The sequence below is a fragment of the Paraperlucidibaca wandonensis genome (genome assembly GCF_042677145.1).
GTDB classification, from domain to species: Bacteria; Pseudomonadota; Gammaproteobacteria; order Pseudomonadales; family Moraxellaceae; genus Perlucidibaca; species Perlucidibaca wandonensis.
In genome coordinates this window covers 1-57,671 of the sequence record NZ_JBHTIT010000001.1, presented here as the reverse complement: position 1 = coordinate 57,671, position 57,671 = coordinate 1, and the positions used below count along the sequence as shown (strand labels likewise).

Here is a 57,671-nt window from a genome sequence, read left to right as displayed (position 1 = left end):
AGACGTTAACGCGGCAAAAGCGAGCGTTCTCACCTAGCTCTTTAGCGGCAGCAGCACCGGTCTCTTCATTCAAATCAAACAAGGCCACGCGCGCACCTTTGGCAATAAATGCCTGCGCTGTAGCAAAACCTAAACCTGATGCACCACCGGTCACGATGGCGACACTATTCGTTAACTGCATAAAAAACTCCGACTAAATTGACTGCGACTAATCAGTCACCGCGGGCGAGCATAGCACTGCCTAGCGCCGACTCAAATACACACGCGGGCTTAGATAAGACCCAGGCCGGATATTTCTCGCGCCAAACGTGCGGCGTGGTTATCGGTCATGCCTCCGACAAAATCGAACACGCGCAAATAGCCTTGATATAGCGACAAGCCAGGCTCTAAAGGCGTTTCAAGTAAGGCCAGCTGGGTTTGTTGACGTGGCGATAGCGCGTCTGGGCCATGCACACAGAAGGCATGCACCGCCGGCATTAATGTATCGAGCACAATGCCTAAGCAGGGGTAAGCCGCGATTTCAGTGACAACTTTGCTGCGATGGCGATAGACCTTGTCGTGCGCGAGTTGTTTGGCAGCCAAAAGCGCATCGCGAATGGTCGGGCTAGCCACGGCAATCAAATCTTTGCCAGGCAATTCGCCATGCAAGAGCGCATCGTGATGGCGCATAAAAGTGTCGGCTAAATCGCTAACGCAGGCGCCAACCATGGTGCCGCGCAGCGCCGCCGCGTATTGGCGCGGATCACGGATATGCCATTGTTTATCAGGGTGAACAATAGGGCCGAGCAAACTTTCTAGCTCATGCAAATCGAGAATGCCGATCTCCACCGCATCTTCTAAATCGACAATGGCATAGCAAATATCGTCAGCGGCCTCCATCAAATAAGACAATGGGTGCCGCGCCCACTGCTCATCGCCGCGCTGAATTAAGCCCAGCGACTTCGCCACCTCGCGATAATAAGGCAGCTCCGCTTGGTAGATATTGAACTTGCCACGCTTGGGATAGCACTGCGCAGTCCATGGATACTTTACTAAAGCACCAACCGTGGCAGCACTGAGGCGCATACCGCCCTCGTTGCGATACATTTCCTGCGAACACACTAGGCGTAGGCCTTGAGCATTGCCCTCATAGGTTGTGATGTCGCAATGCTCAGCGTTGGTTAACGGTGCTAGCAACTCGGCGCGCGCTGGATCACGAAACCAGTCCCGTAAGGCGTATTCACCGGTATGACCAAATGGCGGGTTGCCCATATCGTGCGCAAGGCAAGCTACCTGCACGATGCCGCCAACATCAAAAGGAGTGAAACCTTCTGGCAGCTCATGTGGGCTAATTTCCAAGCTGGCGCCAACGCGGTTACCCAAGCTGCGGCCGACACTGGCAACCTCCACACTATGCGTTAGTCGGTTATGGGTATGGTCATGCTGTGCCAGCGGATGCACCTGAGTTTTGCGACCAAGTCGGCGAAATGCAGTAGAAAAGACTACACGATCATGGTCGATATGAAACTCCGAGCGCAGGCCTGCTAAGCCTTGATCGGTAGCCGCTGCCGGGGCCGCGATAATCTGCTCATTTTTGACCTTAAAGCGTTGCGGCGACAGCAGCTGCGGCCAGCCCATACGAGGCGATGTCATATCAGAATCCCTTAACAACAATGTTTACATCATCGACAAAAGCCGACATAAAGGCTAGCGCAGAGCGTGGCATACTCACTGCGGTTCATTAAAGAGAAACGACAATGTTAGATGCTCTATTTAAGAATAATGTGCGTTGGGCCGATGCGATTAAAGACAAAGAGCCTGACTTTTTCGAAAAGTTAGCTCAACAACAATCGCCACAACTACTGTGGATAGGTTGCGCCGATAGCCGCGTTCCAGCTAATGAAATTATGGGCTTAGCGCCCGGCGAGGTATTTGTTCACCGCAACGTCGCCAACTTAGTCGTTCACACTGACATGAACTGCCTATCCGTCCTGCAGTACGCAGTAGAAGTGCTGAAAGTTAGACACATTTTGGTTACCGGCCACTATGGCTGCGGCGGTGTGAAGGCTGCTTTAGACAACCTAAGCTTTGGCTTGATCGATAACTGGCTGCAGCACATTAAAGATATTCATCGCTATCACGCTTCGCGTTTCGACGGTTTATCTTATGAGGCTAAGCTGGATTTACTCTGCGAGCTCAATGTCGTTGAGCAGGTTGCCAACGTTGCCAATACCACCATTTTAAAAAGCGCTTGGGCAAAAGGCCAAGACGTTTCCGTACATGGCCTTATTTTCAGCATTAGCGATGGTATTTTGCGCGACCTTGGGGTGCACTGCAGTGCATCGCAGCCCACCCCGTCGCTGGCAAAAGCGGTGCTAACGGCTCAGGGAGCCATATCGCAAGCAGAATAAGCGACTTGAACGCGGCGATTTTGTGCCCACGCTGATTCATCATTACCTTCAGCAACTGGCTGCTCTTTACCAAAGCTGACCACTGCCATCTGTGCCGCTTGTGCACCTTGGCTTTGCAGATAGCTAGCTACTGCATTGCCGCGGCGCTCGCCGAGCGCCAAGTTGTAGTCATGCGTGCCACGCGCATCTGTATGGCCATCAAGCTGGACACTGACACCTTGAGCAGCTTTCAGCACGCCTGCTAACGCATTCAAGCTAGCCAACGCATCAGGTGACAGCTCGCTAGCATCGGTGCCAAAGAAGTACACATTATGGCGCAACAACTGTGCAACCTCAGGTGTTTGCGCATTCAGCAGCGCTTGTAACTGCGCGCGGCTACAGTTTGCAATTGCGCCGACACCAGCATCAACCGCTATTATTTCTGCAGCTTCTGGCAGTGTGTCGGAACTCATATCCGGCGTTACAGGTGGCGCTGTTGGCTCGCTGCGAAACATCGCACAACCAGACAACGTTGCGGTGAAAATACTGGCACTAATGAGTGCAGCAAGGTGGCGCTTTTGCATAAGGAATGCTCCTACTGAGGATGGGATACAACAAGTATTACAATGGAAAACTGGTGCTATTTAGGCGCCCACACAGCACTTCGTACCGTGCCAAGGCGCTCTGGCCACTGCCAGCGCAACTGCCCATCTCGCGAGACGAAGAAGACACGGTCACCGCCAGCGGTTTGTTCGGTATAGGTCAGCAGCAGACCATTGGATGCAAAGCTCGGCGAGCTCGCCAATGCCCCACTGCTCAGAAACCACGGCGTACGTCTCGGCTCTAAAACAGCCACGCGGTAACGACCATCGCCGCTATCATGAATCGTCACGATGGCATCACTAGTTGGATCCAGCGCTGCTCGCGCATTAAAGCGACCAGTGAAGCTGACACGCTGAGCGTCATTGCTTCTTAAGTCAAGGCGATAGATCTGCGCACGACCGCTGCGATCAGAAGTGAACAAGAGCGAATTGCCATCGGCAGCCCACGTTGGTTCGGTATCAATCGCGGCATGATCCGTGACACGCTGCAGGTCGCCATCACTCAGGCGGTAAATATAGATATCCGTATTACCTGCGGCCGATAACGACATCGCTAAGCGTTGGCCATCGGGAGACCAGCTCGGAGCAGCGCTAGTGCCTGTGAGAGCAGTCAAGCGTGTGCGCTCACCACTACTTATATTTTGGCTATAGATAGCCGATTGACCATCCTCAAAGCTCACATACGCAATCGTCTTGCCATCGGGCGACCAACTAGGCGATAGCAACGGCTGGGTCGACTGCAGCAATGTGCGGGCATTGGCACCATCGCTATCAGCAAGCATCAGGCGATACCGCGAGCCTTGCTGCACTTGCACATAGGCTAATTGACGCGATGCCATGCCTGGCACACCAATGAGCTTTTCATACACGGCATCACTGATGTAATGCGCAACCGCACGCCAGCGACCATTACCCGCCTTCAGCTGCCCACTCAGCACCACGCGCTGCGTTGCTGGCTCGACTACGGCATAGCTAAAGTGATAACGCTGCGGTGCAATTTGCTGCACAAAACCTTGCACAATATATTTCGGCAGAGCCGGGGCCGGTTCGTTGGATGCCTCCGCCTCAGTCAAGCTCGTGACCGTTGGCGCCGCCTCATTAAACTCCATAACGCCTGGCTGCCATGCACCGACTGCTTGTTCGGCAACGCGCAAGCCTGGGCTGTGGCGCAAATCATTACGAATGATATCGCCCAAAGGCTCGCCAGCTGCTGGGCCAGAGAAGTTAGCGACTGCAAGATCCAAACCCTTCTCTAGGGTCTGCTGAATATGCACTGTCAAAGAGGCATGCGCCGTGGCCATCTGCAGTAATAACAACGCTGCGGTACAAACTCGCCACATCATATGCCCCTCCGAATTAGCCAATTCAAGTACAACGCAAAAGCCATCACCCTGATGACACTACACCTACATTATTAAGCAAAAAAAACGCGCCCTGAGGCGCGCTTTTTCTATCGTGTAGCAGAATTAGCCACGTGGTGGGTTAATCACAACTTCCACACGACGATTTTGCGAACGGCCAGCTTCGTTAGCATTGCTAGCGATAGGCTGGTTCATGCCACTACCAATAGCCGATACACGGTTACCAGCAACGCCACGACTAACCAAGTAGCCGGCAACTGATGAAGCACGTTGTTGCGACAACGTTTGGTTGTAGCTAGCTGCACCAACATTATCGGTATGACCAGAAACGGTGATCGATGTTTCGTCATACTCTTTCAGTACGTCAGCAACAGCATCAAGCACTGGATAGAAGTCGGAACGAACACCGCTTTGCGCTGTGGCAAAGGTAATGTTGCCAGGCATGATCAAGGTGATGATGCCGGTATTTTTATCACGCTGAATACCAACACCAACGCCCGCTAAACGATCACGTAATTTCTTTTCTTGTACGTCCATATAGACGCCAACACCACCGCCAGTTACGCCGCCAATGGCTGCGCCCTGCAAGCAACGCTCATTACGCTTGCCGTGCTTAGTAGTTGCTGTAGCAATACCGCAACCGATAGCAGCACCGATAGCAGCACCGTATGTGCCTTTAGCTACTTGGCGTTCGCCGGTATAAGGGTTTGTTGTACAGCCCGCTAACACCATGGCGCCAGCGGCCATTGCAATCATCATTAAACGCATAATAAAACTCCTAGATATAGATACTCGCCTAAACGCAGCCATCACGCTTAGGTTTACGCCGCGTAGCAGTTTACCCGAAAACACCCATTGCAGGCTTAGCCACCGCCAACCAGCACATCATAAATAACAGGCCTAAGCCGACAGCAAAGACCGGCTTGGCAATGCTAGAGCCGCGTGAACGCTGAAACGCCACCGTGCCGCAAACAATAAAGGCCACCAGCAGCACTAGCTTGAGTAAAGCCCAGCCAGGTATAGCACCAACCTGATAAACCATGGCAAAGCCGGTCACCAACATGATGGTGGCTAAAATATGCGGCGCAATGCGCAAGAGCTTCGCTGGTCGCTCAGCTTGGCCAGTAAGTAAATAGAAGCCTCTCCACAAATACACTAGCGCAAGCAGCGCCGCCGTTAGCATGTGAGGATGCTTCAACATCATATATGTGTTCACGCAATTACCTTTTGGCTAGAAAACTAAGCACTCTTTGTCGCAGAGTACGCGCATTGGTTCAAGCCCAACGGTCGCAAATTTTGCTATCGTCAGAAGCTTGCCGTTTTTGCATAGGTTTTTCTGATGCCGTTTGAAACCGTCCCAACGCCCTGCGTTGGCATCTGCTCGACCACTTATGGCGATATTGTTTGCCGGGGCTGTCGCCGATACTTGCATGAAGTGGTTGAGTGGAACCGCTACAGCGCCGAACAAAAGCGCTTAATTTGGCATCGCTTAGATGGCCTGCTGACACAAATCATGCCGCGCTATTTTGAAATTATCGATGCTCAGCTGCTGCGGCAAACACTGGACCAGCTTCGCCTAAGCTATCGCTTCGAGGCCACTCCATGGACTTGGCTGCAAATCTTGCTCAAAAACGCCGCCCGCCAACTCAGCGACCTCACGCCTTATGGTGTGCGCCGCCTAGATACATCTGCGATGAGCTTGTATGAGCTAAAGGAATTAATGAACGTCGAACTGCACACCTTGGCGAGCGCTTATTACGAACGTGATTTGTTGCGTGCACTTCAGTTTTAGCTAGGGCAAGATTCACACGCCTAAGTGCATGTATCTTTAAATTCTGTAATCTATTTTTTGCACGAGACTTGTCATGACTAACGATTTACCTATCCGTTTTTTACCTCAGCAACTGCCAAAAATTTACGCCATGCTAAAAGCCGGCGTGCTCTCGAGCAACTCACTGACTCGACCAAGCAAACTGCCGGCAATGCCGGTGCGTAAAGACGATCACATTTCGCCCGCCAGCGATGAACTAATCGATGCCTATAGCGAATGGACCGGCGCACCCGCCGCGCGTTATCGCGATACTGTACCGGCGCATTTTTGCAGCCATTGGGCCATGCCATTACTGGCTGAGCTGGGCCGCTTAGCACCTTACAATCTCACCACCTTGCTGAATCAGGGTGTGCATATGGTGATGCATCAGCCCATCCCACGCGGCATGCCGATGACGCTGGAAGGCCAGCTCGTTGAAGTGAAAGAAGTAGGCAATCGCCTGCGTATTCATATGCGCATCGAAGCCAGCATTGAAGGCCTAGGTCGCTGTTTAGATATCGATAGCTATGCCGCCGTGCTGCTTGGCCCGCGTGATAAAAATACCACCAGCGAACGTGTCGAGCCCGCCTTTGAGGCAACGGGCAGCTGGTCGGTAGACGCTAAAGATGGCCTGCGCTTCGCCTTCCTCACCGGCGACTTCAACCCCATTCATACCGTGCCTGCAGTTGGCCGCCGCACCGCCACTGGTAGCTGCATCTTGCATGGCTTTGGCCAGCTCGCAAAAACCTGGGAAACCCTGCTCAATGCCGGCTGGGATATTCAAGAGCTGGATATCCGTTGGGTAAAACCATTGCCCATGCCTAGCGGCGAAGTGTCGGTAGACGTTAGCCCAAGCATCGACGCCGATGGGCAACATGCACTGCGCGTGGTCTCTGACCATGGCATGCATTTGGTGGGCCGCTTTGCTGGCACTAAAGCCGCTGGTGCACAAGCTGCCGGGAGCGCCTCATGAGCAAACTCAGTAAAGCCATGATTGTCTGCGGTAGCCGCACGCCATTTTTAGACTCAGGCGGCGCCTATTCGCAACTGATGAGCTATGAGCTCGCCGCTTACGCCATTCGCGGTGTACTCGCGCGCAGCGACATCGACCCCGAACAGCTCGGCATGGTCATGGCTGGCACCGTGGTACATGAAGTCGAAACCTCGAACGTCGCACGCGAAGCCATGCTCGCCGCCGGCATCCCATCAACTGTGCCTGCCTGCACAACATCCATGGCAGGTTTATCAGCAACAGCCTCAGTCACTAGTCTTTGCGACATGATCAGCCTCGGCCGTATCGACTCGGGTATCGCCGTTGGCACCGAAACCTTCTCCGACATCCCACTACGCTATTCGCGCACGCTACGCCGCGGCGCCATGCAACTGCGCCAAGACAGCTCAGCAAGCAGTGTCATGCGTCTACTCGGCCAATTGCGCCCGCGCGACATATTGCCGGTGATGCCTAGCGGTGGCGACTTCACCACAGGCATGTCCATGGGCGAATGCACCGAAGTCATGGTCAAGCACTGGGGCGTGACTCGCGACGCTAGTGATGCCTTCACTGTGCGTAGCCACAAGCTGACTCTTGCGGCACTGGCTGCCGGCCATTTGCAGCAAGATATCGATGCCGTAGAAGTTGACGACACACTAGTCAGCGACGACAACTCGCCGCGTGCCAACTGCACGCTGGAGTCGTTGGCTAGACTCAAGCCTGTGTTTGATAAAACCTCGGGCATCATCACCGCCGGTACGGCATCACGCTTTACCGACGGCGCGGCAGCACTTCTACTTACCAGCGAAGCTTATGCCGCCGAGAACGATTTAACGCCACTGGCCTGCGTGCGCGACTACGCTTTTGCTGGCGTCAGCGACATCGGCAGCGAGATGCTGCTTGGCCCGGCCGCGAGCATTCCGCGCCTGCTGGCCAAAAATAAACTCAGCGTCGAAGACATCGGCGTATGGGAATTGCACGAAGCATTTGCCGCGCAGATTTTGGCGAACCAAGCCTGCCTCGAGTCCAGCGAATTTGCCCAGCAATATCACGCCGGATGGGTGGCTGGACGCATTCCATTAGAGCGCTTAAATGCCTGGGGTGGATCGCTAGCGCTGGGCAACCCGTTTGCCGCTACTGGCACTCGCTTGCTGATGACTGCTGCGCGCCGGATGCACGCCGAAAACGCGCGCTATGCCGTGGTGTCGAGCTGTGCTGGCGGCGGTTTAGGTGCTGCGGTGTTGTTGGAGCGGGTGTAAGTCCACTTCTCAACATCCGTGCAAGCAGCCTGCTCAGCCAATTGAGATACTTTTGGCAGGATATGTATAAGGCCTGCTAGAACGTCAAGAATCAATAAAGTGAACTCTTGTAGGATGCCGTCGATAATAAAAATATTGAGGGCATCCTACATGCTTACACCTAACATCATGCGATCAGCTCAACTGATACTGCTTTGCACTTTTGTGGCACTAACGACAGCCGCCTGTGGAGGCTCCGACTCAAAGCTGAGTCATGCTGCCGCCGATGTTGATCCTACCGATCCTACCGATCCTACCGATCCTACCGATCCTACTGACCCTACTGACCCTACTGACCCTACTGACCCTACTGACCCTACTGACCCCACTGACCCCACTGACCCCACTGACCCCACTGATCCTACCGATCCTACCGATCCCGTCACAATTTCTAAATGCAGGGCTGCCGAGTTTCCATCCGCATTATGGACTGCTTGTGAACTAAAAAATTACGGCATCGCATTAGGATCAATTGTTGGAAATCTAGTAAAAACCGACTTTGTCTTAAAGTACACCTTGCAAAGTACTGCCAATCTCACAGAGTTCACATGGCGCACTCTCACAGACATTCATTGGGATAGTGTTACTAACTTGTGCGGAACAATGGCGGGCCCCTGTGTCGGTGACCCGTTGCGCTACCCAATCAATAACCCATGGTATGACAACGTCGGCACAGTGACCCCTGTTAACTTTTATGACAAAGAAGGCGCTCGCTTAAGTGGTCGAGTTTGGGCACCAAAAAACCCACCAGTAGGGAAAACTTACCCTGCGGTGATTATTTTGAATGGCTCCGTTCAAGCACCAGAAACACTGTATTGGTGGGCAGCTCAGCTATTAGTCCAAAACGGTTATCTCGTGATGACCTTTGATCCGCGTGGGCAGGGCAGGTCCGACACTAGGACGCCCGACTTCAAATTTGGCAGCAATTTAAATCCAGTTGTTTTTCGCCGTAATCTGATTGATGCAATAGACTTTTTCTACTCAACACCTACTGCACTATACCCACATAATTTATCAGGTGCCGCAGGACCAATTGGCGACTCAAATCGAGCCAAAACAACGTCGTACAACCCTATTTATCAACTGCTAGACCGTGATCGACTTGGTATTGCAGGGCACTCACTTGGTGCTACTGGAGTCTCAGTGGTTCAAGGCGAGTCCGATTGGCAAGGGACTATGCACACGAGTAATCCAGTTAAAGCGATGGTCGCATGGGACAACCTAATGCTTAGCGACAATTTAGATGGTGTGCCGGTCGTTCCACGCATTCCCTCCATGGGGCAGTCTGGCGATTACTTTCTACTTCCCGCACCACATTTAACCCCCCCTTCTGATAATAAAAATGCCGGCTTCGACTTATGGCAAGAAAACAGTGTTGACTCTTATCAAATTAATATACGAGGGGCGACTCATTTTGACTGGAGCCTGATCTACCCGCTCCCTTCATCAAATTGGGAGCCCGGAAAAATCATCGCTGCTGATGGTAGTGATAATGGTGCAGGCTGGGCCAATCCCGTTGCGCAATATTATACACTTGCCTGGTTCGATCGATATTTGAAGCTTCCTGGAGAGCAAGGCTATGCGGATGCGGACTCACGTCTGCTGAATGATCGCATCTTTAGAGATCGCTTGAGTTGGTATCATCCAAGCAAGAGAGCGTTTAAAAATAGAAACGATAAACTCCAATCCTGCGAAAATATTGCTCTAGGATGTCAATAAATACATGCATACGTACTATTATAAAAAATAGTCAATTAACTGCTAAGCTAAAGTATGCGGTTTTTTTCAGAGATCAAATGACTCATGACTAGCGGGGTTTATATTCTAGGTAGCTTAGCGAAAATGGTGCTGAGCTACCTAGATAAGGAGAGGATTGCAGCGCCGAAATTAAGAGCTGAGCTTGCAAAGCGAGGGCCATTTGAGCTAGTCCCTATTGAAGATTGGTGGCGCTGGCACGACCGTGTGCAAGAAGAAAGCTTCCAGCCAGCCTTAGGCCTTCATATAGGTCGTTGCGTGCAATTACACCACCTCGGCCTGTTAGGCTACTTAATGGGAACTTGCCAAACCTGTGGACATGCACTGGAGGCTTTTCAAAAGTTCCAACCACTGATACACAACCTAAACCCAAGCCTCGTCAATATTCGTGGAAACTATATATGCATCACTTGGGATGATCGATACGGCACCTCTACGCTAATATCTAATGAAGTGCTTGCATCATCATTTCTAACCAATCTTCGAACACTAACTGGCCTACCAGATATAAACTTTCATAAACTATCATTCCCAGGGCCACCGCCTAAGCATTATGAAATTTATCGCACATTATGGGGGTGTGTCGTAGATTTTGATGCTCCAAGTATGAGTTTTGAGCTTTCTGTAGCTTATCTTTTACTACCTATCCCATCATATGATGAAAATCTGAAGCTAATTTTAGAAAAACAAGCAGAGTCGCTTATTGAGCAGCACCCACGCCCTGACCCGTTTATTAGCGAGCTTCATGAGTTAATAATTCCAGCAATTAAAAGAGGCGAGGTTTCTGCCGATCGCCTAGCTGGCGAAATAGGAATGTCACTGCGCTCATTTTATCGGGCCTTAGACAAACGGGGCATAACCTTTCGCGATTTGCTGCGCACCATTCGCTACCAATTAGCTAAACAACACTTAAATAACCGCCGGATAGAGCTCGTGGACGTAGCCTCCCTACTGGGCTACTCAGATCAAAGTGCGTTCACAAGAGCATTTAAATCGTGGCATGGCGCTACTCCGCGACAATATCGCTTAAATAGCCAAGGCGCATCTGAGCAGGCTAATATTTAGTAGCGCATAAGAACCATTCAACGCTAGGCGCCCCTCGCGTTCTTTAGAAAGCAAAAACCCGCCTTATCAGCGGGTTTTTGTTTGGCTTACTTGTGAAGCAAAGCCTTAAAGATGGTGCGCTAGAGAGGACTTGAACCTCCACGCCTTGCGGCACCAGAACCTAAATCTGGCGTGTATACCAATTTCACCACTAGCGCATCGGCGCGCATGATAGCAGAGCCGATTGCTAGCTGCCATGCAGGCGGTGCAATTTTTTTAAAATCATACCGCCAAGTAGGCAAGAGAGTTACGCAACGCCTCTTACGAAGCCCGCATACGTCGTGTTTTCCTCGTGCCGCGCACATTCGCCACCACTGTTGCGGCAAAAGACCATAGCCCCGACTCATTGGGCTTAGGCACTTTACCATTGCCCATGCGGTGCAGTTGGCGCGTGTACCACGACACTTCCATGATGGCCATGCGATCGACCATGCCAATACCCGTTTTAATAGGCTTAACGCGATAACGCATTTCTTCGCCTGCCAATAAGCGATTAGCGGCATCTGGCTCGATGGCCAAAGGACGACCCAAACCGATCAAGTCCAAGGCACCCGAATCTAGCGCTGCTTGCATGACCGCTAATGTGCGAAAGCCACCCGTCACCATTAATGGCGTGCTGATATGCTCACGCACGGTTTCGGCAAAAGTTAAGAAATACGCTTCACGCTCGATAGTCGAGGCCTTAGCACCAGTCATCGCCGGCGCTTCATAGGTGCCGCCAGAGATTTCGATCAAATCGATGCCGGCATCGGCCAAGGCCTTGATGGTGGCAAGTGACTCTTCCTCAGTAAAACCGCCACGTTGGAAATCTGCCGAGTTCAGCTTAATGCCAATGGGAAAATCGGCGCCGACCTGCGCACGCATGGCGGCATACAGCTCGAGCACAAAGCGACGGCGTTTTTCAGGCGTTCCGCCCCAGCCATCTTCACGCACATTGTGCCGCGGCGATAAAAACTGGCTGACCAAATAGCCGTGAGCACCATGAATTTGCACACCAGCAAAGCCGGCTTTTTTAACGATGCCTGCGGCATTGGCGAAACGCGCAATGGTGTCGAGAATTTCAGCCTCGGTCATCTCGCGTGGCGTCGCAAAAAATGACTGCATTTCAGCTTTAAACGGAATCGCCGAAGGCGAAATATTTTCGCGATTCAAACCTTTCGGCGATTGCTTGCCAGGATGATTAAGTTGCACCCAAATGGCCGTGTCGTAGTCGCGGCCAGCCTGTGCCCATTCTTGCAGTAGTGGCAAATCGCGTTCGTCTTCAATAACAACATTGCCCGGCTCGCCTAAAAAGCGGCGATCGATCATGACGTTACCCGTCATCAGCAAGCCCGTGCCGCCTGCTGACCAACGCTGATATAAGCGCACCAAAGCTTGAGTGACGCGATTATCCATGGTGCCCATGGCTTCGCTTAAGGCCGACTTCGCAAGGCGATTCGGTAAAGTAGCGCCATTGGGCAGCGTCAGAGGGACAGCTAAAGACAAGGACATGGTCGGGCTCCGATAAAAGTGAGCCCGAGTATAGACTATGACCTAGGCGCTGCGTATGGCCGACAAACCAACACGACTAGGCACGTCGGCATCGCCATGTAGGGTAATCAAAGCATCGCCCATGGCTTGCTCACACACCAATGACAACGCGCGAGCATCTCGCTCAGCCACCGCTTGCACTGGCAAGAACTGAACATCAACACGAATGCGCTCACCCGCCAGCACATTAAACAAATGCGGCACTAAATCATCGTTTCCAATAAATGGCGCTAAGGGGTGTAAGGCATCACCCTGGCGATAGCAAATAACGATGGGCTGAACCTTGCAATCGGTATCGCAAGCAACGGCGAATAGCTTAGGGAAAAAGCGCTGCACGCGATGACCATCGGTAGTGGTGGCTTCAGGGAAAAACAGCACACTACGGTTCGCAGCTAGTGCTGACTTCATCGAGCCTTGCACACGCGCTGAGTCACCTGAACCACGCTGAATAAACAAGGTGCCGACCGCCTGTGCCAAATGCCCAATCAATGGCCATTTAGCCACCTCGGCCTTGGATAAAAAATCCACCGGCGCAATGCCGCCAAGTACCGGGATATCCATCCACGAGACATGATTGCTGACCCATAAGCTCACGCCAGTGGTCGGCGTGCCATGCACATTAACATCGAGATTTAGTCGTGAAGCCAGACCATGCAGCCACCAGCGCACAATAGGTCTATGCCACGATTTCGGCTGTGTAAAAAACATGCCTGTGAGAAATGCCAACGTGCAGCCTGTGAGCAAATGCAGGGCAATAAGCAGCAAACGCCATAATAGGCGCGGGCTAAATGGAGGGTTTTGCATCACGGCTGGGTGCTCGCGTTTACTTCGGGGCGTTCGTACTCGGCTCACGGCATCCTACATTTAGGCGGTCTTTAAGAACCGTTGAGCATACCGTCCTGCCATCGCTTGTACATCTAATAATATGAAGACATCGGCGCAGTTGAATTCAGGATCCCAGCAAGCTTCACCACCAATCTGACAACCCATGCGTAAATACGCTTTGAGTAATGGTGGCAAGCTGACACTGCCAACCATATCGCTTGAAAGCACGATTTCGCGTGTTGGGCTAACACGTAACTCATTGGCAACAAAGTGCTTTTCACGCAATGTTGGCATCACGCTTGCCAAGGTCGTGCCGCCATCGGCAAGGCTAATGCTGGCGCAACCGATTAGATAGCTAAAGCCTTCGCGCATTAAATAATCGGCCATGAATGACCAAAGCACAGTGATAGCACCACCGGAGCGGTAATCGGGGTGCACACAGGTGCGGCCAATCTCCAAGATGCGCCCAGGCAAATTTTCTAGCGCGGAGACATCGAACTCATTGGCTGAATAGAAGCCACCAGCTAAGCGAGCTTGCTCTTGGCTGAGTAAGCGTGTGGTTGCTACTAAACAATCGTTGGCTACGTCGTAAACTGTGATGTGGCGGCAAAACAGGTCGTAGCGATCATTATCAAGGCCATCGAAGGCCACGCCATACTCCATACCAAAGACTTCCGCGCGCAGCACTTGCGCTGCACGCATAGCATCGGGGGTATCGGCAAAGCGGGCTTCTAGGATAGGCTTCTGGCGCACTGCCTCGACCTGTGCTGCAACCTTAGCTTTCTTGCTAGCCTTCTTCGCAGCTTTAAAGCTTAAATTGCGCAAGAGTGACATGGGCATTGAAACCAGTGTTGGTACACGGCGAGTAGTCATAGAGCGGCTCTTATTTGTCGTTTTCATGCACGCAGTGTCATATCTAGCCATGTCGACAACGTGACAGATAGGTGACAATTAAGTGACAGGCCAAAGGCTTGCCATCGCACACATAGGAAGCCACATGGATCTCTCGCTCAGCGCCTTAGCACTCTATGCCGCCACCGGCATTTTCTCGGGCTTTTTAGCAGGGCTTCTAGGCATAGGCGGCGGCATGATCATCGTGCCCGCCCTACTCTGGAGCTTCCACTTGCAGGGCATTAGTCCTGAAGTCTCGACTCATATGGCCGTTGGCACTTCGCTCGCCTCTATTTTACTGACCTCTGTTAGTTCAGTGCGCACCCATCATCAGCATGGAAATGTTGACTGGCCGCTCATGGCCAAGCTCTCTATTGGCCTGATGATCGGCTCCTGGTTCGGCGCGCAAATTGCTCATGCCATGCCTGCTCGCACGCTGCAAATCATCATCGCGATTTTCGCTTTATGGACCGGCCAACACCTGCTGCGTGGACGCAAAGCTCAAGCACAGGACAAACCGTTTCCGGGCACTGCAGGAACTATTGCCGCTGGCAGCGTCATCGGCACCGCGTCAGCAATTTTCGGCATTGGCGGCGGCAGCTTAACCGTGCCATTTCTCGTGCATCACGGCATGCGCATGCAACGTGCCGTTGGCTCAGCTGCCGCCGGCGGCTTTCCCATCGCACTCGCCGGCAGCCTGGGCTTTCTTTGGGCAGGATGGTCAGAGCCCGGCCTGCCCGCAGGTAGCACCGGCTTTATTTATTGGCCGGCATTACTCGGACTCAGCATTACTAGCCTGATTTTTGCCAGCTTTGGCGCTCATGCAGCGCAACGCTTGCCCGCTGCACAATTAAAACGCTTATTTGGCATTTTGTTGCTCGCCGTTGGCGTACAATTTCTATTCGGCTTTGACTAAGCCCCTTCGATTGCACTAGATAAAAACCATAAGCACCATGACCGAAAAGCACTCCCTCGACACGCCAATAGAAAGTTATGACCCCGAGCTCAGTGCTCGCGTGTACTGCATCCCAGAACAACAGGCCCTGCGCATTAGCGTGGGCTTGCTGCTAACCCTGTACGCACTGATTTTATCCAGCTTGCTGCCACAACCTGCATGGATCTTCATTGCCATACCCATAGCCTATGGGCTTGCCCACGCCGTGCTCGGATATATTGAGGGTCGCAAAGGCTCATCGCATCGACTCAGTGGCGCCATTACCGCGCTAGATATTGCCCTGTTCCTGCCCGCTCTATGGTTCGACCCCTTAGCTAGCACGCCGACACTATTGCTCGCTGGCCTATTTTTTGGTCTCGCTAGCGTGCGTCATCGCAGCATTACATTGACCAAACTAACCTTGTGGATGCTGGCACTGGCCGCAGTAACACTCATTGCCCGCGCTGCAATAAGGCCCGAACTCGCCATACTGCCACTGCTGGCTAGCGCTGCTGTACTGCTGCTTTTGCATGGCTTGGTCATCATGTTTCGCCATCACAGCATGGACTTACGCACCATTGCCGACCTTGCACCACACGATGATAAAGAGACCGGCCTAGCCACTCGCTCTACGCTCTATGCCACTGCGCAATTGCTGTGGCCTCTCGCGCATCGGCAAAATATGCCCGTGTCTTTGCTTTATTCCGTGGTCGATCCAGAAGTCACGCTAAACGATGCTATTGCCAGCAGGCAGTTGAGCTTGGAGCTGGCACAAGCCATGGCATCGGTGGCGAAATCACACTTACGCGGCTGCGATATTTTAGTGCGCTATGATCGCCTGCGTTTTGTCTTCATCTTGCTTGATTGCCCACATAAAAACGCCGACGAGATTGCGCAGCGATTGCAAACTGCTTTTCAGCAGGCCCTACAAGTAACTGGCCACAGGGCTCAGGCATACATCAGCGCAACGTGGCTGCCAACATTGCCGCTAGCACTCGACCCCATGCTCTCTGCACTGCATAGCGCCCTAGATAGAGCGCGCCAACGTGGTCAAGCACACGCTGGCGCCGTTTATACCAATCCAGAACGACCGCGTTAAATGCGACCAAGCTCGGCTAATAAATTGTCCGACAAAGTGCAAAAAAATCCTGTTTGCACATAATGCAAATCGGTTTACAGAGTGTTATGATGCTCGCGCTTTAAGCCGTCAACCGCTGCCGCAACAGCCTGATTGGTCGAGAGCATTCGAATTCGTTGTTCTAACCTGAGAGATACTTATCATGCAAATCAAAAAAGTTGCTATTTTAGCCGCCGTTGCTGCAACCCTAGCCATTGCTGGCTGCGCAAAGAAAGAAGAAGCTGCTCCAGTTGAAGCTACTGTTGAAGAAGCAGCTCCAGTTGCTGAAGAAGCTCCAGTTGCTGAAGCTGCACCAGTTGCTGAAGAAGCCGCTGTTGAAGCTGCTCCAGCTGAAGAAGCTGCCGCTCAGTAATGCGGTGAGGCTTACGCCTCAAAAAAAAGGGGTGCATTATGCACCCCTTTTTTATGCCTGAAATTTGGAGATACTCATGACTTGCCCTTGCGGTTCCTCACTAGCACTAACCGAGTGCTGCGGCCCAATCATCGCCGGCTCACCCGCCCCTAGTGCTGAAGCCATGATGCGTGCGCGCTACACTGCTTATACGCAGCACAATATTGATTTCATCATGGCCTCTACGCACCCCGATGGCCGCGCCGATAGCGACATCGACGCCATGCGTGCATGGGCTGAAACAGCCGATTGGCAAAGCCTAGAAGTATTACAAGTAGAAGCAGGCACAAACCAAGATCGTAAGGGTCTGGTAGAATTCAAAGCTCACTACCTCATCGGTGGTGTGAAGCATCATCATCACGAAGTCTCGGGCTTTGTTAATTCCGATGCCGGTTGGCAATTTCGCGATGGCGAAGTGCTGCACGCCGGCCCATCAGAAAAACTCAAGCCCGTGGTCAATGAATTAAAAATTGGCCGTAACGACCCCTGCCATTGCGGCAGTGGCAAAAAATTTAAGAAATGCCACGGCGCTTAAGCGCTGGCTAAAACGGAGAGATAAAATGAGCCACGACCCAATCGTGATTGTTAACGGCGCCCGCACCCCAATGGGCGGCTTTCAAGGCAGCCTCGGCAGCGTCATCGCTACCGATCTCGGCGCCATTGCCATCCGTGAAGCCCTGAGCCGCGCCGGCGTTGCTCCTGAGCTAGTGCAAGAAGTCATCATGGGTTGCGTGTTGCCAGCAGGCCTGAAGCAAGGCCCAGCTCGCCAAGCCGCACTCAATGCCGGCATTCCAGCAGCCGCAGGCGCTACCACCATTAACAAGCTTTGCGGCTCGGGAATGAAAGCCACCATGTTGGCACATGACCTAATCGCCGCTGGCACCAACGACATCATGGTCAGCGGTGGCATGGAGTCGATGAGCAACGCACCGTACATCCTGCCGAAAGCACGTGGCGGCTACCGCATGGGCCATGGCCAAGTCTTGGACCACATGTTCTTAGATGGCTTGGAAGATGCTCGCACTGGTCGCCTAATGGGCTCATTTGCGCAAGACATGGCCAACACATTGGGCCTAACTCGTGAAGCCATGGATGACTTTGCGATTGAATCACTGCGCCGTGCCAATGCGGCCATTGCCAATGGCAACTTCAAAGCCGAGATCGTGGCAGTGCCTGTGCAATCGCGTAAAGGCGAAACCTTGGTCGATACCGACGAGCAACCAGGCAACGCCAAGCCAGAGAAAATTCCTACCTTGCGCGCGGCTTTTGCTAAAGACGGCACCATCACTGCCGCCAACGCCTCATCCATTTCCGATGGCGCATCGGCTCTAGTGTTGATGAAAGAAAGCAAAGCAGCTGAGCTTGGCTTAAAGCCACTGGCACGTATTGTCGGCCACGCAACTCAGTCACAAGACCCCAGCGAATTCACCATCGCTCCTATTGGCGCAATGAACAATTTGTTTGCCAAAATCGGCTGGAGCGCTGAGTCGGTCGATCTGTTTGAGATCAACGAAGCATTCGCTATGGTCACCATGGCCGCGATGATCAAACACAACTTGCCGCATGAGAAAGTCAACGTTTACGGCGGCGCCTGCGCGCTCGGTCATCCCGTTGGCTCAACTGGCTCACGCATCATTCTCACGCTCATTCACGCGCTCAAACAACACGGCAAAACTCGTGGTGTTGCCGGCCTGTGCATTGGTGGTGGTGAAGCCACAGCCATGGCTATCGAGATTATTTAATCCGATTGAAACCCCAGTAGACGCGCCCAATGGTGCATCTACTGGGCAGGATTTCTGCTAGCGTCTATAACGTCACGCTAGGCGTTAGCAGGAAGCCACTCTATGCACTTTCTTCGCGTCATCATGCCCCTTCGCTACTTAACGTGGCTACTTAGCGGCTTCGGTTTTATCGCCTCGCTCGTGTTGTTTTGGCTCTACCCACTGATAGGCACCACGCCCGTATTAGTGCTCGGCGGCCTCACCTTATTGGGCGCGCTAGATTACTTTCAGAAGAAGCAGGCAATTCGCCGCAACTACCCAATTTTGGCGCACTTTCGCTTTCTTTTTGAATCGATACGCCCTGAAATCCGTCAGTACTTTCTCGAATCAGATACTGAGGAAATCCCCTTTTCTCGCGCACAACGCAACTTGGTGTATCAGCGCGCCAAAAATGTAGTCGATAAGCGCGCCTACGGCACCATGGCCAATGTCTATGGCGACGATTATGAATGGATCAACCACTCCATCCACACCAAACATATCGAGAACAATGACTTCCGCGTGACCATCGGTGAAGGCAATTGCGCCCAGCCCTACTCGCTTTCGCTGTACAACATCTCGGCAATGAGCTTTGGCTCGCTTTCCGCCAATGCCATTCTGGCGCTCAACAAGGGCGCCAAACTCGGCAACTTTGCCCATGACACTGGCGAAGGCTCGATCAGCCGTTATCACCGTGAGCCTGGTGGCGACTTAATCTGGGAAATTGGTAGTGGCTACTTTGGCTGCCGCCAGCCCGATGGCACGTTTAGCCCTGAGCGCTTTGCCGCAAACGCCGCCTCTGGCCAAGTTAAAATGATCGAAATTAAGCTTAGCCAAGGTGCAAAACCCGGCCATGGCGGCATCTTGCCCGCGGCAAAAGTGACTCAAGAGATTGCCGATGCGCGTGGCGTTCCAGTCGGTGAGGACTGCATTTCGCCATCGAGCCACTCAGCTTTTAATACGCCCATTGAGCTCATGGAGTTTATTGCGCAATTACGTGAGCTCTCAGGAGGCAAGCCCGTCGGTATTAAGCTTTGCATTGGCCATCCTTGGGAGTTTTTTGCTATCTGCAAGGCCATGATCAAAACCAATATCACGCCCGACTATATCGTTATCGATGGCGCTGAAGGCGGCACAGCAGCAGCGCCAGCCGAGTTCACCGATCATTTAGGCACGCCCATGCACGAAGGCTTAATACTCGCGCACAACACTTTGGTGGGGCTGAATTTACGCGGTCGCGTCAAGCTTGGTGCAGCAGGGAAAATCGTCTCTGCCTTTGATATTGCTCGCACCTTGGCCTTAGGCGCGGACTGGTGCAACTCTGGTCGTGGCTTTATGTTTGCTCTCGGCTGCCTGATGTCACAGACCTGCCATACCGGCCGCTGCCCAACCGGCGTAGCAACACAAAGCTGGTTGCGTCAACGCGCGCTAGACCCCGAAGACAAAGGTAATCGTGTCTATTATTTCCACCAAAATACGCTGAAAGCCTTGGGGGAAATAATAGGCGCAGCAGGTTTAGCTCACCCCAACTTACTTCGGCCGCATCATATTGTTCGCCGCGTATCGGTGAATGAAGTCGCGCTCGTGTCGGCGTTGGTGCCGTATTTGCAGCCAGGCGAATTACTCAAGCATTGCCCACAACATCCGGTCTATCAGTTGTTTTGGAAGATGTCACAAGCAGAGAGTTTTGATCCGGCCATCACTCCAGCTGAAGCGGCGGAAAGGTCGGCTGCGTTAGTTTAAATACGCGCTGCGTATTTTGCCAAAATGCCCGAGCTAATACCTCGGGCGACTCCGGCCTTAACTGGCAAAAAGCATCAAAAACTGCTGGCAAATAAGCCGGGCTATTGCGTACTCGTTCGCCGGTCTCACGGGGGCGGCCATCGCTATGCTGCTCACGCTGCGGCCAAGGCACCATATCTGGCGCATCGGTCTCAATGAGCAAGTGCGCTAAGGGTATTTGAGTGGCTATCTCGCGTAATTTTCGCGACTGTGGATATGTGAGCGGCCCGCCCAAGCCTAAACTCAGACCAAGCTCAACATAGGCCAGCGCCTCTTGCACACTGCCAGAAAATGCATGCACAACGCCGCCTTGCGAAAACTTCACACGCTTTAGGCTGCGCACAATATCAGCGTGGCAGCGGCGGGCATGGATAATTACGGGCTTGTTATACGCTTGTGCTAACGCCAGCTGAGCTTCAAAAAATCGCTGCTGCTTATGCCACATATCTGGCGTGATGAGTTCCGGCAAAAATCGATCGAGGCCGATTTCACCAACTGCGACAAGCTCAGGTGAGCTTATTAGCTGAGCCTCTAAGGCCTGTAAACTCGCTTCCTCATGTTCAGCGATATATATCGGGTGCAGGCCTAATGCGGGCCATAAGACTGGCTGCTTGGCGTGCGCGCAGAGCGCCATCAACGCCGGCCAACGCGGGGCCGCATATGCAGGCACCACAATGCCCATCACGCCCGCCTCGCTCGCTGCTTGCATCACCTGCTCACGATCACCATCAAACTCAGGCGCATCGAGATGGCAGTGGCTATCGAGCAAAGGCCAATGCACGTTAGCGCTCAGGCAAATAATCTGGCTTCAGCACATCACGCAGGCGGTCATAGCTAATAGTGATCGTCGGGGTACCCATGGAATACGGCCCGATGGCGTAAGGGTCATATTGTAAATCTAAGCCTTCAGGCGTTAGCAAAAACATCGATGTTGACTGAAATGGCCAGCCAGCATAGTTAAGCGGATCATCCTGCTGAACTACCCATTCGCGATGAACCCGACGGGCGATTTGCCAGAATTGCGTCTCTTTTTCGGGCAGCAAAATATCAGTCAAGCTCAGCGCGCGCTTATTGGCTCGATCGTAGTTAATCGTGCTAATAGTGGTCATGCCGTGAGCGCCGCCAGTGTAGCTATAGGCCAATACTTCGATCACCGAGACATCGCCAAGGCCGGGCAAAACACTGACTCGAAAAATCTGTTCCCAAGGTTCTTGAGCTTCCATGGCATCACGCAGAAAATCCTGCCCCTGCTTGCTCAGCGCAGCTTTTGTCGATAGTCCAGCAGGGGCATTGACCTGATCCAACACCAAGCTATTCAGCTCCGCATTGCGTGGAAACTCGATCCACTCGACCTCAAAACTAGCGCAACGATCGCCGCAGTCGATGCTGTCTTTTAGCGTAAAACGAATCGGATTGGTCGTAAGCGCAGGAGCAAAAGTAGCTGGCTGCTCAATCGCTTCAACGGCTGCCGTTGGCGCTACTTTTTCAGGCTCAAGCGCCGCATCAGGCTTACGCTCGCAGCCAGCTAATACAGCAACGGCGCACAGTGGCAATATCAGACGTAACGCTTGCATTAATGCTCTCGAGTAGGCGAAAAAATAATGTCAGGATAACGCTCTTGCATGATCTGTAAATTCACGCGTGATGGCGCCAAATAAGTTAAGTGGCCGCCGCCATCAAGCGATAATTGATCGTGTGCCTTTTTCTTAAACTCAGTAAGTTTGCGCTCGTCGCTGCATTGAATCCAGCGCACCGTAGAGACGTTAACCGGCTCATACACGCACTCAACTTTGTATTCCTCTTTCAGGCGAAAGGCGACAACATCGAACTGCAGAACGCCGACTGCACCCAAGATTAAATCATTGCTAATTTGCGGCATGAAAACCTGAGTAGCACCCTCTTCCGACAACTCTTTCAGACCTTTTTGCAGCTGCTTACTTTTCAATGGATCACGCAGGCGCACGCGGCGAAACATCTCCGGTGCAAAGTGCGGAATACCCAAAAACTGCAGGTTTTCGTTCTCGGTAAAAGTGTCGCCAATTTGGATGGTGCCGTGGTTATGCAAGCCGATGATATCGCCGGGCCATGCCTCTTCTAAATGCGCACGCTCACCCGCCAAAAAGGTCAGCGCATCGGCTACACGTACTTCTTTGCCTAAGCGCACATGCTGCAATTTCACACCCTTTTCATAGCGTCCAGAACAAATGCGCAAGAAGGCAATACGGTCGCGATGCCTAGGGTCCATATTGGCTTGAATTTTAAAAACAAAACCGGAGAACGTAGGCTCCGTCGGCTCAACTACGCGCTGCTGTGCTTTTCGTGCCAATGGCGTTGGTGCCCAATCAACAAAGCTCGAAAGCACATGATTGACGCCAAAATTACCTAAGGCGGTGCCAAAAAATACTGGTGTTTGTTTGCCTGCTCGAAATAGCTCAAGGTCAAAGCTATGGCTAGCGCCCTGCACAAGCTCAAGCATATCGCGTAGCGCAGCGGCTTGGTCACCAAGTGTCGAATCGGCCTCTGGGTTATTCAGACCATCGATGCAACGGTCAGGAATAATCTCGTGGCCATGACCTTGGGTGTAGAGATAGAAGCGATCTTCAACGAGATGGTAAACGCCTTTAAAGTCACGACCAGCACCAATGGGCCAAGTAATCGGCGCGCACTGAATGCCAAGCACCGACTCAATCTCATCGAGCAGTTCAATAGGGTCACGAATTTCGCGATCAAGCTTATTCACGAACGAGACAATTGGCGTGTCGCGTAGACGGCAGACTTCCATCAGCTTGACGGTGCGATCTTCAACGCCTTTGGCGGCGTCGATAACCATTAGCGCCGAGTCAACAGCAGTCAGCGTGCGATACGTGTCTTCAGAGAAGTCTTCGTGGCCTGGCGTGTCGAGCAAATTAATGGTGGCGTCGCGATAGGGGAACTGCATCACCGAGGTGGTGATGGAGATGCCGCGCTGCTGCTCCATAGCCATCCAGTCCGAAGTCGCGTGGCGATCAGATTTGCGCGACTTCACTGTGCCGGCAACCTGAATCGCCTTGCCCCAGAGCAGCAGCTTTTCGGTGATGGTGGTTTTGCCCGCATCAGGGTGAGAAATGATGGCAAATGTGCGGCGCGAGGCGACCTCGGCGGCCAGCTGTTCGGTAAAGCTCATGGGCGTGTGTTCGCTCGAAAAATCTAGCTAGACAGTATACGCCATCAGCACCGCATCCTCACTGCCCTGCGCATCGCGATAGTAGTTTCTGCGCAAGCCCATTTCGTTAAAACCCAGCGCGGTGTAGAGCCCGATAGCGCCAGTATTGGAGGCACGCACTTCCAGAAACCAGAGCGAAATACCTGTCGTCATAACCGACTCCATCAGGTGCAGCATAAGCAAGCGGCCATAACCTTTACCGCGCTCAGATGGCGCGATGGCGATGTCGAGCAAATGCGCCTCATCGACTATTTTTTGCACGAAGGCATAGCCCAGCAAGCGCTCATTTTCGTCACATAGCACGATGCCTTTATGCGCTGCTAGCGACTCTTCAAGGCCACGCATGGGCCATGGGCTAGGATGCGAAACTTGCTCGATGGCAAAAACCGCCGCTAAATCGGCAGCGCTCATATCGCGAAAATAACTTGTCATGGGAAGGTGCTTAGCGAGTCTCAGTGGGGCGTTAAATAGCGCCGTGCAGTTTGAGCATGAGCTCACGTTTGCGCAATGGCTCAGCGAGCAAAGCTTGAAGACTAGGCAGGCATTTATGCTCACTTGGCGCGGCCACACTCAAGTTTTCGCCAAATACAACACAGCTCATGTGTTCCGCGTGCTGTGTTTGCAACCATCCAGCCAAGGCCTCTTGCGCTACGGCTTGTGTGGCCGCCAAGCCAGGTATGGGCCAATGGAATTGCGCAGGCATGTCTGCCGCTTGGTGCTGCCATTGCTGCGCAGAGCAAATGGCAGCCCACAATCTCGCCTCTGAGCCCTCTAGTGCTGGCTGATTATCGAGATCAATCAGTGCGATATGCGTGGCATTTATGGGCACTAGCAGTAGGCTAAATCGCGCTACTAATGGCTTATTAGGCTGAGGAATGGGCGCTGATACAGGGGCTTGTGTTGGCTCAGTACTTTTTGGAAGCAACAGCACAGGTTCAACCGTTCGTGCAGCAGCACTAGGCTGGCCACCGCGCAGAGCCTCGCGGGCAGCTAATGCAGCAGCAGGCAAAGCTGCAGGTAGTGAAACACTTGGCGATGAAGCCTTTGTGACAGCAGAAGGCTTGATGCCCGCGGAGGTCGCCGCCAAAGCATTAGCGACAATAGACGACGAGCTGACCGAGGGTAAAACCGGCGCATCACATTCCACCGATGCCGCCGCGCCCGGCAAGGCCGAGCGTGCACGCAATAAATCCAAGCCTAAAGCCTGCAAATACGAACGCCGCCTCGGCTCATTTAATGCCTGTGCTTGCACGGCTTAAATTGCCTCGCCTTGTGGATGAGCACGCGATACACCGCCGCGCAGCAGATTCAGCGCATTCAAATAAGCTTTCGCACTAGCAATAACAATGTCGGTATCGGAGCCGTGACCATTGATAATGCGACCTGCCCGACTCAAGCGCACCGTCACCTCGCCTTGCGAATCGGTACCGCTGGTAATGGCGTTTACCGAATACAAATCTAGCGATGTACCTGAGTTCGCCACCGCCTCGATAGCTCGGAACGTGGCATCGACTGGGCCTGATCCAGTAGCCGTTACCACTTTATCAACGCCGTCCACATTCAAGGTCAGCTGTGCTTCAGGCTTGGTGCCAGTTTTCGAGGTAACCTCAAGACTGACTAATTTAAATACTTCTACGGCATTCGGTTGAGCATCACTAACCAAGGCGTGAATGTCTTCATCGAAAATTTCATGCTTTTTATCGGCTAATTCTTTAAAGCGCACAAAGAGTTGGTTGAGAGAATTATCGCTGCCCACCGGAATGCCTAGCTCATCGAGGCGAGCGCGAAATGCGGCACGACCTGAGTGCTTGCCGAGCACCATTTTATTCGCACCCCAGCCCACATCTTCAGCGCGCATAATCTCGTAGGTTTCACGATGCTTGAGCACGCCATCTTGGTGAATGCCGGACTCATGAGCAAAGGCGTTCGCACCGACAATGGCTTTGTTCGGCTGCACCGGAAAGCCGGTGACGCTTGATACCAAGCGCGAAGTCGGAACAATTTCCGGCGTCCAAATCGTGGTTTCCACTGGAAATAAATCAGGGCGCGTTTTTATCGCCATAACAATTTCTTCGAGCGCGGCATTACCGGCGCGCTCGCCGAGGCCGTTAATCGTGCACTCGACTTGGCGGGCGCCTTGCAGCACAGCCGACAACGAGTTCGCCACTGCCAAGCCTAAATCATTGTGGCAATGCACAGAGAAAATGGCTTTGTCGGCGTTAGGAATGCGCGCCAAAAGCTGGCCAACTGTGGCACCAAATTGGCCAGGAATAGCATAGCCAACAGTGTCTGGAATATTGATCGTGCGCGCGCCGGCATCAATAGCCGCTTCGATAATGCGGCATAGGAAATCGATCTCAGAGCGCCCTGCATCCTCACAGGAAAATTCAACATCTTCGACCAAATTGCGCGCGTACTTCACAGCACGCACAGCGCTTTCCAGCACGGCATCGGGCTCTTGGCGCAGTTTGTATTTCATGTGGATGGGCGAGGTCGCAATAAATGTATGAATACGCGAGGCATTAGCCGGCTTTAGCGCCTCTGCTGCGCGATCAATATCTTCAGCGCGAGCGCGTGATAATGAGCAAATACGCGAATCTTTCACCGCCGCGGCTACCGCGCGAACAGCTTCAAAGTCGCCCTGTGAAGCAATCGCAAAACCAGCCTCAATGACATCGACTCGCATGCGCTCCAGCGCTTTACCAATGCGCACTTTTTCTTCAAGCGTCATCGAGGCGCCGGGGCTTTGCTCGCCGTCGCGCATGGTGGTGTCGAAAATTATTAATTTATCTTTGCTCATCACATCACTTCCATTTTGAAAAGCTCGCCGACATTAGCCGACGCATGTATTCATTAGATAGTGAACGATCAGCAATAGGTTCTCAATAAACTATTTCTTTACTGAGTCGGCAAAACGCCATTTCAAGCATTATGTGTGCTTATCAGCGCCCAACTATTGAAATAAATTAAATACAATCAATGCACTGTAAACACTCCAGAAAAGCCGACATTCGTTCGCGTGTTTTTTCGCCAAAAATCTGTCACATTTTGACCAATATCTACGCAATCATTGCTAGTCTGCGCGCCTGATTTTTTGCACTTAACAGGTTTCGCTTTTATGTCATTCGCTTCAAAGCAATTGCCAACGCCCTGCATCACTTATCCAACGCAGCCAACGCTCCCGCACGACGTGGCGGCGATGTACGAGCGCCTCAGCCAAAAAACTAAAGAACCACAAGCTGAGCTAGCCACTGCATTAATCCAAACTGCCGCTGCAGAACTTATCGATACCTTTTTTGCTGACTTGCTAAACAAGCTTGTGGCAGCAGATGAGACCGAGCACAGCTATCGCGAAGCTCGCGCAGTGGTACGCGACATCAACGAAAAATTGACGCACTACCTAGGTTGGGCATCGAGCTTTTTTAGCAACGATCGCATCCGCCCTGCGGTCGCGCACTATCACAGCATGTTGTATATGCTGCCCGAGGCTGATGGCCTGCGCGGGCATATCGCGTTTAGTTGCTCTAATGACTTGGCGCAACGCATCGATGCCATGCTGCCGGCATTACACAACGGCCAAGCTGAGAATGCGCACGATGCCATTGAGGCGTTAATTGAAGTGATTGATGCCGCTATGCATGCGCTGCTGATCACGCCGAAAAAGCTGATGAAGTTTAACTTTGTCGTGGATAAGACCCTGAGCGGCGTTATCTCACTGACACAAACGGTGGCCTTCCGCAGCTTGCGCAAGCTTGCCCCGCATGTGCCTGCCGAGCACCAACCTATCCTCGCCGCGCACCTTCAGCGCGTGGTTAGCCTAGAGGCGGTTGCTCAAGTCGCTTAATGCCAAACTCCCTGCGCCACACTTGCTGCGGCGCAGGGAGCTCACATCTTCACACCTGCTTTAAACCTTCTCGGCGTGAAAAAACTGCTCAAGATGGTCCGCCACCACTGAAAAATGCTCCGGTGGCAGCTGAGTGCCGAGTTTACGAAAGCTGCGATAAGCCAAGGCCATGGTCACTGAAATTACGCCATTGAGCGTTTTATCCACGACAAAGTTAAACTTCATGCGCTGCTTGGGCACAAACAACAATGGCTGCAATGCCTCGTCGATGACGCGAATCAACACTTCCACACCAGGCCGCAAATCTGTCGTTGCAGGATCACGCAAATTCACTAGCGATGCTGCCGAATCTCGCGCTAATGCCTCGCTAATAGCAAAACATAAGTGCGCATGTGGGCCATCAACGGTGGGCATACGCACAATCAGAGTTTGATAATGCGCCACCACTGGCGCTAAGCGCTCATTGCTAAAAAATCCGGTAATCCAGCCCAAGTAATGCCGCGTCTTGCCTTTGATATCTTCAATAACGCCATGCGCTTCGCGGAAGCCCTCTTCGCCTGTCTCATCAAGCATTTGCTTAATGATATTGCCAAAAAAGGCATCGATGATGTCGCAAGAGGCATCGGTGATTAGACGGCCGGCGAGCTTCGCTTGTGAGTTTTTACTACCGCGCTGCAGATGATCATTAAGCACGGCAATTTCATCGGGCAAGGTGTCGCTAACACGGCAAGCAATATACGGTGGCGTAGGCATATTTACTGAGTCCTATCAAATAACTGCAGGCAAAAAAAAGCCCAGCTAAGCTGGGCTTTTTAACACAACTTACAGCAGCTTACATCATGCCGCCCATACCACCCATGCCGCCCATATCAGGCATTGATGGACCAGACTTGTCTTCTGGCGCATCAGTGATCATGCATTCAGTGGTCAGCATCAGGGCTGCAATCGACGCCGCGTGCTCAAGTGCTGAACGCGTGACTTTTGCAGGGTCCAAAATACCCATGGCCAGCATGTCGTTGTACTCACCAGAAGCGGCGTTGTAACCGTAGTTACCTGTGCCTTCTTTCACTTTATTGAGTACGACCGAAGCTTCTTCACCAGCGTTGGTGACGATTTGGCGCAATGGCGCTTCCATGGCGCGACGCAAAATGTTGATACCGGCATTTTGGTCTTCGTTATCGCCGCGCAGCGTTTCTAGCGCCGCAACCGCACGAACCAATGCAACACCACCACCAGCAACCACGCCTTCTTCAACGGCCGCACGAGTTGCGTGCAGCGCGTCATCAACACGGTCTTTCTTCTCTTTCATTTCAATTTCGGTAGCAGCACCGACTTTGATCACGGCAACACCGCCAGCCAATTTGGCCACACGCTCTTGCAGTTTTTCTTTGTCGTAATCAGATGTTGCTTCTTCGATCTGCATGCGAATTTGCTTCACGCGCGCATCGATTTCTTCGGCCTGACCAGCGCCATCGATGATGATGGTGTTTTCTTTCGATACGACAACTTTCTTTGCCGAACCCAAATCATTAATCGTGGCGTTTTCCAAGCTCAGGCCGATCTCTTCCGAAATCACCGTGCCGGCAGTCAATGTCGCGATGTCTTGCAACATGGCTTTACGACGATCGCCAAAGCCTGGGGCTTTCACGGCGCAAACTTTCACGATGCCGCGCATCGAGTTCACTACCAATGTAGCCAGCGCTTCGCCTTCAACATCTTCAGCAATCAGCAGCAATGGTTTGCCTGATTTAGCCACTGCTTCCAACACTGGAATCAGTTCGCGGATGTTAGAGATTTTCTTGTCGACCAAGAGAATGAATGGGCTGTCGAGTTCGGCCGTCATCGTGTCTTGTTTGTTGGAGAAGTATGGGCTGACATAACCACGGTCAAACTGCATGCCTTCAACCACTTCCAACGTGTCTTCGAAGCCAGAGCCCTCTTCAACGGTGATCACGCCTTCTTTACCAACGCGCTCCATGGCTTGTGCAATCAAATCGCCAATGGTGGTGTCGGAGTTAGCAGAGATCGAGCCAACTTGGGCAATCGCTTTGGTGTCGGTGCAAGGTGTCGAGATGTTTTTGATCTCGGCCACAGCAGCGCGCACGGCTTTATCGATGCCGCGCTTCAAATCCATTGGATTCATGCCAGCAGCAACAGCCTTCAAGCCTTCGTTGAGAATGCTTTGTGCCAACACAGTAGCAGTCGTGGTGCCATCGCCAGCGATATCGGCTGTTTTCGAGGCCACTTCTTTCACGAGCTGAGCGCCCATGTTTTCGAACTTGTCTTTCAGTTCGATTTCTTTAGCAACTGTCACACCATCTTTGGTGATGTGCGGAGCACCGAAGGATTTATCGATAACCACGTGGCGGCCTTTAGGGCCCAAGGTCACTTTCACCGCATCGGCCAAAATATTTACACCGGCAATCATGCGAGCGCGTGCGGAATCACCAAACTTTACTTCTTTAGCAGCCATGGAATTTACTCTCCCAAATTAGGTTAAAAAAACAGGGCTTAGCCCAGAACAGCAAAAATTTCAGACTCTTTCATGATCATCAGCTCATCGCCATCGATCTTCACGGTGCTGCCGGCGTATTGGCCGAACAACACTTTGTCGCCCACTTTCACATCTAGCGGACGCACATCGCCATTTTCTTTAATGGTGCCGTTACCAACAGCAAGCACTTCACCTTGCGATGGCTTTTCAGCGGCCGAACCAGGCAACAAGATGCCGCCAGCTGTTTTGGTTTCTTCTTCAACGCGGCGAATCACAACGCGGTCATGCAAAGGACGAATGTTCATAAAACCTCCAGGTTTTGGCGTGAAATAAATGCTCTTGCGAGCGGATATAAATCCGTGGCGCCTTAAAGATCGCCTTGTTGTCATAGGTGGGGGCGCAGCGCAGCGCTTCAAGGGCAAAGATGAAAATTTTTGCAGCAATCGTCGCCGATACGCGGCTGAGTCGTTAGAGTGTCTGCACATTAGATGAGAGCCGTCATGACCAAACGCGCCAATGCCGCTAAAGGCACCGAAACCAACACCTCCTTGATCGCCGCCTTTGGCCTACCCGCCGCACGCACCATGTTTCTTTTTGGCTTTGCCTCCGGCCTGCCATTTTTACTGGTTGGCGGTACGCTCTCGGTCTGGCTCAAAGACAGCGGCATCTCGCTAGAAAGCATCGGCCTAATAAGCCTCGCCAGCCTCGCCTACGCCTTTAAGTTTTTGTGGGCGCCCTTAGTAGACCGTTGGCAGCTGCCAGTTTTACGCAGGCTCGGCCGTCGCCGTGGTTGGCTGGTGTTTGCACAAGCCCTGCTGGCCTTATGTTTAGTGCTAATGAGCTTACTCTCACCTAGCGGCGGCTTAGCGCTATTTGTCTGCCTCACTGTAGTCGCCGGCTGGGCAGGCGCTACGCAAGATGTCGTAGTTGATGCCTATCGCATCGAAATTGCACCCATGGATGTGCAAGGTGCGCTAGCCGCAACCTATACGCTGGGCTATCGCATGGCACTGCTTGTTTCTGGCGCCTTGGCTCTGCTACTCGCTGACCATTTGCCGTGGTCATTGATTTATCAGGCCATGGCCACGATTGTCGTATTCACGATTGTCGTCACCTTATTCTCGCCAGAGCCTAAGCTCGAAGCCTCAGTCATGGTTGACGATGGCCAGCCACTATTGCGCTCACTGGCCAGCAGCATCGTCGGCCCATTCCGTGACTTCTTCTCGCGCTATGGCGGCTCGCTCGGCTGGGGCCTGCTGCTGTTTATCGGTCTATTCAAAGTCTCAGATCAAATGCTCGGCGTCATGGCATTACCGTTTTATCTAGATGTCGGCTTCACAAAAACCGAAATTGCCGGCGTGTCGAAGCTCTTTGGCGTGTGGGTAGGTATTGCAGGCGCGTTTATTGGTGGCGCCGCCGTCGTGCGCTACGGTGCTCACCGCATGCTGTTGGTAGCCATCTTGCTCGGTGCCGCCAGTAATCTCCTCTATGTTGTATTGGCGCTATTTCCGGGCAATTTAACCGTGTTTGTCGCCGTTATCGGCGGCGAAAATCTCTCTGGCGGCTTTTTAGGCTCGGTCGCAGTGGCGTGGCTATCGGCACTAGTCAGCCGCGAATACACCGCCAGCCAATATGCCCTCTTTAGCTCATTGGTCGCGCTACCCGGCAAACTCATCGGCGGCGTTTCCGGCTTTATGGTCACCGGCATGGGCTATTCCGGCTTCTTTATCTTTTCAACAGCCGCAGGCGTGCCGGCATTGCTGCTGTATTTGTGGCTATCGAAGAAATTACCCAGCGAAACAGTCTCGATAACGACGGCCACAAAACCGCTCAAAGAATAAGCCGGCAATGATGAACGGCTATTAAGTGCCGACAAATGGTAGATTTCACGAATAGCCTTGGGCGTAGCATCACAAAAGTGCAACAAGATGTTGCGCAAGTAGCAACAGAGCATACGCTCTGCTGAGTTTAGGCTTTGGCCTGCTCAGACAATTGGTCGATATAAGGAAATCAATAATGAAAATTAAATCTTTAGCACTGGCTATCGTAGCCGCTGCCGGCACCACCACCGCTTTCGCAGGCGGCTTTACGCTCAGCGAGCAAAGCGTTTCTTCCATGGGTACTTCTAACGCAGGCCGCACTTCTAATGCTGTTGATGCTTCAGTGGTATTCAACAACCCAGCCGCCATGGGCGAGCTAAAAACAGCGCAATTTACGCAGGCTGTCGCGTTTATTGATGCTAAGACTAAGATTAAGAATGTAAATGCTCCACTTGGTGGCACTACAGATGGCAATATCGTTCCACACACCTTTATTCCATCAGGCTATTTCACTTCGGGTGATCAAGGTGGCTGGGCTTGGGGTATTGCTGCATACGGTAGCTATGGCCTGAAAACCAATAACGAATCAACTTTTGCTGGTCGTCACTTGGGCGATAAAAGCTCGGTTGAAGTCATAACAATTCAACCAGCGTTCAGTTATCAGATTAATGACAAGGTCAGTGTTGGTTTTGGCCCAACTATCAATAAAGTTGAGGCTCTGTTAACCAAAAACGTTTCTAGTGTCCCAAATATTGGCGGAGGCTTACCCGGAACTGTACTTGGAACCAATACCCTAGAAGGCGATGATATCGGCTATGGCTACAACTTCGGCATTCATACCAAGCTTAGTGAGTCAACATCCGCCGGTATTGTTTACCGCTCTAAAGTTAAATACAAAATAGATGATGGCACCCTAGAAACTACTGGCACTGGCTTTAATTTCGGCGGCGGGATAGTTGGCGCAGCGGGCACCTACTCTGCAAGTACTAGCCTCACAACACCCGAAAGTGTAGAGGCATCAATAAGTCATAAAGTAAATGCTAAAAATACTGTTCACGCTGGCGCAACCTGGACGCGCTGGAGTCGCCTAAAAGAGCTTTCAGTACAAACATCAAACCCAATTGTAGGCACAACAGTTGAAACCTTTGAGTGGAAAGACAGTGTTGGCTATGCAGCCGGCTTAACACACGCTTATGACGACAAGCTGACTTTGCGTGCAGGATTAGCTTATGACAACACACCAGTTGCACCAGAGCATCGTAGCGTGCGCTTACCAAGCGCCGATCGCTACATTGCTAGCTTAGGCGCCGGCTACAAGCTCAGCCCAACCCAAACAATCGATGCTTCTTACACATATGTACAAGAGGAAACAGCCGAAGTGCGTCAAGCAGCATCGGCCTACTCAGCCGACTACCGCAACCGTGCTAGCGTTTACGGCCTGCAGTTCACTCAGCAGTTCTAAGCCTAGCCAGTTAAATGCATCGCGGTTAAACCACGATGCATTGGTCTAAAAAAGCCCGACTTTGGTCGGGCTTTTTGCTTTCTCGGCTACTGCCCACTGGTCATCAACACCATGGCTTGCAATACTCGGTGACTATTCAGTTCTAATAACAAAAGACAGCGGCAATCACAGCCCGCGCCGACCGGAGCCCTTATGAAAGGCCAAATGCAGCAGACGCCATTATCTATTTCTAGCCTTATCGACTTTGCTGAACGCTTCCATCCCGATGTCGAAATTGTCAGCCGCCGCGTTGAGGGTGATCTCCATCGCAGCTCATTTGGCGAGTGTGCACAGCGTGCACGTCAGGCCGCCAATGCCCTCGATGAACTGGGTATCGCACAAGGCAACCGTGTTGGTACATTGGCATGGAATGGCTATCGCCATATGGAGCTTTACTACGGCGTCTCAGGCAGTGGCCGTGTACTACACACCATCAATCCGCGTCTGCATCCCGAGCAAGTCGCCTACATCGTCAATCATGCCGAAGATGAGGCTGTGTGCTTCGACATGACATTCTTACCCATCATTAAAGGCATTGCCGCGCACTGCCCTGGCGTAAAAGCCTGGATAGCACTCTGCGATGCCGAAGCACTGCCCAGCGATACTGGCCTGAGCAATTTAATCAGCTATGAGGCGTGGATTGGCAAGCATTCCAGCAGCTACACATGGCCCGTGCTCGATGAAAACGACGCTTCTTGCCTGTGCTACACCAGCGGCACCACCGGCAATCCCAAAGGCGTGCTCTATAGCCACCGCTCCACCGTGCTGCACGCCTATGCCGGCGCCCTACCCGACGCGCTCAACCTCTCATCACGAGATGTCGTATTGCCGGTCGTACCCATGTTTCACGTTAACGCCTGGGGCATTCCGTTCGCCGCGGCCGCTGTTGGCTGCAAGCTAGTCTTCCCCGGCCCTGCCATGGACGGTAAATCCATCCATGACCTCCTCGAATCAGAAGAGGTAACTTTTGCCGCTGGTGTGCCCACTGTTTGGCAAATGCTGCTGTCGTATATGGCCGATGCCAAAGTCGGCTTTAGCACTTTGCGCCGTACCGTAGTTGGCGGCTCTGCTTGCCCGCCAGCCATGATCAAACGCTTCCGCGATATCTACGATGTCACCGTGCTACACGCATGGGGCATGACCGAAATGTCGCCCTTAGGCACTGTATGCTCATTGCGCAAACATCATCTAAAACTCTCACCCGATGAGCAGTTGAAGATTCTCTGCACGCAAGGTCGTCCTGTATTTGGGGTGGATTTGAAAATTGTCGATGACGAAGGTAATGCCCTACCTCACGATGGCAAAGCACAAGGCGAGCTACTAGTCCGCGGCCCATGGATCATCCAAAGCTATTTCAAAGGTGAAGGCGGCGACCCGCTAGTAGACGGCTGGTTCCCCACTGGCGATGTCGCCACCATCAACCCTGAAGGCTATTTACTGATCACCGACCGCAGCAAAGACGTCATCAAATCTGGCGGCGAATGGATTAGCTCTATCGATGTGGAAAACTTAGCCATGGCTCACGATGACGTGGTGATGGCCGCCTGCCTCGGCATGCCTCATCCAAAGTGGGACGAGCGTCCGATGCTAGCTGTGGTGAAAAAGCCCGATAGCTCGCTCACTTCTGCTGAACTGCTGGCTTTCTTCGAAGGCAAAACCAGCAAATGGCAAATCCCCGATGACGTTGTATTTGTCGACGCCATCCCGCTTGGTGCTACCGGCAAAATGCAAAAAGTGAAGTTACGTGAGCAACTCGCTGGCTACACATTGCCAGGAGTTTAAGGTACACGCCAAACGTACAGAGCAACTGCTTTATGTTTGGCGCAGCACGCATTGAGTAACCATTTCGCTCTTAATGTACGAATAAAAAGGCCGGTCATATGACCGGCCTTTTTACATTCAGCTCACTACTTATGAAGGCTTTTTAGCATTCTTATCTTTCACCAAGAACGCTGCCAATGCTGGCAAGACAAAGATGGCGCCAAGCATGTTCACCAAGAACAAGAACGCCAGCAAGATGCCCATATCGGCCTGGAACTTCAGCGCTGAGAATGCCCAAGTACCCACCGACACACTCATGGTAATCGCGGTAAAGATCGCCGCAGTACCACGCTGCTGAAGCGCTTTATGGAAGGCACTAGGCAGATCGTCGCCATCAGCCATTGCATGCTTCATACGCTCGAACAGATAGATGCCGTAGTCAACACCAACGCCCACCCCAAGCGCCACCACTGGCAAGGTCGAGACCTTCAGGCCAATGTCCAATGTTGCCATCAAGGCATTACAGAGCACAGCCACAATTGCCAATGGCACCACGATACAAAGTACAGCTGCGATCGAGCGGAACTCGGCATAGCACAGCAGAGAAATCGCCGCGAACAACAGCATTAGCATGATGGGCTCAGCTTCATCAACAGCTTCGTTAGTCGCCGCCATGATGCCCACGTTGCCACTGGCTAAGAGGAAATCGATGTTCGGCTGCGGGTTAGCCGCCGTGTAATCTTTCACTTCTTGGATGATGTGCGTCAGCGTTTCACCTTGGTGATCCTTGGTGAAAATAAGCACCTGCATAACGCTACAGTCGGTGTTCAACAAACCAGTCCCGGTATCAATCGGGGTTACCGACTGCGCCAACACGGCTTGGTTACGCGAATGCACACGCCAACGTGGATTACCCTCGTTCCAGCCGGCGTTGACCACTTTCGACAAGCCCGCCAATGAGATCGTGCTTTGCACGCCATTCACATCGCGCATGTAATTTTCAAAGCGATCGATAGCATCCATGACCGGGAAATTGGTGCAAGCGCCATCGATATCTTTACTCTTCACAATCACTGATAAGACATCGACGCCGATCGAAAAGCTATCGACAATTGCTGCCACATCTTTGTTATAGCGCGAGTCATCACGTAGCTCGGGAATGCCCTTGCCCAAGTCACCAGTTTTCATATTGCGCGACTGTATGGCAGCACCGGCCATCAATATTGCCGAGACGATCAGCACCACCACAGCGGCCTTTGGCGTAGCAAACACTTTGATGCGCGACCACATCCAATCGCCGCGATCATCGCCACCTTGGCTTTGCAGCTTCGCCGTTTCTTTTGGCGATAACTTTAAATATGACAGCAGAATGGTCAGCAACATTTTGTTGGTGATGATCATCACCGCCACACCAAGGCTGGCTGTGATGGCAAGTTCACGCACAATATCAATGGCGATAAACACGATCACCATAAAGCCAACAGCGTTAGCCAGTAGTGCCATAGCGCCAGGCACAAAGAGCTTAGCAAATGCCGAGCGTGCTGCTTCTAGCGCGCCGTGACCAGACACTACCTCCAGCTTCCATGCGTTAGTCATCTGCACTGCATGACTAACCCCGATAGAGAAAATCAGGAAGGGAACAAGAATGGATAACGGGTCAATACCAAAGCCTATCAGCGGCAAAATACCGAGTAGCCAAACCACCGGTACCGTGGCGCATAGCAACGCTAGGCCAGTGATTTTTGCCGAACCGGAGTACCACAACAGCAGCAATGCAGTGATGAAAAATGCCACCACGAAAAACACCAATACACCTGCAGCGCCTTGAGCAATATCGCCCACTGCTTTAGCAAAGCCAATGATGTGAATGTCTACATTGTCGTTGGCGTATTTAGTGCGAATATCCTCAAGCTTTTTCGCAACTACTTGATAGTCCAGCTTCTTACCCGTTGTCGGGTCAACCTCTAACAGCGAAGAAGAGATCATCGCGCCTTGAAAATCGTTCGACACCAAACGCCCAACATGACCGGACTTAAGTACGTTGCCTCGAACCTGCTCTAGGTCTTCTGGTGTGCCTTGGAAAGTCGCTGGAATAACGTTACCGCCAGCAAAGCCCTCTTCCACCACCTCAATAAAGCGTACGTTCGGTGTAAATAGCGATGTCACTGTAGCTCGGTCAATGCCGGGCAAAAAGAACACCTCATCGGTGACTTTCTTCAGTGTGTCGAAAAACTCAGGGTTGTAGATGTCTTTGCCATCTTTGGTACGCAGCGCAATCAATACGCGGTTGGCACCACCGAAAGTTTTTTGATACTCCGTAAAGGTTTGCATATACGGATGTTCGAGCGGAATCATCTTGGCGAAACCAGCATCCACCCGTAGCTGTGATGCCGACATCCCCAATAAAACTGTCATGGCCGCAAACAGGCCGAGGAAAAACTTACGATGCCCAAATAACAAATTAGACAGTGACTGAACCAAACCATGCATGCTCATAAATATCGTCCTGGTCAGTTAAAGCTAATGGGATGAGCGCCCTGCTCACCGAAGGCAGTCGCGCCGGTAGCAGTTTCCATTACCGAAGTCAGCATGGGGCTACCTTCGATTTTTGATTGGCTAAAAGTAAGTCCGCCATCGCGGCTACTTAAGACCTCACCACTTTGACCCACGAGCAATAGCTGGCCGCTCTCCGATAGCGTGGAGCCGAAGAGAGACGTTGTCACTGGACTATTAATTTCGACAAAGCTCAAGCCGCTGTCGGTGCTGCGCACGATCTTGCCGCGCATGCCGTAGCCAACAACTTCCGTTGCACCAACCGAGTTAATACCAAACAGCGTGCCGTCATATGGAGACTTGATAGGCTGCCATGTGACGCCGACATCGGCCGAGCGCAGCACAGTACCAAGCTCGCCAACGATCACCAAAGTGCCATCACCCAGTTTCGCAATGGCATTTAAGTGACGATCGCCGCCCTCAGGCAAAATCATGCGCGTTTCCCACGTCTTGCCGCCATCTTTGCTTTCCATGAACAAGCCATAAGCACCAATGGCAAATGCATGGTCGGCATCGACAAAGACAACATCGAGCAACGGTGTTTCATACTCAGGATCATCATGCGTGATGCTCCACGTCAAACCGCCATCATTGGTCAGTAAAACGATTGAGTCGTGCCCAACAGCCAAACCGCGCTTGGCATTAAAAAACTTCACGCGCGTTAGTGTGGTTTCAGTCGGTGACTTAATCGATTGCCAAGCCGCATCTGGTGTTGCTTGCCGGAAAATACGTCCGCGCTCGCCAACACCAATGCGCAAGTCATCAATCTCCGCGACCGACATCATCATGGTAGTTGTGAGCTGCACTTCGGTGCTGGGTAGCGGCGGCCCTGAACGATGCGAAAATGCATAGCTCAGGGTAGCGGCGACAAACACCAGAAATAACGCCGGAATGGCTTTCGACATAGTCACGCTTCCTTAATTTAGCAATCTGCTTAAGTTATTATCGTGTACCCATAGAGCGTAAGCCCGACGGAGAAAAGTCCGACGCGTTACGCGAAATACGGCGATACACCTTCGACTCTTCGTTAACTAAACCCATTGCTAGGTAACGGCCCGACTGCAAGTCGTGATGCACTTCAGCAGTGGGGTTGATACCTGGAATATCATAGGCCTGTAACACATGTTGCTCTGCAACGCGCCAAAGTTGACCACGACCATCGTAGGCATCAGTAGCTAAAATCGTCCAAGAGTCCTCATCAATGTAGAAGGTGCGGCGGCTATAGATATGGCTGGTGCCATCCTTCAGCTTGGCTTCGACTACCCACACGCGGTGTAACTCATAACGTGCGTGATCTGGATTGATGTGACCTGGGCGAATAATGTCGCTGATCTTAATTTTGTCGCTGCCTAGATCATAAGAGTTGTAAGGCACATAGATCTCTTTTTTCCCGACAAGAGTCCAGTTATAGCGATCAGTGGCACCGTTAAACAGTGTGAAATCGTCGTTTGTTCGTAAACCATCCGCTGCAACCCCCGGATTGTCATAGGCAACGTTGGGCGCTAAGCGCACGCGACGCTGGCCAGGGTTATAGCTCCATGCCTGACGTGGGTTTTTGATTTGGTTTATGTACTCATGAATAAGCAGTACTTGGCCTGCCAAACGTGCTGGCGCGGTGACTGTTTGCAAAAAGTTTGTCAGCTTATTGTCTTCACGATCAGCCGGTGATTTACGTAAGTTGTTGTAATGAAAGTCGTACTCATACTCAAACCGTACGGGGGTATAGCTGCCGCTTGTCGTCACAGCCACCTGCTGGTTACTAACGGCGAAGCTATCACCACGATAAGCGGTGATGTGATTGAGCATGGGCTCAACCCCTGTTTTTGGAATAGGGAAAGGCACACCAACCGAGGCGCCATCAAAGCCGTTGCCGCCTGGCGCTAATTTCACACGCGTGGCATTAGCCTTTGATGCCTCATAAATAGCTTGTGGATAAGCCGCTGTACGATGCGTGGGATATACATTCATCTTCCACGTTGGATATTTCTTCAGCAGCGCCTGCTGACCCGCAGTGAGGTTAGCTGCATATTGACCCATATTGCTTGCGCTAATAGTGAACTTTGCTTTTTCACCGGCAAATGGATTCGGGTAGTGATCACCCTCCTTAAAGCCCGCAGGCGCCTTGGTGATGCCACCGGTCCATGCCGGAATAGTACCGTCGGCATTGCCTGCCTTCTCAGCACCCACCGGTGTTAACTCTCCGCCCAGCTTTGCGGCTTCATCAGCACCGACCGCTAAAGCAGAGCTGCCAATAATGCTTAGCGCAGCGGCTAAGGCAAGTTTAGAAAAATTCATAATAGCTCCGTGTATTTTAGTTATTAAAAGGAGTAGCTGAGACTAGCCGCGACAAAATCGCGATCTATGCTGCTGTTGGTAATACTTTCGTAGTTTTTACTTTGGCCCGTAGGCAGGTTTGTCGGCCCAGGCAGGCTGCAGGCTACAGCTCCTTGGTTTGGAGCACCGACAACTGGAGCCAATACTGTACCTACGACAGGAATCTGACTAACAGCACCTATCACTGGCAGGGCAGACTGACAGTCCGTTCCTTTCAATACTCGCCCTCCGAAGAAGTTGGTATATGACAGATCCGCGCTCCATACTTGGTTATAAACCGCGTTTACGCCCAGTGAAATTGAGTGCGAGCCCTCATTAAAAAACTGGCTCACCCCCTTCAGGTCGCCAGCATAGACAATACGTGGCAGCAAGTTCACACCTGAAAACACATTGGCATACTCCAAGCGACCAATCAGACGCACACCAAAAGATGCTTTTGTGGCATAGCCCTCATCGCCAGGCTGGGCTGAACCATTGGCAACAACAGCATTTGGATAAGGGAAAGCAACAGGTACTCCTGCGGCGCGAACTTGCCCATTTTGAGCAGATGGCAAATACACACCAGGACCGTTGAATTTAATACCATCGGGCAGGTCTTGATAAAATGCTGCTGCCTCAAACAGCGTAATTGCCTGTGTCGCGCCCAGCACATTTGGAATCGCCTTAATGGCTAAAATTTGTAGTTGATGCGCCTCAACTCGGCGATAACCACTGATTTCAGTCCCTGGAGCAGGATCATCAGGAGCACCGGCTTGGTTTGGTAAGCCCAAAGCTGCCAACGTTAATTCTGTCGTACTAATTTGCACAGGGAGGTTAGGTCGATAGGAATACTCACCACTCAATGCAATACCTAATGGTCCCGGTGTACTAAAGCTAAGACCAAAGAGTTGAATATCCTCTGGATACTCAGCAAAAACTCCTGCCGTATTTGCATCTCGCAAGAAAGGCGCTGCGCCATTTTGTGGCGTCCCTGCAATCGTGCTCGCAAGTGGCAAGCGGCTATGGTAATTGATGCCATAAAAGCCGAGCTCAGTTTCACCAACTAGCCAGCGCAATGCCGCACCAAATTGCCCACTGTCTTTCGCATCACGATCTGGGCCACGAGGAACCGCGGATGTATCAGCAGAGGCAGGACCAGGATTGGCAGGCCCACGATCAGGCGTACGCCCAAAGCCAGTAAATGCCTCTCGACCTCCAGGGCTAAACACATCAGTAGTACTGAAAAATGTTCCGAATGGATCAATTTCAAAGTGTTCCCATTTCAGCTGATAAAAAGCCTCAAGGGTGACGTCATCAGTGATTTGTTGTGATGCATAGACCATTGGTACTGGAATAAATGCCTCTTTCAGCTCCGAGCCTGGAACCCGCAAACGCTGAAGGTCGATCGGGTTAATGACATTGACCCCACCCTGAATCAGCGCACCCTCCCCCCAGCTCACAACTTGACTACCTACCCGAAGGTTCAAATTACGACCCGCGATATCAAAGCTATGACGCAAGTACCAATCGTAAGCCTGCATATCAAAGTCAAGGCGCTTATGTGCCTCTAAACCAAGCTCATCTTTATTTTGTGCGGCTAGATCAGCAGCGTAGCCAAAACGAACAAAAAGCCCTGTTTTACCATATGACAAATCAACGTCATGGCTAGCTTTTAAAACAGTCGAGACAACTTCGCCTTTCTTATAGTTTATGTTGCCACTGTCTTCGTTAACGCTCCGTGAGGTGCCGCCATTCGCGATACCTACGACGCGAGGGTCTGGATCCTCAGTTCGGATCAAAGTCCCTACGGAGAGTGATGTATCAAAGACAAATGTACCGTCACCATCGGCGAAGTCGAAGCGCGCCGCATGGCTAGGCAGTACCAGAGTGCATGAGAGTAGTGAAATAGCGCAGGCTAGCGGTTTACGGCGGAGGGCGCGTGCGATCATGGCGAATACCTTTTATTATTTTTTATGGGTGTTCAGCGCCTACTTATACATACGTAACAAGGTGTTCACAACGAACAAAAACCTAATTGTTCAAATAACAAACCAATCAAACTTTTGTTTACTTTTAGCGCATGCCACCTTGGCGCAAGGCATTTGGTGAAAAGTCTGAAGACTTGAATCGTTCAGCGCGATAGACACGAGGCTCCTCATTTATCAATCCAGATACAAGATAGCGTCCAGACAGTAAATCGTGATGCACCTCCGCAACTGGCAGTAACGCTGGGATATTATGTGCCTGCACTGTGTGCAGTTCGGAAACGCGCCAGAGCTGATCGCGCTGATCATAGGTATCCGCAACCATAATGCTCCACGAATCTTCATCGACGTAAAATGTGCGCCGGCTGTAAAGATGACTAATGCCTGCCTTCAACCGAGCCTCTACGACCCAAACACGGTGCAACTCGTAACGCGCGGGCGCCGGATTAATATGACCGGGCATAACGATGTCACTTATCTTCAACTTATCACTGCCTAGTGCGTAAGCGTTGTATGGCACCAGCAGCTCTTTTTTACCCACTAACGTCCAGTTATAACGATCCGTCGCGCCATTAAACAAGGTGATGTCATCGTTCGTTCGTAGGCCATCGGAAGCTGCGCCTGGGTTGTCGTAAGCCACATTAGGGGCTAGGCGCACACGGCGCTGACCAGGGTTATATGTCCACGCCATACGTGGATTCTTCACTTGATCAATATACTCATGTACCAACAACGCCTGCCCCGCTAAGCGTGCTGGTGCGGTGATTTGCGAAATCACATTGATGAGCTTATTGGGCTCGCGCTCAGCAGATGACTTTGTTTGATTGTTGTACTGAAAGTCATACATTGTCTCGAAACGTACCGGCGTGTAGTCGCCAGAAACTGTCACGGCAGCCTGCTGACTACTCACAGAGAAACTATTGCCCCTATATGCAGTGATGTGATTCCAAATCACCTCCACACCAGAGGCTGGTTGCGGAAATGGCACACCGCTGCTTGTGCCAACAAAACCATTCCCTCCATCGATCAAGCTAACACGCTTAATATTTGCCGCAGAATCGTCATAAACCGACTGAGGGAACGCCGCACTGCGCCGTGACGGATATACGTTCATCTTCCACGTCGGATACTTCTTCAGCAATGCCTTCTGACCAGCCGTAAGCTGTGTGGCATAACTCGCCATATTGCTAGCAGTTACCGAATACAGCGGCTTATCGCTGGCATATGGGTTGGGATAATGATCCCCTTCCTTAAAGCCTACTGGTGACTGACTAATACCACCCGTCCACGCCGGTATAACACCTGAAGCATTCGCCGCTCTCTCAGCACCAATAGGCGTAAGACCGTTTTGCTCCAATACATTGGCGGCCCAAGCACTTGGCATCGTCAATAATATTAGGCCACAACTAAAGGCTACTTTAGTCACTGTACGCATAGCGCACTCCCAATAAGCAAATATAAGAAAGCCAGCACGATGGCTGGCTTTCTTCACTTCAACCGCGCTTAGCGCGTACCAGCACGACGCAGGCCGTTTGGCGAGAAATCAGCGGCTGAGCGTTTGATCGGCACATACACTGTTTTCTCATCATTACGCAGACTCATGGCCAAGTAGCGAGCCGACTGCAGGTCATAATGAACCTCAACAGTTGGGTACTGCATGGGCACATCGGCGTAGTTGATGTTGTGCTGCTCAGATGTTCTCCAAAGCTGGCCACGGCCATCATAGGAGTCTTGCAACACGTTCATCCACGAGTCTTCGTCAATGTAGAAGGTACGTTTTGAGTAAATGTGGCTAGTGCCTGGCTTCAGAGTAGCCTCAACAACCCATACACGGTGTAACTCATAACGAGTTGCATCTGGGTTTACGTGACTAGGCTTCAACACATCCTTCATTGTCATCTCGTTGCCACTAATTTTGTACGAGTTGTATGGGATGTAGACCTCTTTTTTGCCAACAAGCTTCCAGTTGTAACGATCGGTAGCACCGTTAAACATTTGGAAGTCATCGTTGGTGCGCAAGCCATCGGCTGCTGTACCTGGGCTATCGTAGGCAACGTTTGGTGCCAAACGTACACGGCGTTGGCCAGGGTTATAAGTCCAAGCACGACGCGGGTCTTTCACTTGGTCGGCGTATTCGTGCACAAGCAAGATAGCACCAGCCAAGCGAGCTGGAGCTGTAACCTCTTGCAAGAAGTTAAACAACTTATTCGGTTCACGCTCAGCTACAGGCTTAGTTAGGCTGCCGTAATGGAACTCAAACTCATACTCAAAACGAACTGGCGTATACGAGCCATCGCGAGTAACGGCTGCTTGGCTCCAGTTTGTCGCGTAAGCCTCACCACGGTAACGAGTTAAATGGTTCCAGATAACTTCCAAGCCATTTTTCGGGATAGGAAATGCCACACCACCATCGGTGCCTTGAATGCCGTTTCCACCTTCGGTTAGCTTGGCCTTCGTTGCGTTGGCCATGGTTTCATCGTAATGGCCTTTCGGGAATGATGCTGTGCGATGCGTTGGATACACTGGCAGCTTCCAGGTTGGATACTTCTTCAGCATGGCCATTTGGCCTGGCGTTAGGTTGTCCTTGTACTTGTCGGCGTTGGCAGCCGTAATGGTGAACAACGGCTTATCATTGAACGGGGCTTTGTAGTGGTTACCAGTTTTGAAACCAGCACCCGCTGATGTCAAACCACCTGTCCACTCAGGAATAGTACCGTCAGCATTGCCTGCTTTTTCGGCGCCCATTGGTGTCAAGGACTTACCTAACTTCGCCGCCTCTTCTGCACTCACCGCCGCAAAAGCTGGCATAGCCACGGTCGCTGCGATCGCAGCGGCCAGTAGATGTTTATTCATATTTTTCATAAAAGTCTTCTCGCTCTTATCGTTAAATTAAAAGGCATAGCTGACGGAGGCAGCGATGAAATCGCGGTCTGCGAGAGCTTGGGTGGTGGATTGTGATACCGGCAAAACAACCGCTGCACCACCGACAGTATTAGCTTGCGTGATTTGCTCCCCACCGAAAAAATTAGTGTAGGAGAGATCAGCCTGCCACTTACTTTGATAGTCAGCGCCAATCCCAATGCTTACTGCTTTATTACCTTGTGTAAATGTTGGACTCGTACCGCGAAGATCATGGGAAAATGCAACTCGAGGCGTTAAGTTAATTGCACCAATGGCATTGTTATACGTGGCACGAACTAAGGCTCTATAGCCATAAGAGTTTCGCGTCATAATGCCTTTATTTGTGGCATCTGGGCTACCTCCAGGAACAACAGAGGTTACATAATCTAGGCCCGTACCATTGAAGTCGATACCGCTAGGCAGATCTAGATAAGCATAGCCAGCCTCAGCAACACCAACTACTTGCGAAGCACCTAACATACGACCAAAAGTTTGGGTTGCGGTAAGCTGAACCTGATGCGCTTTGACTCGCTTGTAGCCTTCAACATCAGTATCTCGTGCAGTCGCACCAACGCCTGTATTTAAACCTAATAGCCCCAAACTTAAGAACTCATTTAAGATGTTATTTGCAGCTAATTGAAGAGGCTGGTTTGGTCGGTATGAATACTCACCTTGCAGCGCAACACCCATAGGCCCAAGCGTATTAAAACTTAAACCGTACATCGCAATGTCTTCTGGATACTCAATAAAATATGTCGAAGTTTGCGCCCTAGCTGCCGTAACAGCAGCAGCAGGTAAAGCACCTTCCTGTGCAGCGGTTAGTGTAGTCGTATGCCCCGAAATTAATGGAGTGCGGCTATGATAGTTCGCATGATAAAAACCAAACTCAGTGTTACCTAGCTCAGGAGCCAATACACGGAAAGCCACACCATACTGACCAGAGCCACTAGGCTTTTTATCTGGACTGCGCGGTATTGCCACACCAGCAGGGTTAGTCGCTGTAAATATGTCCCCAGGCATCTCATTTGCTGCACCACCGCCAACTAACACCTTACTACCACCTGGCGAAGCAAAGTCGTTAGTACTAAAGTAAGAGCCATTAGGCTCAATGCGCGTTTCGCGGAATTGGTATTGATGAACCAACTCCATACTCACATTATCAGTAACGTCCATCGTCAACTGAGTCATACCAATCGGCAAAAACGCCTCTTTCAGCTCAGAACCTGGAGCACGCAGTTTCGCCACATCCACAGGGTTTAAAGTATTAATACCATTCGGAATAAATGTGCTCTCACCCCAGCTAATCACCTGTTTACCGACGCGCACACCCAGGCCATGACCAGCCACGTCAAAGTTGCCGCGCACATAAGCGTCATAAATCTCGTAGTCATGACCTAGGCGATTACGAAGTGTTCGCTGATCAGAGCGATTGGGATCAAAGTCTTTGTTTTGAATGGCGTGATCATAGAAAGACAATACGCGGAAAAACGCACCAAAGTTTTTATAGTCCAACGATACATCGTTGGTCATTTTGAAAAGCGACGAAACTAAGTCGCCACGCTCGTAATTGGCATTACCGTTATCGTAGTTGCCACTATTACGAACACCGCCATTTGCGGGCAGCAATAAATTTTTATCTTGGCCTGTCACACGCCACATTGCGCCGTAGGTCAGCGTGGTATCAACAGAGCCTTTAACTTCATCGGTTACATCAAACTGAAAAGCTTGGGCAGGAATGGAGCCCATCAGGCCGACAGCGGCGATTGCAGCCACCAGCGGTAAGCGTCGTGGGCGTTGAGCAGTGTATTTCATGTATGGCCTCGTTATTGTTATTCCAACAGCCGTCAGGTATGCGTCATTTTCAAGAAAGAGGCAATGTTACTCATCTGTAATATTTTCCGACGAGCGGCTTGCCATGTCTGCTATTTGTATAAGTAAAAATGTCCTTAATCACCCAACTTACAACCAAAGTCGTACACATCCATATACCAATGGACAAAGCCTTCGCGCTTTATCACACTAGCCACCGCAAAAGTGTTCAGCGTAAGCGCTGGTCTGTTCCGACGAACGGACGGGAAGTTGGTGTAAAACCAACGCTGCCCCCGCAACGGTGACCCTGGTTAAGGTACTCAAATCGCCACTGTCCAACAGGATGGGAAGGTGAGTACCCTCGGCTTTTAGCCCGCCAGACAGCCCGGAGACCGACTTTTGCAAACAACGGCCAGCGCGGCGGGCGCTCTATCCGAAGCATGTTTGCGCCATCTCTCGGCGCACTCGGCCTTCGTGCTGGCTTTTTCAGCCTTGTTTGCGGGGATGCAAACAGCACGAGAGTCACTTAAACACATGAAACACCTGTCGTTATTCCTAGCCCCAGTGGCCGCTTTTGGCGCACTGCCCGCCATAGCCGCAAGCGCACCAAGCCTCGACGAAGTCGTCGTTACCGCCAGCCGATCCTTAGAGCAATCAAATGCTCGCCTAGATGCAGCCACAGTCATCACTCGAGCCGATATTGAGCGTCAGCAGGCAGCAACTTTAGCCGACATCCTCCGCAACGCTACCGGCATTGCCATAGCGCCAAATGGCGGCTCATTAACATCGACCGGAGTCTTTTTACGTGGCTTCGCCGCCAAACAAATATTAGTTTTGATCGATGGCGTGCGCGCAAATGACAGCAATGTCGGCCAGTTCGATTTCTCCTTACTACGTGCCGATGATATTGAGCGTGTCGAAGTAGTGCGCGGTGGCTATAGCAGCCAATATGGCTCAGACGCCATGGGTGGCGTGATTCAGATCTTCACGCGCCGAGGAAACCAAAACAGTATCAGCGTGCGTGCAGGCAGCTACGGCACCTTAGAAAGTACAGTTAACCTAAGTCACAGCGGCAATAGCACTAAGCTCGGGGCATCATTCGGTCAGCTAGATACGCAGGGCTTTGACGCCGGCAATGAAAACTTCCAAGCGGCAAACTTCTTCGTCAACTCACCCGATAAAGATGGTGGCCGCCAGCGCACCGCTCGCCTGTTCGCCAGTCATGAAATTAACGCCACAAACTCCATAGATGCCTCGGCGATCTTTAAAGAGCAGCATGCCGAATATGATGATGGTGAAACCGACGGTAACTTATCTATCGTTAATCTTGCTTACGAAACCGAGTTGTCCAAAGACTATAAACAGCGCTTTAGTTTTGGCCACAACAAAACCTTCCTGTCGAACCAAAACAGTTGGGGCGCAAGCAAAATTAACACTTTGCGAAACAGCATCGATTGGCTGCACACGGTTAAAACAGGTGCTATCGGCACTGTAACGGGTGGCCTAAATGCTAGCTATGAAAAGACTCAAGCGCCAAGCATCAATCGCTCCCTCAACGATCACGCCGCCTACCTCATTAATGAGCATCGCGTAGGTGATGTCAGCTATCGCCTAAGTGGTCGTTATGAAAACCATGAACAATGGGGCGTGCAGAATACTGGCGCTGTGCGTGTTGGTTACGCAGTGTCTGAAGCGATCGATATTTACGCCGGCTATGGCACCAATTTTCGTGCTCCAACAGCTGCCGAACTTTTCGATGACAGCTTTGCCTCTAACAACCCAAACTTGAAGCCAGAAACCAGCCGTCAGCACGACATTGGTGCGGTTTGGCGCTACCTCCCTAACCATAAAGTTAGCGTTAACATTTATCGCACTGATGTGCAGGACCTGATCAACTTTGGCCCTGGCTTTAAACTTGCCAACACGAAGTCTGCGACACTCGAAGGCGTGGAGTTAGATCTCAGCGGCAAACAAGGTCGTGTGGGCTATAGCGTTGGTGTGGTTCGTGCTCGCAACGTCGACGAAAGCACTGGAGCGGAATTAATTCGCCGCCCTCGCCTGCAACTCAATGCTGATGTCAATTACGCTGTTAGCGATACAGTATCGATTGGCACTCAGCATCTTTCACGAAATAAAACAGATGATTTTGGCGGGAAAAATGACGGCTTTGCGACATTTAATGCCTACGCACAATGGCAGGTGATGAAGCAGCTAGATCTAGGTCTGCGCCTCGATAACCTTACCGACAAAGACTACGAACTAGTTAAAGGCTATCGTACGGCTGATCGCAGTGCTTATGTGACAGCCAACTATCGCTTCTAAGCTAAAGCTCACTACTTCACTGATTTTTCAGGAGCAGCACCATGGGCAATCGCCTGACGAAAATCTACACGCGCACCGGTGATGACGGCACTACTGGACTCGGCGATGGCAGTCGTGTGCGCAAGGATGCGTTGCGGGTCGAGGCCTATGGCACTGTGGATGAAACCAATGCTCAGGTTGGCATGTTGCGCGCCGCGCTCGCGGCCGATCATTCGGCGCAGATTATGTTGGAGCATATTCAGCATGATCTGTTCGATGTCGGTGGTGAGCTTTGCATCCCCGGCTATGAGCTAGTCACAGCAGCCTATGTGGAGCGTTTAGAGTCGGCGATTGATGCGGTGAATGCTGAGTTGCCGGCGTTGAAGGACTTCATCTTGCCCGGCGGTTCGCCAGCGGCAGCGGCGGCACATGTGGCTCGCACGGTGAGCCGGCGTGCCGAGCGGCGTACACTGACTTTGGCCGATGCAGAAACGGTAAATCCGCAGGCGATTAAGTATCTAAATCGCCTGTCGGACTACTTTTTTGTCTTGGCGAGGCAGTTAGCGCGAGCCGATGGTGGCAACGAAGTGTTGTGGCGTAAGCGCTCTGGCTAAACCGTGCATACGTGAATGAATAAGATGTTTTTTATTCTACATCGCGTTAGCTTTAAATCAGCAACTGTCGAATATCCGCCATCAGCGCCGCCAGTCGCGTAGTGAAACGCGCCGCCGCCGCACCATCAATCACGCGATGGTCATAGCTCAGTGATAACGGCAACTGCAGGCGTGGCTCAAACGCTGAGCCATTCCATACCGGCGCTTTGCTCGCTCGCGATAGTCCCAAAATAGCGACCTCCGGCCAGTTCACTAATGGCGTGAACGCCGTGCCGCCAATCCCGCCGAGCGACGAAATAGTGAAACTAGCGCCCTGCATTGCAGCTGGTGGCAATTTACCGGAGCGCGCTTGCTCGGCTAGTACACCTAGCTGCTCGGCGATCTCGCGCAAGCTCATTCGGTCGGCATTATGCAAAACCGGCACCATCAAGCCATTAGGCGTATCCACCGCGATGCCAAGATTGACGTATTGCTTGAGCACCAAGCTTTCGCCATCACGGCTCAAAGAGGCATTGAACTGCGGCATTTCGCGTAGCAAATACGCTACCGTTTTCGCCGCCAGAGCAGTCATGGTCAGCGATAGGCCATCGGCCTTAAAGCGGTCGCGCTGGGTTAAGCGAAACGCCTCAAGCTCGGTAATATCGGCCAAATCAAACTGCGTGACTTGCGGCACCATCAGGCTTGAGCGTGCGAGGTTTTCAGCTGATTTACGCTGAATACGCGAGCGCGGCGTGAGTGTGATCTCACCCCATTTCGTGTAGTCCGGCTCAGGAGGTAGCTCGCCAAAGTTCATGCCAGAGCCGCCACCGCTAGCCGGTGCTTGGCTCAAGCGCGATTTCACCCACGTATGCACATCTTCTTTCAGCAGGCGGCCATTAGGGCCTTGACCCGATGGCAGCGCGGCTAAATCAACGCCCAGCTCGCGTGCTAAGCGCCGCACAGCAGGGCCGGCATGAACGGCCTTGCTGGGCGCAGTTTCGGCGACAGAAACTACTGCTGGCTTGTCTGCAACTTTAGGCTCGGCTGGCTTAGCAGTCGGTGGGGCTTTAGCCTCCTGAACAGGCTCAGCGCTGGCCTTAGGCTCTGAAGCAACCTCAGATTTCGCTTCAGCTGGCTTCTCCGCAGCCTCTGCTGCATCCGCACCAGCCACCTCTATCACACACAGCGCATCACCCTCTTTCACGCTAGTGCCCACCGCCACCGACCAAGACACAAACACGCCGTCTTCTGGTGCCGGTAACTCAAGGCTGGCTTTGTCAGACTCCAACACCGCGATGGGCTGCTCTTTTTTCACTGTCTCGCCAGGCTTAACCAACAGCTCAATCACCTCGGCGGCATCGACGCCTAGATCAGGCACTTTCACAGAAATAGTCATAGCGCCCTCCTCAAGCTGTCGCCGAATGTGCTTGCTCGGGGTCAATGCCCCATTGCTCGCGAGCGGCCAACAAGGCATCTAGCGCAATATCACCGCTAGCGTGCAGGGCTGCCAATGCGACGTATGCCACATGTGCTGAATCGACCTCAAAGTGACGGCGTAGCTGCTTGCGCGAATCGGAACGGCCGAAGCCATCGGTACCCAAAACACGATACGCACGGCCATCGGGAATGAAGGCACGAATCTGATCGGCGTGAACTTTCATATAATCGCTGGCAGCAATGATTGGGCCTTTACTACCAGTCAGCTGATCAGTGACCCAGGCGCTACGCGGCTTCTCATCAGGATGCAGCGTATTCCAGCGCTCTACATCGAGACCTTCGCGACGCAACTCGGTGAAGCTCGGCGCGCTCCAAACTGCAGCACGCACACCAACAGCGGCCAGCAAGGCCACTGCACCTTCAACTTCGCGCAAGATAGCGCCACCGCCCATCAACTGAACTTCTGGGCCTTTGCCACGCTTAGCTGGCTGGAACTTATACAGACCACGACGAATGCCCTCCTCACAACCAACCGGCATCGGTGGGTGTGGGTAGTTTTCGTTCAATGTAGTCAGGTAGTAATACACATCTTCCTGCTCGCCAAACATGCGGCGCAAGCCGTCCTGCACAATGACGGCAACTTCGTAGCTATAAGTTGGGTCATAGCTCACGCAGTTCGGCACGGTCGCCGACAGCACGTGCGAATGGCCATCTTCGTGTTGCAAGCCTTCACCGTTTAGCGTGGTGCGGCCCGAAGTAGCGCCAACTAAAAAGCCGCGTGCGCGTGAGTCGCCAGCAGCCCAAGCCAAGTCGCCAATGCGCTGGAAGCCAAACATTGAATAGAACAGGTAGAACGGAACCAAGGGTTGGTTATGAATGCTGTACGAGGTAGCGCAAGCAATCCACGCACTCATCGCGCCAGCTTCGTTAATGCCTTCTTCCAAGATCTGGCCTTTGACATCTTCTCGGTAATACATCAGCTGCGCGTGATCTTCAGGCTCATACAGCTGGCCAACATTGGAGTAAATGCCAAGCTGACGGAACATGCCTTCCATACCGAAAGTGCGCGCTTCATCGGGCACAATAGGCACGATACGTCGACCTAAGCCATCCATTTTCAGCAGCACACCCATCAAGCGAACCAATGCCATCGTGGTCGAAATCGGCCGCTCAGAACCCGTCGTTATGGTGCTGAGCTGATCTAGCGTAGGCACCGGCAACGCTGTGCCTTCAGTTCGACGCTGCGGCAAATAGCCGCCTAGCTTTTGCCGCCGTTCATGCAGATATTTCATTTCTGGACTATCTGCAGGTGGACGGAAAAATGGCAGATCTTTCAGCTGATCATCGCTAAATGGCATGTCAAAGCGATCACGAAACATACGTAATGAATCAACATCTAGCATTTTCATTTGGTGAGTTTTGTTGGCGGCTTCGCCAGCACCAGTTGCATAACCCTTAATGGTTTTAGCCAAAATAACCACTGGCTGGCCCTTTGCCGCCATCGCTTCTGCGTAGGCTGCATAGACCTTGAATGGGTCGTGGCCACCGCGGTCCAAACTGGCAATTTCATCATCGCTCATGTCTTTTACTAGCTCAGCTAGCTCAGGATATTTGCCGAAGAACTTTTCACGAGTGTAAGCGCCGCCTTGATTTTTAAAGGCTTGGTACTCGCCATCGACAGCTTCCAACATGCGTTGCTTTAAAGCACCGGTGTCATCGCGAGCGAGTAGCGGATCCCACTTTTTACCCCAAACGACCTTGATGACTTTCCAGCCAGCACCACGAAACACCGACTCTAGCTCTTGAATGATTTTGCCATTGCCGCGCACAGGGCCATCGAGGCGCTGCAAGTTACAGTTGATGACGAAGATGAGATTATCGAGTTTTTCACGGCCAGCTAAGGCGATAGCGCCCAAAGACTCTGGCTCGTCCATCTCGCCATCACCCAGAAATGCCCAGACTTTGCGACCTTGATCTGGCAGCAATTCGCGGTTGATTAAATACTTCATCACATTGGCTTGGTAGATCGACATGATTGGACCTAGGCCCATCGAGACTGTCGGGAACTGCCAGTAATCCGGCATCAACCAAGGATGTGGATAGCTTGGCAAACCACCACCGCCAACTTCACGGCGATAACGACTGAGCTGTTCTTCGCTTAAGCGACCTTCGAGAAATGAGCGCGCGTAGATCCCTGGCGCCGAGTGACCTTGATAATAAATAAGATCGCCAAGCTGCTCGTCATTTGGGGCACGGAAAAAATGGTTAAAGCCCACATCGTAAAGTGTCGCCGACGAGGCGAAGGTGGCGATATGTCCGCCAAGCTCATCGTCATTGTTTTGGTTGGCGCGCATGACAATCGCCAAGGCATTCCAGCGAATCAACGAACGTAGGCGCCATTCGAGATTAGGGTCGCCGGGCATCAGCGGCTCTTTTTCACGCGGAACGGTATTTAAATAGGGGGTGTTTAAGCGATCAATTTGGATGCCAAATTGCGGTGCTTGACCGACGAGCCAACCTAGTAGTTGTCGTGCTCGTTCGGGGGATTCGTTCTCTGCTACTGAAACTAGAGCATCAAACCATTCTTGTGTTTCGATTGGATCAGAATCACCGTACTGACGGGACCGCGCCATGGTTGCCTCCTTATTAGGCTTAGCGGGTGACAGCCTTGTGGGCTGGATAAAGGCAGTCTCTCGGCTAGCGCGGGTAAGCGCAATGCGATGACTACCCAGTCACTGCGATTCTGGCACGCTCTGTCGGATACGCCAAGGCGAAACTGCCTGACACAGGCTTGGAATAGCGCGTAATAAGGATAATCCTGGCCGAGTGAGCGCAAAATCATCAACTCCAACAATGGCATTTCGCTGCACGGCAGGCAACGTACTAAATCGCTGCCAAAACGCATGCGCCCTAGACAGCTCATCTACGCCAACTAAAATGATCTCTGTGCGCGCGGCTAAAATGGCCTCTACATTCATGATGGGGGCTTCGATATTACCGCTCGGCACAATGGAATCGACGCCGCATACAGCCATGGCTTGACTGACTAAATTTTGTCGTGATAAGGAATACAGCGGCTGTTGCCAGACTTGGTAAAAGCCGCGTAAGCGCGGGCCATCAGCAAAGTCTTGGCGGGTTTTAGTGAGATTTGATAGCTCGCTATCGGCGAGCTTTTGCGCATTTTTGCCAAAGCCAGACAAAGCACCGAGCCAGAGCAGGCGCTCAGGAATGTCATCCAGTGTTTTCGGCGCGATGGCCAGCAAAGGGATTCCCAGCCGCTGTAAACGACGCTGCTGCACCGGCGAAAGCCCAGCCGCCCAAAACACGACAAGGTCGGGTCGTAAAGCGCGAACACGCTCCTCGCTAATGCTTCCCGATTGGCCGACCACTGCATAGCCGCTCAGGCTAACCTCGTAACGCCCCGGAATGGGATGGTCATCTTGCACGCCAACAATGCGCTGCTTTGCGCCAATGGCCTCGGCCATTTCGACCAAGTGCGGGCCAAGCACAATCCATCGCGTCGGTAGCTTTTTCGGCGCAGTCCATGACTGGCCTTGATCATCCTGCCAATGACTTAGGGCGTTTGCTGCTGGAGCCAGCCCTAGCGCAATGCCGAGAAAAAGGCATTGCGCCAGCCGAATCACATGCCCGGCCAAAGTGTCTTGACGGCAAGAAACACCATCCACACCACTAGTGCTCGTTGCAGCAAGCTTTCGAGCTGATGCATGGCGGTAGCGAGGCCGACTGCAGGCGTAAGCGATGGATCAATGGCGATGGGCTCAGCAGCTTCAGCAGCATCGTCAATGAGCTCGTAGGCAACAGTTTCAGTGCGCAATATACGCCCGCTAATTGCGGCCCAGGTGGAGGTGAAATTGCCCGCCAATGCAAAGCTGAGTGCGAGTAAACGCGCAGGGATCCAGTCGGCAAGTCGTAAACAAATTACAGCTAGGCTTTCCTCACTTGCTGCGGCGTCATCACCGGCTTCAGTGCTTAACTCAACTGCTTGCTCATCGAAAGCGACACGGCGCAGTAGATAGTAGCCAAGCGCAGCGACCGGTGTTGCTAGCAGCAGCCAAAACAGTGGTGCGAAGAGCTCATTAAGTTGACTGCGCAGATGATGCTGGCGCGCCAAGCTCAGAGCGTTCTCTAGTAGCTCATCATCACTGGGCCATTCGCTGCCCGCCCATTCGGCTTGATTTTGCTGAAAAATACGATTTGCCTGACTATCGCCAAACACAGCAATAACAATGACGGCACTGAGCAAAAACACGAAAATACTTGCCAGCTCATCTAATAATTGAAGCGCTACGGCCAAAATAATCATTGGCACAATCACCGCGATTGCTAGGCGAAGGCTATTGCCAACCGGCACACGGTGACTCCATCCCAGCCAATGCGGAAGTGGCGTTGACAAGCGTAGTCGCCACTCCTCCGGCATTGAAAAGTAAGCGGCAATAGCGATCAGGGCGAGCAATAACGTCATGTGTTTTCTCCAGGAGGCCGGATGTGCTCAGCAAGCGCCTCAACTTGCGGTGCAGTCGCGACAACACGCGACCAATCAAAACGGGGTCCAGGGTCTGTTTTCCGCCCCGGCGCTATATCACTATGGCCTATCAATTCGCCATTTATAGCCGGATAGTTCTCGGCCAATACGGCTAATAATTCATTGAGGGCATCATACTGCTTATCACTAAAGGGCTGATCATCGCAGCCCTCTAATTCAATGCCGATGGCGAAATCATTACAATTATCGCGACCTTTATATGTCGATTTACCGGCATGCCATGCGCGCTGATCAAACGCGACGTATTGCACCAGCTCACCATCGCGGCGAATCAGAACGTGCGCGGAGACTTCCATGCCTGCAATTTCGGCGAAATATGGGTGCGCTCGCGCATCAAGCTTGCCAGTAAATAACGCATCAATATGTGGGCCGCCAAACACACCAGGCGGCAAGCTGATGTTATGAATTACCGCCAATGAAATTTCGTTATTCGGGCGCGCATTAAAAAATGGCGATGGGCAGTGCCGTGCACCCTTCAACCAATGCTGAGAACAAATACTTAATGATTGACTAGGAACTGTGGTCACGACGACATGCTCGATGAAAACTCTTTCCGCTAGACTACCCAATCCATTCCGCGCTGACCATGACGACCTGCGCGTCTGGCTTTATACTTGCGCCAATAATGACACGCTGCGTAATTTTTTGACCAGCCGCCACTCATTCGCACAGTCTTCGCAGCTCACCGCAAGCAGTGCATTCATCTTTATTGAGAGCTCACATGAAACCTGAAATGATCGATGCCGCTTTAGCCGCAAACGTAGCCTCGGCGCTTGTTGAAGATATTGGTAACGGTGATATTTCTGCAGCGTTAATTCCGCACGATAAACAGGCAGTGGCGCGCATCATCACCCGTGAAGATATGGTTATGGCGGGCATGCCTTGGGTCGAGGCGACATTTTTATCAGTCGACCGTGAGCTGGTGCTGCAATGGCAGGTGAAAGAAGGTCAAGTCGTGCCTGCTGGCACAGAGCTTTTGCGCATTAGTGGCCGCGCGCGAAGCCTGCTCACTGCCGAACGTTCTGCTCTGAATTTCCTGCAAACCTTGTCGGCAACTGCAACTCACACGCATGCTTTAGTTCAAATGCTAGCGGGCACGAAGGCTCGTCTTCTCGATACACGCAAAACATTGCCTGGCCTGCGCATTGCGCAAAAATATGCTGTTCGCGTTGGTGGTGGCATGAATCATCGCCTCGGCCTTTACGATGCCTTTTTGATCAAAGAAAATCACATCATGGCCGCCGGCTCTATTGCAGCCGCGATTAGCGCTGCACGAGCTTACGCTAGCGATCGCTTAGTTGAAGTTGAGGTAGAAAACCTCGATGAGCTGGCGTTAGCTATTGCAGCTAAAGCAGACCGTATCATGCTCGATAATTTTTCTTTAGAGGACATGTGCACGGCAGTTCAATTAGCCGCTGGTGATATCCCGCTTGAAGCTTCTGGCAATGTCAATCACGAGACTATTCGTGGCATTGCTGAAACAGGCGTCGATTATATTTCGCTAGGCACAATCACTAAAGATATTCGCGCAATCGACTTATCTATGCGATTAATTGAGCAGGGCTAAACGTTAATTAGGCTTGTGGCTCTCGCCTGCGCGTGGTTCAAGCATAACCCACGGCTTAAACAGTCGGCTCTAACAAGCCCAGCTCACTCAAAGTAGCGGCAATATAAGCAAAGCGCCGCTGCTCAACGCCATCAATCTTGATTGTTCCAACAAACATATCGTATGGCCGCACCCAGCGACTCCAATCGCCATAGCAGGTTCGGTAATACACCAACCACTCTTCACTCTCAGAATGCCGTACCACATCAAGCACTTGGTAATACGGCCCTTTGTAATGCTGATATATGCCGCGAGCTATCGTCGGATCTAGTTGATTTTTCATAGTTCTCCATGCCGTAAAAGCGCCCCTAAGTGAGCTCAGACGTCAAAATACGAGTCCCAGCGGGTGTGAGTTGCGTGCATTTCATCAAATTTCAGGCAGCAAAAAGCCCCCGTCATTTCTGACGAGGGCTGTTGCATTAGGTGCCTGGCAATGACCTACTTTC

Annotated in this window: 50 protein-coding genes, 1 tRNA gene and 1 riboswitch (1 of these 52 running past the window's edge); of the genes, 19 read left to right on the top strand and 32 right to left on the bottom strand. The window is 52.1% G+C overall.

All coding sequences use genetic code 11. The features are described 5' to 3' along the window. Positions 1–181 carry the 5' portion of a 3-hydroxyacyl-CoA dehydrogenase gene (locus ACFQ0F_RS00255; protein WP_340675194.1) on the bottom strand. It extends 587 nt beyond the left edge of the window, so the window shows 181 of its 768 coding nt (coding positions 1–181); the start codon lies at positions 179–181; its stop codon lies off the left edge, out of view. Between the two features lie 89 nt (positions 182–270). Next, positions 271–1,632, bottom strand: coding sequence for a deoxyguanosinetriphosphate triphosphohydrolase (locus tag ACFQ0F_RS00250; protein ID WP_340675193.1), 1,362 nt, complete (start codon positions 1,630–1,632; stop codon positions 271–273). Between the two features lie 104 nt (positions 1,633–1,736). Between ACFQ0F_RS00250 and can the strand changes: the two genes are divergently transcribed. Continuing rightward, a complete protein-coding gene (gene can, locus ACFQ0F_RS00245) occupies positions 1,737–2,390 on the top strand; it encodes a carbonate dehydratase (protein WP_340675192.1) in 654 nt (217 codons plus the stop codon). Here the strand turns inward: can and ACFQ0F_RS00240 are convergent. The 4 genes from ACFQ0F_RS00240 to ACFQ0F_RS00225 form a co-directional block, all read right to left on the bottom strand. After that, a complete protein-coding gene (locus tag ACFQ0F_RS00240; RefSeq protein WP_379067796.1) occupies positions 2,363–2,953 on the bottom strand; it encodes an OmpA family protein in 591 nt (196 codons plus the stop codon). The two genes, can and ACFQ0F_RS00240, sit on opposite strands and share 28 nt — an antisense overlap. A gap of 56 nt (positions 2,954–3,009) precedes the next feature. Further along, complete coding sequence (gene tolB / locus ACFQ0F_RS00235) at positions 3,010–4,314, bottom strand: Tol-Pal system beta propeller repeat protein TolB (RefSeq protein ID WP_340675190.1); 1,305 nt, start codon at positions 4,312–4,314, stop codon at positions 3,010–3,012. Between the two features lie 123 nt (positions 4,315–4,437). After that, entirely contained in the window at positions 4,438–5,100 is a 663-nt protein-coding gene (locus tag ACFQ0F_RS00230; protein WP_340675189.1) for an OmpA family protein, read from the bottom strand. 70 nt (positions 5,101–5,170) lie between these two features. Further along, on the bottom strand, positions 5,171–5,536 hold the full coding sequence (locus ACFQ0F_RS00225; RefSeq protein ID WP_379067792.1) for a SirB2 family protein: 366 nt from the start codon (positions 5,534–5,536) through the stop codon (positions 5,171–5,173). Between the two features lie 135 nt (positions 5,537–5,671). Here ACFQ0F_RS00225 and ACFQ0F_RS00220 point away from each other — a divergent pair, with 135 nt between their 5' ends. The 5 genes from ACFQ0F_RS00220 (at position 5,672) to ACFQ0F_RS00200 (ending at position 11,251) form a co-directional block, all read left to right on the top strand. Beyond that, entirely contained in the window at positions 5,672–6,124 is a 453-nt protein-coding gene (locus tag ACFQ0F_RS00220) for a DUF1289 domain-containing protein (protein WP_340675187.1), read from the top strand. A 73-nt stretch (positions 6,125–6,197) separates the two neighbouring features. Next, positions 6,198–7,115, top strand: coding sequence for a MaoC/PaaZ C-terminal domain-containing protein (locus ACFQ0F_RS00215; RefSeq protein ID WP_379067788.1), 918 nt, complete (start codon positions 6,198–6,200; stop codon positions 7,113–7,115). Further along, positions 7,112–8,392 carry a thiolase family protein gene (locus ACFQ0F_RS00210; protein ID WP_340675185.1) on the top strand — a complete coding sequence of 427 codons (1,281 nt, stop codon included), beginning with the start codon at positions 7,112–7,114 and terminating at the stop codon, positions 8,390–8,392. Before ACFQ0F_RS00215 ends, ACFQ0F_RS00210 begins: the two co-directional genes overlap by 4 nt. A 150-nt stretch (positions 8,393–8,542) precedes the next feature. After that, positions 8,543–10,150, top strand: coding sequence for an alpha/beta hydrolase family protein (locus ACFQ0F_RS00205; RefSeq protein WP_379067785.1), 1,608 nt, complete (start codon positions 8,543–8,545; stop codon positions 10,148–10,150). A gap of 84 nt (positions 10,151–10,234) precedes the next feature. Further along, entirely contained in the window at positions 10,235–11,251 is a 1,017-nt protein-coding gene (locus ACFQ0F_RS00200; RefSeq protein ID WP_379067766.1) for a helix-turn-helix domain-containing protein, read from the top strand. Positions 11,252–11,363: 112 nt separating this feature from the next. Here the strand turns inward: ACFQ0F_RS00200 and ACFQ0F_RS00195 are convergent. The 4 genes from ACFQ0F_RS00195 to ACFQ0F_RS00180 all read right to left on the bottom strand — a co-directional run bounded on the left by ACFQ0F_RS00195 (position 11,364) and on the right by ACFQ0F_RS00180 (position 14,518). Next, a tRNA-Leu gene (locus ACFQ0F_RS00195) sits at positions 11,364–11,448 on the bottom strand. A gap of 103 nt (positions 11,449–11,551) precedes the next feature. Beyond that, a complete protein-coding gene (locus tag ACFQ0F_RS00190; RefSeq protein WP_379067763.1) occupies positions 11,552–12,781 on the bottom strand; it encodes an NADH:flavin oxidoreductase/NADH oxidase family protein in 1,230 nt (409 codons plus the stop codon). A gap of 42 nt (positions 12,782–12,823) precedes the next feature. Beyond that, on the bottom strand, positions 12,824–13,624 hold the full coding sequence (locus ACFQ0F_RS00185; RefSeq protein WP_379072048.1) for a lysophospholipid acyltransferase family protein: 801 nt from the start codon (positions 13,622–13,624) through the stop codon (positions 12,824–12,826). A gap of 60 nt (positions 13,625–13,684) precedes the next feature. Further along, complete coding sequence (locus ACFQ0F_RS00180; protein ID WP_340675181.1) at positions 13,685–14,518, bottom strand: GNAT family N-acetyltransferase; 834 nt, start codon at positions 14,516–14,518, stop codon at positions 13,685–13,687. A gap of 124 nt (positions 14,519–14,642) precedes the next feature. Here ACFQ0F_RS00180 and ACFQ0F_RS00175 point away from each other — a divergent pair, with 124 nt between their 5' ends. From ACFQ0F_RS00175 to ACFQ0F_RS00150, 6 genes are all read left to right on the top strand, one after another. After that, entirely contained in the window at positions 14,643–15,452 is an 810-nt protein-coding gene (locus ACFQ0F_RS00175; RefSeq protein WP_379067760.1) for a sulfite exporter TauE/SafE family protein, read from the top strand. Between the two features lie 37 nt (positions 15,453–15,489). Continuing rightward, on the top strand, positions 15,490–16,569 hold the full coding sequence (locus ACFQ0F_RS00170; protein ID WP_379067757.1) for a diguanylate cyclase domain-containing protein: 1,080 nt from the start codon (positions 15,490–15,492) through the stop codon (positions 16,567–16,569). A 181-nt stretch (positions 16,570–16,750) separates the two neighbouring features. Continuing rightward, positions 16,751–16,960 (top strand): hypothetical protein, encoded by a 210-nt coding sequence (locus ACFQ0F_RS00165; RefSeq protein WP_340675178.1) that lies wholly within the window; start codon positions 16,751–16,753, stop codon positions 16,958–16,960. Between the two features lie 76 nt (positions 16,961–17,036). Next, positions 17,037–17,534 (top strand): YchJ family protein, encoded by a 498-nt coding sequence (locus tag ACFQ0F_RS00160; RefSeq protein ID WP_340675177.1) that lies wholly within the window; start codon positions 17,037–17,039, stop codon positions 17,532–17,534. A gap of 25 nt (positions 17,535–17,559) precedes the next feature. Next, entirely contained in the window at positions 17,560–18,741 is a 1,182-nt protein-coding gene (locus ACFQ0F_RS00155) for an acetyl-CoA C-acyltransferase (protein ID WP_340675176.1), read from the top strand. A 102-nt stretch (positions 18,742–18,843) separates the two neighbouring features. Continuing rightward, entirely contained in the window at positions 18,844–20,502 is a 1,659-nt protein-coding gene (locus ACFQ0F_RS00150) for an FMN-binding glutamate synthase family protein (protein WP_379067752.1), read from the top strand. Here the strand turns inward: ACFQ0F_RS00150 and ACFQ0F_RS00145 are convergent. The 6 genes from ACFQ0F_RS00145 to ACFQ0F_RS00120 are packed head-to-tail and all read right to left on the bottom strand — an operon-like array spanning position 20,459 to position 26,543. Further along, on the bottom strand, positions 20,459–21,322 hold the full coding sequence (locus tag ACFQ0F_RS00145; protein WP_379067749.1) for a TatD family hydrolase: 864 nt from the start codon (positions 21,320–21,322) through the stop codon (positions 20,459–20,461). The genes ACFQ0F_RS00150 and ACFQ0F_RS00145 overlap by 44 nt on opposite strands. Position 21,323: 1 nt before the next feature. Continuing rightward, complete coding sequence (locus ACFQ0F_RS00140) at positions 21,324–22,115, bottom strand: RsiV family protein (RefSeq protein ID WP_379067746.1); 792 nt, start codon at positions 22,113–22,115, stop codon at positions 21,324–21,326. Further along, entirely contained in the window at positions 22,115–23,704 is a 1,590-nt protein-coding gene (locus tag ACFQ0F_RS00135; RefSeq protein WP_340675172.1) for a peptide chain release factor 3, read from the bottom strand. Before ACFQ0F_RS00135 ends, ACFQ0F_RS00140 begins: the two co-directional genes overlap by 1 nt. A gap of 27 nt (positions 23,705–23,731) precedes the next feature. Next, positions 23,732–24,175, bottom strand: a complete 444-nt coding sequence (gene rimI, locus ACFQ0F_RS00130; protein ID WP_340675171.1) for a ribosomal protein S18-alanine N-acetyltransferase — start codon at positions 24,173–24,175, stop codon at positions 23,732–23,734. 31 nt (positions 24,176–24,206) lie between these two features. Then, entirely contained in the window at positions 24,207–24,995 is a 789-nt protein-coding gene (locus ACFQ0F_RS00125; protein WP_340675170.1) for a hypothetical protein, read from the bottom strand. A gap of 3 nt (positions 24,996–24,998) precedes the next feature. Beyond that, the gene (locus ACFQ0F_RS00120) at positions 24,999–26,543 is read right to left on the bottom strand and encodes a 2-isopropylmalate synthase (protein ID WP_340675169.1); all 1,545 of its coding nucleotides are present in this window, start codon (positions 26,541–26,543) and stop codon (positions 24,999–25,001) included. Positions 26,544–26,861: 318 nt separating this feature from the next. Here ACFQ0F_RS00120 and ACFQ0F_RS00115 point away from each other — a divergent pair, with 318 nt between their 5' ends. After that, positions 26,862–27,587 carry a hypothetical protein gene (locus tag ACFQ0F_RS00115; protein ID WP_379067740.1) on the top strand — a complete coding sequence of 242 codons (726 nt, stop codon included), beginning with the start codon at positions 26,862–26,864 and terminating at the stop codon, positions 27,585–27,587. Between the two features lie 60 nt (positions 27,588–27,647). Here the strand turns inward: ACFQ0F_RS00115 and ACFQ0F_RS00110 are convergent, their stop codons facing one another. The 3 genes from ACFQ0F_RS00110 to ACFQ0F_RS00100 all read right to left on the bottom strand — a co-directional run bounded on the left by ACFQ0F_RS00110 (position 27,648) and on the right by ACFQ0F_RS00100 (position 30,386). Further along, positions 27,648–28,340: a hypothetical protein gene (locus ACFQ0F_RS00110; RefSeq protein ID WP_340675167.1), complete on the bottom strand. Its 693-nt coding sequence runs from the start codon at positions 28,338–28,340 to the stop codon at positions 27,648–27,650. A 79-nt stretch (positions 28,341–28,419) separates the two neighbouring features. Beyond that, positions 28,420–30,060: a chaperonin GroEL gene (gene groL, locus ACFQ0F_RS00105; RefSeq protein ID WP_340675166.1), complete on the bottom strand. Its 1,641-nt coding sequence runs from the start codon at positions 30,058–30,060 to the stop codon at positions 28,420–28,422. A 38-nt stretch (positions 30,061–30,098) separates the two neighbouring features. Beyond that, positions 30,099–30,386, bottom strand: coding sequence for a co-chaperone GroES (locus ACFQ0F_RS00100; RefSeq protein WP_340675165.1), 288 nt, complete (start codon positions 30,384–30,386; stop codon positions 30,099–30,101). Between the two features lie 195 nt (positions 30,387–30,581). On the opposite strand from ACFQ0F_RS00100, the gene ACFQ0F_RS00095 reads away from it, so the two are divergent. From ACFQ0F_RS00095 to ACFQ0F_RS00085, 3 genes are all read left to right on the top strand, one after another. After that, positions 30,582–31,922, top strand: a complete 1,341-nt coding sequence (locus tag ACFQ0F_RS00095) for an AmpG family muropeptide MFS transporter (protein WP_379067735.1) — start codon at positions 30,582–30,584, stop codon at positions 31,920–31,922. Positions 31,923–32,097: 175 nt separating this feature from the next. Beyond that, positions 32,098–33,363: an OmpP1/FadL family transporter gene (locus ACFQ0F_RS00090; protein WP_379067732.1), complete on the top strand. Its 1,266-nt coding sequence runs from the start codon at positions 32,098–32,100 to the stop codon at positions 33,361–33,363. A 192-nt stretch (positions 33,364–33,555) separates the two neighbouring features. After that, positions 33,556–35,184, top strand: coding sequence for a 3-(methylthio)propionyl-CoA ligase (locus ACFQ0F_RS00085; RefSeq protein ID WP_340674559.1), 1,629 nt, complete (start codon positions 33,556–33,558; stop codon positions 35,182–35,184). Between the two features lie 129 nt (positions 35,185–35,313). On the opposite strand, the gene ACFQ0F_RS00080 is transcribed toward ACFQ0F_RS00085, so the two are convergent. The 7 genes from ACFQ0F_RS00080 to ACFQ0F_RS00050 form a co-directional block, all read right to left on the bottom strand. Further along, a complete protein-coding gene (locus tag ACFQ0F_RS00080) occupies positions 35,314–37,659 on the bottom strand; it encodes an efflux RND transporter permease subunit (RefSeq protein ID WP_379067728.1) in 2,346 nt (781 codons plus the stop codon). Between the two features lie 14 nt (positions 37,660–37,673). After that, positions 37,674–38,621 carry a WD40/YVTN/BNR-like repeat-containing protein gene (locus ACFQ0F_RS00075; protein WP_340674557.1) on the bottom strand — a complete coding sequence of 316 codons (948 nt, stop codon included), beginning with the start codon at positions 38,619–38,621 and terminating at the stop codon, positions 37,674–37,676. Between the two features lie 37 nt (positions 38,622–38,658). Beyond that, positions 38,659–40,011 (bottom strand): DUF1329 domain-containing protein, encoded by a 1,353-nt coding sequence (locus tag ACFQ0F_RS00070; protein ID WP_379067724.1) that lies wholly within the window; start codon positions 40,009–40,011, stop codon positions 38,659–38,661. 23 nt (positions 40,012–40,034) lie between these two features. Beyond that, positions 40,035–41,978 carry a DUF1302 domain-containing protein gene (locus ACFQ0F_RS00065; protein ID WP_379067722.1) on the bottom strand — a complete coding sequence of 648 codons (1,944 nt, stop codon included), beginning with the start codon at positions 41,976–41,978 and terminating at the stop codon, positions 40,035–40,037. 124 nt (positions 41,979–42,102) lie between these two features. Beyond that, the gene (locus ACFQ0F_RS00060; RefSeq protein WP_379067719.1) at positions 42,103–43,449 is read right to left on the bottom strand and encodes a DUF1329 domain-containing protein; all 1,347 of its coding nucleotides are present in this window, start codon (positions 43,447–43,449) and stop codon (positions 42,103–42,105) included. Positions 43,450–43,517: 68 nt separating this feature from the next. Then, the gene (locus ACFQ0F_RS00055) at positions 43,518–44,876 is read right to left on the bottom strand and encodes a DUF1329 domain-containing protein (RefSeq protein ID WP_379067716.1); all 1,359 of its coding nucleotides are present in this window, start codon (positions 44,874–44,876) and stop codon (positions 43,518–43,520) included. A gap of 27 nt (positions 44,877–44,903) precedes the next feature. Then, on the bottom strand, positions 44,904–46,727 hold the full coding sequence (locus tag ACFQ0F_RS00050) for a DUF1302 domain-containing protein (RefSeq protein ID WP_379067713.1): 1,824 nt from the start codon (positions 46,725–46,727) through the stop codon (positions 44,904–44,906). Between the two features lie 222 nt (positions 46,728–46,949). After that, positions 46,950–47,139: riboswitch (cobalamin riboswitch) on the top strand. Between the two features lie 119 nt (positions 47,140–47,258). On the opposite strand from ACFQ0F_RS00050, the gene ACFQ0F_RS00045 reads away from it, so the two are divergent. Continuing rightward, positions 47,259–49,046, top strand: a complete 1,788-nt coding sequence (locus tag ACFQ0F_RS00045) for a TonB-dependent receptor plug domain-containing protein (protein ID WP_340674551.1) — start codon at positions 47,259–47,261, stop codon at positions 49,044–49,046. A gap of 41 nt (positions 49,047–49,087) precedes the next feature. Then, the gene (locus ACFQ0F_RS00040; protein WP_340674550.1) at positions 49,088–49,639 is read left to right on the top strand and encodes a cob(I)yrinic acid a,c-diamide adenosyltransferase; all 552 of its coding nucleotides are present in this window, start codon (positions 49,088–49,090) and stop codon (positions 49,637–49,639) included. A 52-nt stretch (positions 49,640–49,691) separates the two neighbouring features. On the opposite strand, the gene ACFQ0F_RS00035 is transcribed toward ACFQ0F_RS00040, so the two are convergent. From ACFQ0F_RS00035 to ampD, 5 genes are all read right to left on the bottom strand, one after another. Then, complete coding sequence (locus ACFQ0F_RS00035) at positions 49,692–51,014, bottom strand: 2-oxo acid dehydrogenase subunit E2 (protein WP_379067708.1); 1,323 nt, start codon at positions 51,012–51,014, stop codon at positions 49,692–49,694. Positions 51,015–51,024: 10 nt separating this feature from the next. Beyond that, positions 51,025–53,688, bottom strand: a complete 2,664-nt coding sequence (aceE, locus tag ACFQ0F_RS00030) for a pyruvate dehydrogenase (acetyl-transferring), homodimeric type (protein ID WP_379067705.1) — start codon at positions 53,686–53,688, stop codon at positions 51,025–51,027. Between the two features lie 99 nt (positions 53,689–53,787). Further along, positions 53,788–54,741, bottom strand: coding sequence for an ABC transporter substrate-binding protein (locus tag ACFQ0F_RS00025; RefSeq protein WP_379067702.1), 954 nt, complete (start codon positions 54,739–54,741; stop codon positions 53,788–53,790). Next, positions 54,696–55,538, bottom strand: coding sequence for a hypothetical protein (locus tag ACFQ0F_RS00020; RefSeq protein WP_340674546.1), 843 nt, complete (start codon positions 55,536–55,538; stop codon positions 54,696–54,698). Before ACFQ0F_RS00020 ends, ACFQ0F_RS00025 begins: the two co-directional genes overlap by 46 nt. Next, positions 55,535–56,146: a 1,6-anhydro-N-acetylmuramyl-L-alanine amidase AmpD gene (ampD, locus tag ACFQ0F_RS00015; protein ID WP_379067699.1), complete on the bottom strand. Its 612-nt coding sequence runs from the start codon at positions 56,144–56,146 to the stop codon at positions 55,535–55,537. The genes ACFQ0F_RS00020 and ampD overlap by 4 nt, the downstream gene beginning before the upstream one ends. 194 nt (positions 56,147–56,340) lie before the next feature. Between ampD and nadC the strand changes: the two genes are divergently transcribed. Beyond that, entirely contained in the window at positions 56,341–57,186 is an 846-nt protein-coding gene (nadC, locus tag ACFQ0F_RS00010; protein ID WP_379067696.1) for a carboxylating nicotinate-nucleotide diphosphorylase, read from the top strand. Positions 57,187–57,241: 55 nt separating this feature from the next. Here nadC and ACFQ0F_RS00005 read toward each other — a convergent pair whose 3' ends face one another. Further along, positions 57,242–57,508, bottom strand: coding sequence for a DUF1653 domain-containing protein (locus ACFQ0F_RS00005; RefSeq protein WP_340674543.1), 267 nt, complete (start codon positions 57,506–57,508; stop codon positions 57,242–57,244). Between the last annotated feature and the right edge of the window lie 163 nt (positions 57,509–57,671).

Coding starts and splice junctions, on each gene's coding strand:
- can (WP_340675192.1), top strand. CDS start 1,737: ATGTTAGATGCTCTATTTAAGAATAATGTGCGTTGGGCCGATGCGATT.
- ACFQ0F_RS00190 (WP_379067763.1), bottom strand. CDS start 12,781: ATGTCCTTGTCTTTAGCTGTCCCTCTGACGCTGCCCAATGGCGCTACT.
- ACFQ0F_RS00040 (WP_340674550.1), top strand. CDS start 49,088: ATGGGCAATCGCCTGACGAAAATCTACACGCGCACCGGTGATGACGGC.
- ACFQ0F_RS00230 (WP_340675189.1), bottom strand. CDS start 5,100: ATGCGTTTAATGATGATTGCAATGGCCGCTGGCGCCATGGTGTTAGCG.
- ACFQ0F_RS00165 (WP_340675178.1), top strand. CDS start 16,751: ATGCAAATCAAAAAAGTTGCTATTTTAGCCGCCGTTGCTGCAACCCTA.
- ACFQ0F_RS00225 (WP_379067792.1), bottom strand. CDS start 5,536: ATGATGTTGAAGCATCCTCACATGCTAACGGCGGCGCTGCTTGCGCTA.
- ACFQ0F_RS00085 (WP_340674559.1), top strand. CDS start 33,556: ATGAAAGGCCAAATGCAGCAGACGCCATTATCTATTTCTAGCCTTATC.
- ACFQ0F_RS00140 (WP_379067746.1), bottom strand. CDS start 22,115: ATGCAAGCGTTACGTCTGATATTGCCACTGTGCGCCGTTGCTGTATTA.
- ACFQ0F_RS00080 (WP_379067728.1), bottom strand. CDS start 37,659: ATGAGCATGCATGGTTTGGTTCAGTCACTGTCTAATTTGTTATTTGGG.
- ACFQ0F_RS00005 (WP_340674543.1), bottom strand. CDS start 57,508: ATGAAAAATCAACTAGATCCGACGATAGCTCGCGGCATATATCAGCAT.
- ACFQ0F_RS00055 (WP_379067716.1), bottom strand. CDS start 44,876: ATGAAAAATATGAATAAACATCTACTGGCCGCTGCGATCGCAGCGACC.
- ACFQ0F_RS00045 (WP_340674551.1), top strand. CDS start 47,259: ATGAAACACCTGTCGTTATTCCTAGCCCCAGTGGCCGCTTTTGGCGCA.
- ACFQ0F_RS00220 (WP_340675187.1), top strand. CDS start 5,672: ATGCCGTTTGAAACCGTCCCAACGCCCTGCGTTGGCATCTGCTCGACC.
- ACFQ0F_RS00150 (WP_379067752.1), top strand. CDS start 18,844: ATGCACTTTCTTCGCGTCATCATGCCCCTTCGCTACTTAACGTGGCTA.
- ACFQ0F_RS00020 (WP_340674546.1), bottom strand. CDS start 55,538: ATGACGTTATTGCTCGCCCTGATCGCTATTGCCGCTTACTTTTCAATG.
- nadC (WP_379067696.1), top strand. CDS start 56,341: ATGAAACCTGAAATGATCGATGCCGCTTTAGCCGCAAACGTAGCCTCG.
- ACFQ0F_RS00115 (WP_379067740.1), top strand. CDS start 26,862: ATGTCATTCGCTTCAAAGCAATTGCCAACGCCCTGCATCACTTATCCA.
- ACFQ0F_RS00120 (WP_340675169.1), bottom strand. CDS start 26,543: ATGAGCAAAGATAAATTAATAATTTTCGACACCACCATGCGCGACGGC.
- ACFQ0F_RS00210 (WP_340675185.1), top strand. CDS start 7,112: ATGAGCAAACTCAGTAAAGCCATGATTGTCTGCGGTAGCCGCACGCCA.
- groL (WP_340675166.1), bottom strand. CDS start 30,060: ATGGCTGCTAAAGAAGTAAAGTTTGGTGATTCCGCACGCGCTCGCATG.
- ACFQ0F_RS00175 (WP_379067760.1), top strand. CDS start 14,643: ATGGATCTCTCGCTCAGCGCCTTAGCACTCTATGCCGCCACCGGCATT.
- ACFQ0F_RS00250 (WP_340675193.1), bottom strand. CDS start 1,632: ATGACATCGCCTCGTATGGGCTGGCCGCAGCTGCTGTCGCCGCAACGC.
- aceE (WP_379067705.1), bottom strand. CDS start 53,688: ATGGCGCGGTCCCGTCAGTACGGTGATTCTGATCCAATCGAAACACAA.
- ACFQ0F_RS00035 (WP_379067708.1), bottom strand. CDS start 51,014: ATGACTATTTCTGTGAAAGTGCCTGATCTAGGCGTCGATGCCGCCGAG.
- ACFQ0F_RS00065 (WP_379067722.1), bottom strand. CDS start 41,978: ATGATCGCACGCGCCCTCCGCCGTAAACCGCTAGCCTGCGCTATTTCA.
- ACFQ0F_RS00070 (WP_379067724.1), bottom strand. CDS start 40,011: ATGAATTTTTCTAAACTTGCCTTAGCCGCTGCGCTAAGCATTATTGGC.
- ACFQ0F_RS00075 (WP_340674557.1), bottom strand. CDS start 38,621: ATGTCGAAAGCCATTCCGGCGTTATTTCTGGTGTTTGTCGCCGCTACC.
- ACFQ0F_RS00135 (WP_340675172.1), bottom strand. CDS start 23,704: ATGAGCTTTACCGAACAGCTGGCCGCCGAGGTCGCCTCGCGCCGCACA.
- ACFQ0F_RS00200 (WP_379067766.1), top strand. CDS start 10,235: ATGACTAGCGGGGTTTATATTCTAGGTAGCTTAGCGAAAATGGTGCTG.
- ACFQ0F_RS00170 (WP_379067757.1), top strand. CDS start 15,490: ATGACCGAAAAGCACTCCCTCGACACGCCAATAGAAAGTTATGACCCC.
- ACFQ0F_RS00060 (WP_379067719.1), bottom strand. CDS start 43,449: ATGCGTACAGTGACTAAAGTAGCCTTTAGTTGTGGCCTAATATTATTG.
- ACFQ0F_RS00180 (WP_340675181.1), bottom strand. CDS start 14,518: ATGACTACTCGCCGTGTACCAACACTGGTTTCAATGCCCATGTCACTC.
- ACFQ0F_RS00095 (WP_379067735.1), top strand. CDS start 30,582: ATGACCAAACGCGCCAATGCCGCTAAAGGCACCGAAACCAACACCTCC.
- ACFQ0F_RS00100 (WP_340675165.1), bottom strand. CDS start 30,386: ATGAACATTCGTCCTTTGCATGACCGCGTTGTGATTCGCCGCGTTGAA.
- ACFQ0F_RS00205 (WP_379067785.1), top strand. CDS start 8,543: ATGCTTACACCTAACATCATGCGATCAGCTCAACTGATACTGCTTTGC.
- ACFQ0F_RS00090 (WP_379067732.1), top strand. CDS start 32,098: ATGAAAATTAAATCTTTAGCACTGGCTATCGTAGCCGCTGCCGGCACC.
- ACFQ0F_RS00160 (WP_340675177.1), top strand. CDS start 17,037: ATGACTTGCCCTTGCGGTTCCTCACTAGCACTAACCGAGTGCTGCGGC.
- ACFQ0F_RS00050 (WP_379067713.1), bottom strand. CDS start 46,727: ATGAAATACACTGCTCAACGCCCACGACGCTTACCGCTGGTGGCTGCA.
- ACFQ0F_RS00110 (WP_340675167.1), bottom strand. CDS start 28,340: ATGCCTACGCCACCGTATATTGCTTGCCGTGTTAGCGACACCTTGCCC.
- ACFQ0F_RS00215 (WP_379067788.1), top strand. CDS start 6,198: ATGACTAACGATTTACCTATCCGTTTTTTACCTCAGCAACTGCCAAAA.
- rimI (WP_340675171.1), bottom strand. CDS start 24,175: ATGACAAGTTATTTTCGCGATATGAGCGCTGCCGATTTAGCGGCGGTT.
- ACFQ0F_RS00155 (WP_340675176.1), top strand. CDS start 17,560: ATGAGCCACGACCCAATCGTGATTGTTAACGGCGCCCGCACCCCAATG.
- ACFQ0F_RS00185 (WP_379072048.1), bottom strand. CDS start 13,624: ATGCAAAACCCTCCATTTAGCCCGCGCCTATTATGGCGTTTGCTGCTT.
- ACFQ0F_RS00240 (WP_379067796.1), bottom strand. CDS start 2,953: ATGCAAAAGCGCCACCTTGCTGCACTCATTAGTGCCAGTATTTTCACC.
- tolB (WP_340675190.1), bottom strand. CDS start 4,314: ATGATGTGGCGAGTTTGTACCGCAGCGTTGTTATTACTGCAGATGGCC.